General features: G+C 39.6%; 58 protein-coding genes, 1 tRNA gene and 1 pseudogene (2 of these 60 only partly in view). 39 read left to right on the forward strand and 21 right to left on the reverse strand.

Annotated elements, in window-relative coordinates; genetic code table 11:
• Positions 1-404: the 5' portion of a sugar transferase gene (locus ASG01_RS10655; RefSeq protein ID WP_317038771.1), read on the reverse strand. Its footprint begins 160 nt before the window's first position; only the first 404 of its 564 coding nucleotides appear in the window; the start codon lies at positions 402-404; its stop codon lies off the left edge, out of view.
• A gap of 533 nt (positions 405-937) precedes the next feature.
• Positions 938-1627, reverse strand: a pseudogene (locus ASG01_RS10660) (VIT family protein).
• A 404-nt stretch (positions 1628-2031) separates the two neighbouring features.
• On the opposite strand from ASG01_RS10660, the gene ASG01_RS10665 reads away from it, so the two are divergent.
• Positions 2032-2712, forward strand: a complete 681-nt coding sequence (locus ASG01_RS10665; protein ID WP_055863489.1) for a type 1 glutamine amidotransferase domain-containing protein — start codon at positions 2032-2034, stop codon at positions 2710-2712.
• Positions 2713-2858: 146 nt separating this feature from the next.
• Here the strand turns inward: ASG01_RS10665 and ASG01_RS10670 are convergent.
• Together ASG01_RS10670 and mce are read right to left on the reverse strand one after the other, a co-directional pair.
• Positions 2859-2932 (reverse strand) — tRNA-Ile (locus tag ASG01_RS10670).
• A gap of 66 nt (positions 2933-2998) precedes the next feature.
• Positions 2999-3394: a methylmalonyl-CoA epimerase gene (mce, locus tag ASG01_RS10675; protein WP_055863490.1), complete on the reverse strand. Its 396-nt coding sequence runs from the start codon at positions 3392-3394 to the stop codon at positions 2999-3001.
• An 89-nt stretch (positions 3395-3483) separates the two neighbouring features.
• Here mce and rbfA point away from each other — a divergent pair, with 89 nt between their 5' ends.
• The 7 genes from rbfA to ASG01_RS10710 all read left to right on the forward strand — a co-directional run bounded on the left by rbfA (position 3484) and on the right by ASG01_RS10710 (position 11349).
• Complete coding sequence (gene rbfA / locus ASG01_RS10680) at positions 3484-3843, forward strand: 30S ribosome-binding factor RbfA (RefSeq protein WP_055863491.1); 360 nt, start codon at positions 3484-3486, stop codon at positions 3841-3843.
• A 4-nt stretch (positions 3844-3847) separates the two neighbouring features.
• Positions 3848-5053 (forward strand): ABC transporter permease, encoded by a 1206-nt coding sequence (locus ASG01_RS10685; RefSeq protein WP_055863492.1) that lies wholly within the window; start codon positions 3848-3850, stop codon positions 5051-5053.
• A 51-nt stretch (positions 5054-5104) separates the two neighbouring features.
• The gene (locus ASG01_RS10690) at positions 5105-6889 is read left to right on the forward strand and encodes an endonuclease (protein WP_055863493.1); all 1785 of its coding nucleotides are present in this window, start codon (positions 5105-5107) and stop codon (positions 6887-6889) included.
• Between the two features lie 59 nt (positions 6890-6948).
• A complete protein-coding gene (locus tag ASG01_RS10695; protein ID WP_055863494.1) occupies positions 6949-7686 on the forward strand; it encodes a shikimate dehydrogenase family protein in 738 nt (245 codons plus the stop codon).
• A 77-nt stretch (positions 7687-7763) separates the two neighbouring features.
• Positions 7764-9641 carry a DUF349 domain-containing protein gene (locus tag ASG01_RS10700; RefSeq protein WP_055863622.1) on the forward strand — a complete coding sequence of 626 codons (1878 nt, stop codon included), beginning with the start codon at positions 7764-7766 and terminating at the stop codon, positions 9639-9641.
• A gap of 57 nt (positions 9642-9698) precedes the next feature.
• Positions 9699-10748 carry a bifunctional diaminohydroxyphosphoribosylaminopyrimidine deaminase/5-amino-6-(5-phosphoribosylamino)uracil reductase RibD gene (gene ribD / locus ASG01_RS10705; RefSeq protein WP_055863495.1) on the forward strand — a complete coding sequence of 350 codons (1050 nt, stop codon included), beginning with the start codon at positions 9699-9701 and terminating at the stop codon, positions 10746-10748.
• Entirely contained in the window at positions 10732-11349 is a 618-nt protein-coding gene (locus ASG01_RS10710) for an IMPACT family protein (protein ID WP_055863496.1), read from the forward strand. Before ribD ends, ASG01_RS10710 begins: the two co-directional genes overlap by 17 nt.
• On the opposite strand, the gene ASG01_RS10715 is transcribed toward ASG01_RS10710, so the two are convergent.
• Together ASG01_RS10715 and ASG01_RS10720 are read right to left on the reverse strand one after the other, a co-directional pair.
• Positions 11329-12471: a hypothetical protein gene (locus ASG01_RS10715; RefSeq protein WP_055863497.1), complete on the reverse strand. Its 1143-nt coding sequence runs from the start codon at positions 12469-12471 to the stop codon at positions 11329-11331. The genes ASG01_RS10710 and ASG01_RS10715 overlap by 21 nt on opposite strands.
• Before the next feature lie 119 nt (positions 12472-12590).
• On the reverse strand, positions 12591-13298 hold the full coding sequence (locus ASG01_RS10720; RefSeq protein WP_055863498.1) for a zinc metallopeptidase: 708 nt from the start codon (positions 13296-13298) through the stop codon (positions 12591-12593).
• Between the two features lie 103 nt (positions 13299-13401).
• Between ASG01_RS10720 and ASG01_RS10725 the strand changes: the two genes are divergently transcribed.
• The 18 genes from ASG01_RS10725 (at position 13402) to ASG01_RS10810 (ending at position 31842) form a co-directional block, all read left to right on the forward strand.
• Positions 13402-14526 carry a hypothetical protein gene (locus ASG01_RS10725; protein WP_055863499.1) on the forward strand — a complete coding sequence of 375 codons (1125 nt, stop codon included), beginning with the start codon at positions 13402-13404 and terminating at the stop codon, positions 14524-14526.
• Positions 14526-14705: a hypothetical protein gene (locus ASG01_RS10730; RefSeq protein ID WP_055863500.1), complete on the forward strand. Its 180-nt coding sequence runs from the start codon at positions 14526-14528 to the stop codon at positions 14703-14705. The genes ASG01_RS10725 and ASG01_RS10730 overlap by 1 nt, the downstream gene beginning before the upstream one ends.
• 118 nt (positions 14706-14823) lie before the next feature.
• Positions 14824-15195 carry an NADH-quinone oxidoreductase subunit A gene (locus ASG01_RS10735; RefSeq protein WP_055863501.1) on the forward strand — a complete coding sequence of 124 codons (372 nt, stop codon included), beginning with the start codon at positions 14824-14826 and terminating at the stop codon, positions 15193-15195.
• A 95-nt stretch (positions 15196-15290) separates the two neighbouring features.
• Positions 15291-15851: an NADH-quinone oxidoreductase subunit B gene (locus ASG01_RS10740; RefSeq protein WP_055863502.1), complete on the forward strand. Its 561-nt coding sequence runs from the start codon at positions 15291-15293 to the stop codon at positions 15849-15851.
• Between the two features lie 9 nt (positions 15852-15860).
• Positions 15861-16355, forward strand: coding sequence for an NADH-quinone oxidoreductase subunit C (locus tag ASG01_RS10745; protein WP_055863503.1), 495 nt, complete (start codon positions 15861-15863; stop codon positions 16353-16355).
• Between the two features lie 63 nt (positions 16356-16418).
• Complete coding sequence (locus ASG01_RS10750; protein WP_055863504.1) at positions 16419-17642, forward strand: NADH-quinone oxidoreductase subunit D; 1224 nt, start codon at positions 16419-16421, stop codon at positions 17640-17642.
• Between the two features lie 105 nt (positions 17643-17747).
• Positions 17748-18257: a complex I 24 kDa subunit family protein gene (gene nuoE / locus ASG01_RS10755; protein ID WP_055863505.1), complete on the forward strand. Its 510-nt coding sequence runs from the start codon at positions 17748-17750 to the stop codon at positions 18255-18257.
• A gap of 55 nt (positions 18258-18312) precedes the next feature.
• A complete protein-coding gene (gene nuoF / locus ASG01_RS10760) occupies positions 18313-19668 on the forward strand; it encodes an NADH-quinone oxidoreductase subunit NuoF (RefSeq protein WP_055863506.1) in 1356 nt (451 codons plus the stop codon).
• A gap of 14 nt (positions 19669-19682) precedes the next feature.
• Positions 19683-20525, forward strand: coding sequence for a hypothetical protein (locus tag ASG01_RS10765; RefSeq protein ID WP_055863507.1), 843 nt, complete (start codon positions 19683-19685; stop codon positions 20523-20525).
• 54 nt (positions 20526-20579) lie between these two features.
• Positions 20580-21578, forward strand: a complete 999-nt coding sequence (locus tag ASG01_RS10770) for a 2Fe-2S iron-sulfur cluster-binding protein (protein WP_055863508.1) — start codon at positions 20580-20582, stop codon at positions 21576-21578.
• Between the two features lie 96 nt (positions 21579-21674).
• Complete coding sequence (nuoH, locus tag ASG01_RS10775) at positions 21675-22736, forward strand: NADH-quinone oxidoreductase subunit NuoH (protein ID WP_055863509.1); 1062 nt, start codon at positions 21675-21677, stop codon at positions 22734-22736.
• A 130-nt stretch (positions 22737-22866) separates the two neighbouring features.
• The gene (locus tag ASG01_RS10780; protein ID WP_055863510.1) at positions 22867-23424 is read left to right on the forward strand and encodes a NuoI/complex I 23 kDa subunit family protein; all 558 of its coding nucleotides are present in this window, start codon (positions 22867-22869) and stop codon (positions 23422-23424) included.
• Positions 23424-23921: an NADH-quinone oxidoreductase subunit J gene (locus tag ASG01_RS10785; RefSeq protein WP_055863511.1), complete on the forward strand. Its 498-nt coding sequence runs from the start codon at positions 23424-23426 to the stop codon at positions 23919-23921. Before ASG01_RS10780 ends, ASG01_RS10785 begins: the two co-directional genes overlap by 1 nt.
• A gap of 5 nt (positions 23922-23926) precedes the next feature.
• Complete coding sequence (nuoK, locus tag ASG01_RS10790; RefSeq protein ID WP_055863512.1) at positions 23927-24256, forward strand: NADH-quinone oxidoreductase subunit NuoK; 330 nt, start codon at positions 23927-23929, stop codon at positions 24254-24256.
• Positions 24257-24259: 3 nt separating this feature from the next.
• Entirely contained in the window at positions 24260-26173 is a 1914-nt protein-coding gene (gene nuoL, locus ASG01_RS10795; protein WP_055863513.1) for an NADH-quinone oxidoreductase subunit L, read from the forward strand.
• Positions 26173-27666 carry a NuoM family protein gene (locus tag ASG01_RS10800; RefSeq protein ID WP_055863514.1) on the forward strand — a complete coding sequence of 498 codons (1494 nt, stop codon included), beginning with the start codon at positions 26173-26175 and terminating at the stop codon, positions 27664-27666. Before nuoL ends, ASG01_RS10800 begins: the two co-directional genes overlap by 1 nt.
• A 108-nt stretch (positions 27667-27774) precedes the next feature.
• Positions 27775-29160 (forward strand): NADH-quinone oxidoreductase subunit N, encoded by a 1386-nt coding sequence (locus ASG01_RS10805; RefSeq protein ID WP_055863515.1) that lies wholly within the window; start codon positions 27775-27777, stop codon positions 29158-29160.
• A 378-nt stretch (positions 29161-29538) separates the two neighbouring features.
• Positions 29539-31842: a GAF domain-containing protein gene (locus ASG01_RS10810; protein WP_055863516.1), complete on the forward strand. Its 2304-nt coding sequence runs from the start codon at positions 29539-29541 to the stop codon at positions 31840-31842.
• Positions 31843-31852: 10 nt separating this feature from the next.
• Here the strand turns inward: ASG01_RS10810 and ASG01_RS10815 are convergent, their stop codons facing one another.
• A complete protein-coding gene (locus ASG01_RS10815; protein ID WP_055863517.1) occupies positions 31853-33025 on the reverse strand; it encodes a Pycsar system effector family protein in 1173 nt (390 codons plus the stop codon).
• Between the two features lie 26 nt (positions 33026-33051).
• Here ASG01_RS10815 and ASG01_RS10820 point away from each other — a divergent pair, with 26 nt between their 5' ends.
• Positions 33052-36762, forward strand: a complete 3711-nt coding sequence (locus tag ASG01_RS10820; RefSeq protein WP_055863518.1) for a metallophosphoesterase — start codon at positions 33052-33054, stop codon at positions 36760-36762.
• Between the two features lie 41 nt (positions 36763-36803).
• Here ASG01_RS10820 and ASG01_RS10825 read toward each other — a convergent pair whose 3' ends face one another.
• The 5 genes from ASG01_RS10825 to ruvX all read right to left on the reverse strand — a co-directional run bounded on the left by ASG01_RS10825 (position 36804) and on the right by ruvX (position 40221).
• Positions 36804-37679 (reverse strand): hypothetical protein, encoded by an 876-nt coding sequence (locus ASG01_RS10825; protein ID WP_055863519.1) that lies wholly within the window; start codon positions 37677-37679, stop codon positions 36804-36806.
• Entirely contained in the window at positions 37676-38449 is a 774-nt protein-coding gene (gene mazG / locus ASG01_RS10830; RefSeq protein ID WP_055863520.1) for a nucleoside triphosphate pyrophosphohydrolase, read from the reverse strand. The genes ASG01_RS10825 and mazG overlap by 4 nt, the downstream gene beginning before the upstream one ends.
• A 141-nt stretch (positions 38450-38590) precedes the next feature.
• Positions 38591-39163 carry a DUF5606 domain-containing protein gene (locus ASG01_RS10835; protein ID WP_055863521.1) on the reverse strand — a complete coding sequence of 191 codons (573 nt, stop codon included), beginning with the start codon at positions 39161-39163 and terminating at the stop codon, positions 38591-38593.
• Between the two features lie 72 nt (positions 39164-39235).
• Positions 39236-39808, reverse strand: a complete 573-nt coding sequence (gene def, locus ASG01_RS10840) for a peptide deformylase (protein ID WP_055863522.1) — start codon at positions 39806-39808, stop codon at positions 39236-39238.
• On the reverse strand, positions 39805-40221 hold the full coding sequence (ruvX, locus tag ASG01_RS10845) for a Holliday junction resolvase RuvX (protein ID WP_055863523.1): 417 nt from the start codon (positions 40219-40221) through the stop codon (positions 39805-39807). Before ruvX ends, def begins: the two co-directional genes overlap by 4 nt.
• A gap of 114 nt (positions 40222-40335) precedes the next feature.
• Here ruvX and ASG01_RS10850 point away from each other — a divergent pair, with 114 nt between their 5' ends.
• Entirely contained in the window at positions 40336-40815 is a 480-nt protein-coding gene (locus ASG01_RS10850; protein WP_055863524.1) for a SixA phosphatase family protein, read from the forward strand.
• Positions 40816-40863: 48 nt separating this feature from the next.
• Here the strand turns inward: ASG01_RS10850 and ASG01_RS10855 are convergent, their stop codons facing one another.
• Positions 40864-42405: a serine hydrolase gene (locus tag ASG01_RS10855; RefSeq protein WP_055863525.1), complete on the reverse strand. Its 1542-nt coding sequence runs from the start codon at positions 42403-42405 to the stop codon at positions 40864-40866.
• A gap of 77 nt (positions 42406-42482) precedes the next feature.
• On the opposite strand from ASG01_RS10855, the gene ASG01_RS10860 reads away from it, so the two are divergent.
• The 5 genes from ASG01_RS10860 to ASG01_RS10880 all read left to right on the forward strand — a co-directional run bounded on the left by ASG01_RS10860 (position 42483) and on the right by ASG01_RS10880 (position 45687).
• Positions 42483-42986, forward strand: coding sequence for a metallophosphoesterase family protein (locus ASG01_RS10860; protein ID WP_055863526.1), 504 nt, complete (start codon positions 42483-42485; stop codon positions 42984-42986).
• Between the two features lie 150 nt (positions 42987-43136).
• On the forward strand, positions 43137-43631 hold the full coding sequence (locus tag ASG01_RS10865) for a Smr/MutS family protein (protein WP_055863527.1): 495 nt from the start codon (positions 43137-43139) through the stop codon (positions 43629-43631).
• A gap of 17 nt (positions 43632-43648) precedes the next feature.
• Entirely contained in the window at positions 43649-44365 is a 717-nt protein-coding gene (locus tag ASG01_RS10870; RefSeq protein ID WP_055863528.1) for a DUF3822 family protein, read from the forward strand.
• A 63-nt stretch (positions 44366-44428) separates the two neighbouring features.
• Positions 44429-45007 (forward strand): RsmD family RNA methyltransferase, encoded by a 579-nt coding sequence (locus ASG01_RS10875; RefSeq protein ID WP_055863529.1) that lies wholly within the window; start codon positions 44429-44431, stop codon positions 45005-45007.
• Positions 45008-45087: 80 nt separating this feature from the next.
• Positions 45088-45687, forward strand: coding sequence for a nitroreductase family protein (locus ASG01_RS10880; protein ID WP_055863530.1), 600 nt, complete (start codon positions 45088-45090; stop codon positions 45685-45687).
• A gap of 26 nt (positions 45688-45713) precedes the next feature.
• Here ASG01_RS10880 and murI read toward each other — a convergent pair whose 3' ends face one another.
• From murI to ASG01_RS10910, 6 genes are all read right to left on the reverse strand, one after another.
• Positions 45714-46544 carry a glutamate racemase gene (gene murI, locus ASG01_RS10885; RefSeq protein WP_055863531.1) on the reverse strand — a complete coding sequence of 277 codons (831 nt, stop codon included), beginning with the start codon at positions 46542-46544 and terminating at the stop codon, positions 45714-45716.
• A 62-nt stretch (positions 46545-46606) separates the two neighbouring features.
• Positions 46607-48283 (reverse strand): S8 family serine peptidase, encoded by a 1677-nt coding sequence (locus ASG01_RS10890; protein ID WP_055863532.1) that lies wholly within the window; start codon positions 48281-48283, stop codon positions 46607-46609.
• A gap of 69 nt (positions 48284-48352) precedes the next feature.
• On the reverse strand, positions 48353-49477 hold the full coding sequence (gene hemW, locus ASG01_RS10895) for a radical SAM family heme chaperone HemW (protein ID WP_082498350.1): 1125 nt from the start codon (positions 49475-49477) through the stop codon (positions 48353-48355).
• Between the two features lie 55 nt (positions 49478-49532).
• The gene (locus ASG01_RS10900) at positions 49533-50483 is read right to left on the reverse strand and encodes a PorP/SprF family type IX secretion system membrane protein (RefSeq protein WP_055863533.1); all 951 of its coding nucleotides are present in this window, start codon (positions 50481-50483) and stop codon (positions 49533-49535) included.
• A gap of 51 nt (positions 50484-50534) precedes the next feature.
• Complete coding sequence (locus ASG01_RS10905; protein ID WP_055863534.1) at positions 50535-51590, reverse strand: RluA family pseudouridine synthase; 1056 nt, start codon at positions 51588-51590, stop codon at positions 50535-50537.
• A 72-nt stretch (positions 51591-51662) separates the two neighbouring features.
• Entirely contained in the window at positions 51663-52763 is a 1101-nt protein-coding gene (locus ASG01_RS10910) for a PASTA domain-containing protein (protein WP_055863535.1), read from the reverse strand.
• A gap of 154 nt (positions 52764-52917) precedes the next feature.
• Between ASG01_RS10910 and ASG01_RS10915 the strand changes: the two genes are divergently transcribed.
• Genes ASG01_RS10915 through ASG01_RS10925 form a run of 3 tightly spaced genes read left to right on the forward strand, consistent with a single transcriptional unit; the run spans position 52918 to position 55119 of the window.
• Positions 52918-53904: a D-alanine--D-alanine ligase gene (locus ASG01_RS10915; protein WP_055863536.1), complete on the forward strand. Its 987-nt coding sequence runs from the start codon at positions 52918-52920 to the stop codon at positions 53902-53904.
• 60 nt (positions 53905-53964) lie between these two features.
• Positions 53965-54435 carry a pantetheine-phosphate adenylyltransferase gene (gene coaD / locus ASG01_RS10920; protein WP_055863537.1) on the forward strand — a complete coding sequence of 157 codons (471 nt, stop codon included), beginning with the start codon at positions 53965-53967 and terminating at the stop codon, positions 54433-54435.
• Between the two features lie 51 nt (positions 54436-54486).
• A complete protein-coding gene (locus tag ASG01_RS10925) occupies positions 54487-55119 on the forward strand; it encodes a trimeric intracellular cation channel family protein (RefSeq protein WP_055863538.1) in 633 nt (210 codons plus the stop codon).
• A 46-nt stretch (positions 55120-55165) separates the two neighbouring features.
• Here the strand turns inward: ASG01_RS10925 and ASG01_RS10930 are convergent, their stop codons facing one another.
• Both ASG01_RS10930 and ASG01_RS10935 read right to left on the reverse strand, forming a co-directional pair.
• Complete coding sequence (locus ASG01_RS10930; protein ID WP_055863539.1) at positions 55166-55732, reverse strand: hypothetical protein; 567 nt, start codon at positions 55730-55732, stop codon at positions 55166-55168.
• 78 nt (positions 55733-55810) lie between these two features.
• On the reverse strand, positions 55811-56308 hold the full coding sequence (locus ASG01_RS10935; protein WP_055863540.1) for a dihydrofolate reductase: 498 nt from the start codon (positions 56306-56308) through the stop codon (positions 55811-55813).
• Positions 56309-56383: 75 nt separating this feature from the next.
• On the opposite strand from ASG01_RS10935, the gene ASG01_RS10940 reads away from it, so the two are divergent.
• The 3 genes in view from ASG01_RS10940 to ASG01_RS10950 are tightly spaced (each overlapping or abutting the next) and all read left to right on the forward strand, a layout consistent with a single transcriptional unit that may run on beyond the window.
• Positions 56384-56992, forward strand: coding sequence for a LemA family protein (locus tag ASG01_RS10940; protein ID WP_055863541.1), 609 nt, complete (start codon positions 56384-56386; stop codon positions 56990-56992).
• Positions 56993-57421, forward strand: coding sequence for a TPM domain-containing protein (locus tag ASG01_RS10945; RefSeq protein WP_055863542.1), 429 nt, complete (start codon positions 56993-56995; stop codon positions 57419-57421).
• On the forward strand, positions 57402-57671 hold the 5' end (the start) of the coding sequence (locus ASG01_RS10950; RefSeq protein WP_055863543.1) for a TPM domain-containing protein. It continues 525 nt past the right edge of the window; 270 of the gene's 795 nt are visible here — the first part of the coding sequence; its start codon is at positions 57402-57404; the stop codon falls past the right edge of the window. The genes ASG01_RS10945 and ASG01_RS10950 overlap by 20 nt, the downstream gene beginning before the upstream one ends.

The following is a 57671-nucleotide window of genomic DNA, read 5'->3' on the forward strand; positions in this document are numbered from 1 at the left end:
AAAATAATTCCGGCTTCACTGGTGAGGCCGGGCTTTAATTCTAAAATAAGTCGGTTTTCGCCGGTCAGCTGGTCATAATATCCCGGAATATCCGGTCGGGGACCCACGAGCGACATATCGCCGAAAAGTATATTAATAAGTTGGGGCAGTTCATCAAGTTTTGTCCGGCGCATCCAATTTCCGAATGCCGATTTGGTATGATTCCGATGATGGTACGTCTTAAATTTCCAAATAACGAAAGGCTTTCCGAATCTTCCTATTCTCTGCTGACTGAAAATTCCCGGAAATCCTGTATCTGCAGATGCTGCTAAAAATAAAATCAATAGAAAAGGAAGTAGAATGACCACGGCAATGCTGCTTACCACATAATCCATTAAAGCCTTCCAGAGCGGGTATTTTTTCAATTTCTTTGTGCTGAAATGCAAATATAACCAAAGAATTTTAAGTGTACTCAAACAATCTTTTTTTGTGATGATCCTATATAAAAATTCCAAATATGAATTCACGATTCATGGAAGTTTATTCCGATCACTACATCAGGCAATAGGTATGATTTTGATTATGATTTTATTTCACACCGTACTGCTTCACCGTTAAAATTACTCCTGCAATTGAAAGACAAAGGGTTTATATTTTCTTAGTTTATGTACGCGAACAGATTTAAAAACATGTGACAGTAAATGGGTAGTTTGAATTAAATATTTAGAAATTTCGCGCACTGTGAATCGGTTGATATGTATATATATTATTTATAATTGCTGTGCGGAATCTGACGAAAATAAAATCAAAATGCACTCCGGAACATCTTCTTACCCCAAATACCACATTCACGCTCTATCCATACACTATCTATGCTTTATCTATGCTTTATCTACGCTTTACCGATAGAGCGATGGAAACAGATTTTACTTACAGATAAAACATTCACAAAAAATCTTTACAAAAAGGCAGAAACACCAAATAAATTCCCAATTAGAGAGTAACTGCCATCACAACCGTGCCCCAGAAGCAGATTCTTAACACAGCGATTTTGATTTTCGAACCGCCTGTTTTTGCAGATAATGCACCGAGAATCATCAGGAAAACAATCAAAAATCCGTGCTGGAAATAGACCATCTCTTTAATAGGTGAAAAAATTGACAAACAAAAAGGTAAAACCGCTCCCGAGGCAAACGATCCAAAAGACGCGAATGCAGCCTGCAAAGGTTTTGCCTGAGAAATTTCGTTAATGCCTAATTCATTGTGAGCGTGTGCTGCCAAAGCATCATATTGAGTAAGTTCTGTCTCGATCAGCATAGCGGTTTCTTTGCTTACGCCGCGATTTTCGTAGATTTTCTTCAACCCGTGAAGTTCACTTTCTGGCATTTCTTCAAGTTCCTGTTTTTCGCGTAGTAAATCGGCTATTTTTTGTATCTTCCTGAGAACTCACAGAAACATATTCAGTTGCAGCCATAGACATTGCACCGGAAATCATTCCCGCCAAAGCCGCTAAAATAACGGTATTCCGTTGCGGACTGGCTGCTGTAAGACCGATTACGATGCTTGTCGTCGACAGCAATCCGTCATTTGCACCCAAGACCGCTGCACGGAGCTATCCTATTCTGTTTACGTAATTTTTTTTCTGAATGTTGACACATCGTTTTCATATACTTATTTTGACAGCTCAATATAAATGCCTTTAAAATTACAGAATATTTAAACCAAACTGTTTCCATTTAAAAATATCATTTTGTTTAAAACTTATTGAAATTATAAACATCTTTAAGTTCGTTTTCATAATTCTTTAATTTAAATAAGATATAAATTACATCTGTGGTCAGTTAAAAACATTCTCTCTCACATTGACTGCAGCGATAAACATGTGGTAAGTGCGCATTGGCAGTAGACTTGCATACAGAGAATCGGAACTGATTTTTACAACTTTATGGTCACTGCTTTTTCATCCTTAATGAATTTTAAAAGAATAAATTGAAAAATACAGTTTTCACTAAAAATCAGAAATTTATAAACATTACTTAAAACATAGAAAAAATGAAAGTATTATTAGTCTTAACCTCTCACGATCAGTTGGGAGACACCGGGAAAAAAACAGGATTTTGGGTTGAAGAATTTGCATCGCCGTATTATTCTTTTAAAGATGCAGGTTTTGAAATTACGGTTGCCACTCCGAAAGGTGGTGCTGCGCCGATTGACCCGAGCAGCGAAGTTAAAGATGCACAAACTGCAGCTACAGAACGCTATTATAAAGATGATGAAGCTCAGAAAATCATCGCCAATACCGATAAACTAAGTGATCAGAAAGCCGGAGATTTTGATGCGGTGTTCTATCCCGGAGGTCACGGACCGCTTTGGGATCTCGCAAATGACAAAGATTCTCAGCAGTTGATTCTGGATTTTTATAACAGTAAAAAACCTGTGGGAGCCGTTTGTCACGCGCCTGGCGTTTTTAAAAATATCAAACTTGAAAACGGTGATCCATTCGTAAAAGGTAAAAACGTAACCGGTTTTTCAAATACCGAAGAGGAAGCTGTAAAACTGACGGATGTCGTTCCTTTCCTCGTGGAAGATGAACTGAAAAAATCAGGTGGAAATTATACCAAAACGGATGACTGGGGCGTGCATGTGGTAGAAGACGGTTTGCTGATTACAGGTCAAAATCCCGCTTCTTCAGAAGCCGTTGCCGAAAAGCTAATTTCAGTTTTAAAAGGATAAAAAAATTAAAAGAAAAGTTTCAAACTCAATTTATTATCAATAGTTGGTGTAATAATTTTGCACCAACTATTTTTTATCTAAATCTTTGCTCTATCATTTATAAACAAAAAAGCACCTACATATCTGTAAGTGCTTCATTCTAAAAGTGGTCCCACTTGGGCTCGAACCAAGGACAACCTGATTATGAGTCAGGGACTCTAACCAACTGAGCTATAGGACCTCAAAAATTTGGTTAAATTTTGTGATGGCAAAAATAGGAAAATTTATGGGAATGCAAAAAGTTTTTTCACTTTTCCTGGCATAATTCCACCAGCACGCCATTGGTACTTTTCGGGTGCAAAAAGACAATCAGTTTATTATCAGCACCTTCCTTTGGCTCCTCAGAAATAAATTCGAAACCTTCTTTTTTTAAACGTGATATTTCTGTATAAATATTTTCCACCCCAAACGCCAGATGATGTATGCCCTCTCCTTTTTTCGCGATAAATTTGGCAACCGGACTCTCTTCGCGGCTCGCTTCCAGTAATTCAACTTTTGATTCTCCCGTTTCGTAAAATGAGGTGGTAACACCTTCACGCTCCACCGCCTCTTTTTTGTAGGCAGATTTCCCTAAAAGTCTGGCAAAAAGGTCATCAGATTTCTCAAGAGACTTTACGGCAATGCCGATGTGTTCTAATTTCATGCGTTTGAAGATATATTTAAAGTAAGGAATGCGGCTTTTGGCCTTTGTGAATCTGCAATTCAAACAAAAATAGTAAATTTGCTGCGATTATGGAAAGCAACAGACAAAGAAAAGTAGCACAGATTATACAGGAAGATTTCGCAGAACTCTTCAGAAAACAGTCGGCGGAAAGCAAACAGAGCATTCTGGTTTCGGTTTCTGACGTTAAAATTTCTCCCGATCTTGGCGTGGCAAAAGTGTACCTCAGCATTTTCCCGAAAGAACACCGCGATTCTGTGATGAAAGAGATTGAAGCCAATAAACCACAATACAGAAATTTTCTGGGTCAGAAAATGGCAAAGCAGGTTCGTGTTATTCCGCACCTCAATTTTTATTTGGACACTGCACTTGATGATGTAGAAAAAATAGAAAAAGAACTTCGCGGCGAAGGCGATAATCCTGTGTTGTAGGCGTTTGAAAAATATTTCGTTTTATATTGCCAGAAGATATCTGCTTTCGAAAAAAGGCAGCACTGCGGTTACGTTTATTACTTGGCTGGCAGTGGGCGCTATGGCGGTCGCTGTGACGGCGATGTTTGTCATTATCTCAGTTTTTTCTGGTCTTGAAGATTTAAACCAGGAACTTATTGCGAATCTTCACGCCGATCTTACGATTCAAAGCACTTCGCAAAAAACAATCGCCAACACCTCTCAGGTAGAAAACGTTTTAAAAAACAATAAAGATATTGCTGCATTTTCCCGTCTCATCGAGGAGAAAGTGTACATCAATTATAACGGCAAAGGCGACGTTGCCTTTCTGCGGGCCGTAGATCCTTTTTACACGAAAGTAAATCCCGTTAACGAAAATCTTGCACTCGGTTTTTATCCTGATTTTAAATATAATGATGAGGTGATTATGGAAAACTCGCTCAATCTGAGAATGGGAATTCCGGTAGGTTCTGAGAAAGATTTCGCCACCCTTTTCATGCCAAAACCCGGCACAGGAATTATCAGCAACGAAGCAGATATTTACAATAAAAAAGACATTCTCGTTACCGGAATCTTTCCGGGAAATGAACAGATCAACAATTATATTATAGCGCCGATCGGTCTTGCAGAGGAACTTTTAAATCTTCCTAAAAATTCTGCCTATCAGATTGTCATTAAACTTAAAAATCCTGATAATGCAGATGCGGTAAAACAAATGCTGCAAAGTGCATTGGGAAAATCGGTTGAAATCAAAACCAAACAGGAAGAAAACGCTGCGTTCTGGAAGATGATTAACACCGAAAAAATGTTTATTTATCTGATTTTTGCGCTGGTGATCTTTATCACGACTTTTAATCTCGCAGGCGCGATTATTATCCTTCAGCTTGACAAAAGAGAACAGGCACGATCGCTTGTCTCACTGGGTTTCCCTATAAGTCATCTTCGCAAAACCTATTTCTACACTGGAATTTTAATTACAGTTGGAGGTGTGATCTCAGGCTTACTTCTCGGAACTTTGCTGTGCTATATCCAACTATCTACAGAGTTTTTCCGGGCAAACGAAATGCTGGCTTTCCCCATACGCATAGTGGCCAAGAATTACCTGATTGTTTCTGCAACCGCCTTACTTTTCGGAATCAGTATATCATGGTTTTTTTCGAAGATTAGCAAAAACTATATTACCAAATCTTAATATATTTCCTGCACTTATTTACCTAAATTTGTCATCCCAATTTTAGATAAAATGAAACATTCTTTATTAAGTTTTGTACTGGGCTTAATGTGTACTTTCTCATTAGCACAGGCACCTGCCAATTACTACGACGGAACCGCAGGATTATCCGGATCAGCTCTGAAAACGCAGCTCCGCACCATCATTACCAACGGCCATACCGACAACGGCTATGGCGGGCTCTGGACCGGTTATCAGACCACAGACCGCGATTATTTTTATGAAAACGACGGAACGATCTTAGATATCTATTCCGAAAACCCTACCGGCGCAGATCCTTACAATTTCACCATCACGACAAACCAATGCGGTGGAAGCGGCTATGTGAATGAAGGAGACTGCTACAACCGTGAGCACATTGTGCCTCAGAGTTTGTTTAATGAAGCTTCTCCGATGAAAAATGACATCAATTTCATCCGTGCAACTGACGGAAAAGTAAACGGAATGCGTTCAAACTTTCCTTTCGGTACGGTAGGAACAGCGACTTACACTTCACTAAACGGTTCAAAACTTGGAAACTCTGTTTCTGCAGGTTATTCAGGAACTGTTTTTGAGCCAATTAATGCTTTTAAAGGTGATGTAGCGCGTATGATCTTTTATTTTGTAACAAGATACGGCGCGCAGCTTTCAACTTTCCAGTCCGGAAACATGCTTGGAGGAGCAGAATTTCCTGGTTTACAACAGTGGGAGCTTAATCAGCTTTTGGTATGGCACACTGCAGATCCTGTTTCACCGGCAGAAATTGCGCGAAACAATGCTTCGTATGCGTATCAGGGAAACAGAAATCCGTACATCGACAATCCGTCTTTCGTAGCGTCTGTTTGGGGAACTCCGGTAATCGACAATCAGGCACCAACTGCACCTACAAACCTTGTGGCGAGCAACCCGACTTCAAATTCTATTACCTTAAACTGGACGGCTTCTACAGACAACATTGGTATTTCTGCTTATGATGTTTATATGAATGGTTTGCTTAAAACTACGGTTACAGCTACTACTGCGACGATTTCAGGTCTGGCACCGACAACGGCGTACAGCTTTTACGTAATCGCAAGAGACACTTCAAACAATCCTTCACCTCAAAGCAACACGGTTTCTGCAACGACACTTGCAGGCGTTCCAGGAACAGGAAGCTGCGGAACTGAAGATTTTTCTACCATTCCGGCAGCAGCAAATTCTTACGCTACTCAGGTTTGGACGAGCAACGGAATTACCTATACTTCTACAGATTCCCGTACTGATGAGACAATTAACGGTCGCGCACTGATTATCAGAAACGGCAATATGACGACTTCAAGCGTTACCGGTGGAATTTCAAGTTTAACTTTAACCACACAACTGAAATTTTCCGGAACTTCCAACAGCTTAAATGTTTTGGTAAATGACGTATTGGTAGGTATCATCCCTTACAGCGCTACCGTTGCAACAACGACGATCAGCAACATCAACGTAACCGGAAATTTCGTGTTGAAAATTGTACAGCCAATCACCGGAAACCGTGTGGCGATCGATGATCTCAGCTGGTCTTGCGCAGGAAATCTTGGTACAGCAAATGTTACAAAAGATTCTTCAGCGTTCAGTATTTACCCAAATCCGGTAAAGAACCATGAGCTTTTTGTAAAAGGTGAAAATTTAAGCAAAACTGCAAAAGCAGAAGTTTATGATCTTTCCGGAAAACTGATTTTAAAGGTTGATCAGCCATTCAAAAATTCAAACAAAATCAATCTTCATGGCGTAAGCAAAGGAGTTTACATCCTGAAGACAGACAATTCTTCTTCGAAATTTATCGTTGATTAATTTTAAACAACATATCCATTGAAGACCGGTTTTTCCGGTCTTTTTTTTATTTTTGAAAGATGAATTCCCAGATCAAACTCGGGCTGATCGGCCGCAATATATCCTACTCTTTTTCGAAAATGTACTTTGAAAAAAAGTTTACAAAACTCAATCTCGATCATGTTTCCTATTCTTTATTTGATTTAAATGAAATCAGCGAAGTTGAAGAGCTATTTGAGGATTCGTCGGTGGCCGGTTTTAATGTGACGATTCCCTATAAAGAAGCGGTTATTGATTATCTTGATGAACTGAGCGAGGAGGCCAGAACAATCGGTGCAGTAAACTGTGTGAAAATTGAGAACGGCATCAAAAAAGGTTTTAATACCGATGCTTACGGATTTGAAAGAACGCTGGATATTCAGTTACAAAATCATCATCAGTCGGCAATCGTTCTCGGCGATGGCGGAGCAGCGAAAGCGGTACAGTTTGTTTTAAAAAAGAAACAAATCCCGGCTATTACCGTTTCGCGAAAATCTGAATTTACATTTGAAAATTTAACCAAAGATCAAGTCGAAAAAAACCTGCTTATCGTACAGTGTACGCCTGTCGGCACGTTTCCGAATGTGGAAGATTCTGTAAAATTTCCGTTTGAAGGAATTTCAGAAAAACATCTCGTAATCGACCTTATTTACAACCCGGAATACACCAAATTTTTAAGTGAAGCTGCCGCGCGCGGAGCACAAACGGCCAATGGATTTTATATGCTTGAACAGCAGGCAGAAAAAGCCTGGGAAATTTGGGAGGTTCAGAAAAAATAGCATAAATTAGTGCCTTGTTTCCGAAAGACAGATTTTTCGGAAACCCGCTAGACCGCCATTCACAAAACAGATTTGCTATGACTACAGAAAACAACCTTTCTGAAAACGAGGAAAACAAACCTTTTCCTGAAGAAAATACTGCCGAAACCCCGGCTGAAAAAGAGACTGAAACCACCTCTGCAAATACAGAGGAAGAAACTTCTTCAGATGTAACAGAAGCTACCGAAACGCCTTCCTCAGAATCTGAAACTTCTGAAATGCCTTCGCCTGAAGAAAAACCAGCTGAAAATCTGGTTGATCTTTCGCTTGATGAAGCGTTGCAGCAAATGGAGAAAATCATTAATGCTGAAAATGCCGGCGAGCATACGAAAGAATTTAATAATTTTAAAGAAATGGCTAACCGCGCGATTCACCACGATATCGACGCTAAAAAAACAGAGTACACAGAGGGCGGATCGGCTGCAGAAAATTTCAGTTATGAACATCCTTCGCAGTCGAGATTTAATGCTTTGGTGCATATTTTCCGCGAGAAGCATGATGCTTTTCAGAAAAATCAGGATGCAGAACAAGGCAAAAATCTGGAGCACAGACAGCAGATTATTGACCGTCTGAAAAATCTGTACACCAATTCTGAGCCTGGTGTGAATCTCTTTAAATCAATCCGCGAGATTAAGGAAGAATGGTCGAATGCCGGACAGGTGGCAAAGTCTGAATTTAAAATTTTAAACAATAATTATTTTCATCATCTGAATCAGTTTTATCAGATGCTGGATATGAATAAAGAATTTCTTGAGCAGGAATATTCGCATAATCTTGAAAAGCGTCAGCACATCATTGCACGCGCGAAAGAGCTTGAAAATGAAACTTCTGTACAGAAAGCACTGAATGAACTTCAGTATCTGCACAAACTCTGGAAAGAAGAAGCTGAGCCTGTCGCCGAAGAACACCGCGAGAAGACGTGGGATGAATTTAAGGAAATTTCGAACAGGATTCACGACCGCAAATCTGAACTTTCTGCAGCGATTGAAACTGAACAAAATGCCAATCTGGAGAAGAAAGTTCAGATTATCGAAGAGATTAAAAAACTCGCAGAGCCACAGGATAATCCGAGTCACGGTTACTGGCAAAACTCAATCAAACGCGTGGAAGAACTTCGTTCTGAATTTCTTAAAACCGGAAATGTGCCGAGAAAAATCTCGAACAGCAACTGGAATGATTTTAAAACCATTCTCAGAAACTTCAACAGCCAGAAAAACAATTATTACAAATCATTAAAAGGTTCTCAGCAGCAGAATCTTGACGAAAAAATGAAGCTGATACAGACTGCCAAAGACAATATGATGTCTGAGGACTGGGAAACTGCAGTGGCACTCTTTAAAAAACTTCAGGACGACTGGAAGCAGATCGGGCATGTACCGAAAAGCATGACGAATAAAATCTGGGACGAATTCCGTGAAGCGTGCAATACATTTTTTAATAATTATCGTGAAAAAAGCGCTGCTTCTACCGATAACTGGAAGGAAAATTACAAAATGAAGCGCAATCTTCTTGAAGATCTGAAAACCATTGGTGACGAGGAAGGAAGTGTAGAAAAAATTGAGACGATAAAAACTTCGTGGAATAATATCGGGAAAGTGCCCAGAGATAAGATTGGCATCAATACTGAATTTAACAAAACGCTTCGCGAGAAACTTAAACTCAATAAAATTAACGAATACGAACTTAAGGAAGACGGTTTAACAGAAAATCAGCTGACTGATAAAGCGCGTAAGATGAAGAATCAGATCGCTGATCTCGAATCTGAAATTGTAAAGCTTGAAAACAATATGTCGTTCTTCAAAAATCCTTCACGCGACAATCCGCTTTTAAAGGATACGTATCGTACGATCGACGAAAAACGCGTGCAGCTCGATGGTATGAAGCAAAGCCTTCACCATATTATTTCGGGCGAATAAAATTTAATAAAAATAAAATTCAGGCGAAGCAAAGAAATTTGTCTTCGCTTTTTTTATATGGAAGACGAATTGTATATGCGGCGCTGCATTGAACTCGCCAAAAAAGCTACAGGAAACACCTATCCAAATCCGCTGGTGGGAAGCATCATTGTACACAACGGTAAAATAATCGGGGAAGGATTTCATCAGAAAGCCGGTGAGGCGCATGCAGAAATTAATGCGATTAATTCAGTTGAAAATCGAGAATTGCTGAAAGAATCCACCATTTATGTTTCTCTTGAACCTTGTGCGCACTACGGAAAAACGCCGCCGTGTGCTTTAAAAATTATTGAAATTGGTTTCAAAAGAGTCGTTATCGGTGCGATGGATCTGCACGACAAGGTAAACGGAAAAGGCAAAAAGATGATTGAGGAAGCAGGAATTGAAGTTGTTTCCGGGATTTTGGAGAATGAATGTCTGGATTTAAATAAAAGATTTTTCACGTTTCATCAGAAAAAACGTCCGTATATTATTTTGAAATGGGCAGAATCTGCAGACCATTTTATGGATCAGGACTTTAAACCCACACAAATCAGCAATTCGCTGACGAAGCAGTTTGTGCATCGGCTGAGAAATTCTGAACACGCAATTTTGATCGGAACCATGACGGCGATGCGCGATAATCCGAGCCTGACGACGCGTGAACTCACGGGAAGAAATCCGATCCGTCTGCTGATAGATTCTGATCTTTCGGTGCCGAGAGATTTTCATATTTTTAATAAAGAAGCGGAAACTTATGTATTTAATACGATAAAAAATCTGGATGAATCTCACATTCAGCTGATCAAAGTTTCTAAAGAAAATTTCATCGCAGAAATGTTGGAGAAACTTCACGAAAAGCAGATTCAATCGCTGATTGTGGAAGGTGGCGGAAAAGTTTTGCAGCAGTTTATAGATGCGGATCTCTGGGACGAAGCGATCATCATCAAAAATCCAAATCTTGTACTTAAAAACGGAACAAAGGCTCCCACTTTTAATAAAATGTCCGAGAGAAGCGAACAGTACCGAGATAATGTGATTGAGTTTTACAGCAATTTTAAACAAAATACTGATGATTCTGGAGTATAAAACGTTGGCAAAGCCGGCTGAAGAAATACTTTTAAAGGAAAAAGGAAGCAAATTTATCGGCTTTGCATATCCTGCAGAAAGCGAAACAGAAATCAAAGATATTCTGGAAAACTTGCGAACCGTTCATCCAAAAGCGACGCATCACTGCTACGCGTACCGTTTGGGAATAAAAGGTGATCAATACCGGGCAAATGACGACGGCGAACCATCCGGAAGTGCCGGTTTGCCGATTTACAATCAGCTATTGGCGCACGAAATCACCAACGTTCTGGTAATTGTTGTGAGATATTACGGCGGAACAAAACTGGGTGTTTCAGGTTTGGTAAAAGCGTATAAAGAAGCTGCGAAGGATGCGATCGAGGCTACGGAAATCATCGTCAAAGAATTAGAAGAAACTGTAACAATCGAATTTCCGTTCAGTTTACAAAATGTTATTTTCACTTTGCTTTCGAAGTATGATGCTAAAATTTTAGAATTTGACGCGGACGAAAACTGTTCGATAAAAGCGAGCCTGAAAACCGCACACAAAGAAAACATCTCCGAAAAACTTTCTGAGATGCAAAATGTAGCATTTAATTTTTTAATGATCTGCAGAACATGACAGTTTTGTCATCGACTGTTTATCAACGTTGTATAGAAAGACGGATATGTTTTCGCAGCCATATTTCTTTAATAATATTTGTCCGGCCTTCTGCTGAATTTCCAGTTCGGGCGAAGAGGCAGATTTCAGTTCAGCCATCGCCCAGTTTTGCAAAGCTATTCCCACTTTTCCGTTGCAGAAAGAAGTGAAAGATTTATCATCGAAAGTCGTTAAATCTTTATTGCTTTTTTTCGTACATATATAGAGCTGCGTTCCTTTCGCAGAATAGAGGTTGAAAGAAAAATACTGATAATATCTTCCGAAAAAACTGTATATCGGCATAATGAACCACAGAATCATCCACGGAAGCTGAGACGAAATAATTGTCTTATCAAAAGTTATATCATCTTTCTGATACAGAAGAAACAGGATGGCGATCATAGCCAGATTCCATATCCATACGATTGAATTATAATTTAATCCAAACGGACCGAGAAGAATTAAAATCCCGACGTGCAATGCAATCAGAATATAGCTGGTTTTCTTTTTAGATTTTCCGAAAAAAAGCAGGAATGCCAGAAAAATTTCAGTTACAGGAATAAGAAGTCCGACGAAAAAGAGTTTGTATTTGAGAATAACTTCATTTGACAATCCAAAAAATGCAGTCAAAATATGATCTCTCCAGAAATAGTCAAGAAAATTTCTGTTTAATTTATGCAAACCGCTGTAAAAAAATGTTGCGACGAGAAACAGATGAAGGAGCAGAAAAACTGTTTTTGGTTTAGAAAAATTTAAGATCACCGTAAGTGTAAAACACAGGTACATAAATTCCCAAGGATGCCATCGAACGCTGTCCAGCGAGCAACTTACTATTTCTAAAATAAAAAGTACGATGAGTAAACTTCGGTTCAGTTTAAAAACAATAATCAAAAACAAAATGACTAAAGACAATCCGAAAAAAATCAAATGCAGAGACGGCGGAACCTCCTGTAAAATTTCAAACGGCGCAACAACGGGATAAACTCTGTCAGCAATCCATGTTTTATAACTCCAAAGCTTGGTGATGAGCCAGAAGAAACAGATGATTTTCACTAAAACAGCGATTCTCTGATTTTCGGAAGCAAAGGATTTTAAAAGATTCATGAGCATTCAATCTGGCTCAAAAATATTAAAATGAAGTGAGATGATATTTGAGATTCAGAAAAAAAACATCTCAAAAATTATATTGAGATGCGATATATTATTTAAAAGATATTCGTAAACTATCTTCTGCTGCCCATCAGCATTGAAGCCCAATATAAAAGCTGAGCAAGTGAACCGAGTGCGGCAACAAGATACGTTCTTGCGGCCCATTTTAAACTGTCTTCCACGCCTACATATTCTTCTGGTGTCACCGTATTGGTTTCTTTGAGCCATTTCATTGCGCGGTTGCTTGCGTCATATTCTACCGGAAGTGTGATAAATGCAAATAAAGTGGTCGCTGCAAACATTACGACTCCAATTGCCAAAACCAAAGTATTTCCCTGTGGATTTTCGATGGAACGTGTAGCGAACATAATCATTAAACCGCCAATTAAAACAAACTGCATTAAATTTGAACTGATCTGTACAACGGGAACCAGTTTTGATCTCAACTGCAACATTGAATATCCTACTGCGTGCTGCACTGCATGTCCACATTCGTGCGCGGCAACTGCGGCGGCGGCGGCATTTCTCTGCATATAAACGCCTTCGGAAAGGTTTACAGTTTTGTTTGCCGGATTGTAGTGATCTGTCAGCTGCCCGGGAACAGAAATCACCTGGACATCATTTATTTTATTATCGCGAAGCATCTTTTCGGCGATTTCTTTTCCGCTCATGCCGTTGCGAAGCTGCACTTTTGAGTAATGTTCAAATTTGAATTTCAAACGCGCCGAGACCAGCCAGCTGATGAGCATTGATGCAATGATTATAATATAGTAGCCGCCCATTTTGAGTGTTTTTTATTGTGTTTATTCTGTCCTTTGATGTAATAATTATGCCAAAGTTTTGGCTATAATTCTCTATATTTGTGCTAATCATTGCTTAAAAAACATGTCAGAAGTTTTCATTCGCGAGGTAAAAACGACAGCAGAAATTAAAGAATTTGTACAGTTCCCGATGGATCTTTACAAAGACAATCCCTATTACGTTCCTTCTTTTATAAAAGACGAAATCAACGTCTGGAACAAAAATGAAAATCCTGCCCTTCAATATTCTCTAGCGAAGCAATTTTTAGCCTACAAAAACGGGAAAATAGCGGGCCGTATTGCTGCAATCATCAACCGAAAAGAACAAAAGGAATTAGGCATCACAAAAGTGCGTTTTGGCTGGATTGATTTTATTGATGACCGTGAGGTTTCCAAAGCTCTTATGGATATGGTTATTAATTTCGCTAAACATCATCAGATTTCAAAAATTGAAGGTCCGATGGGCTTTACCAATCTCGATAAAGCCGGAATGCTGACATTTGGTTTTGAAAAAATTGCAACGATGATAGGCATTTACAACCACGCGTATTACCCGCAACACATTGAAGCACTCGGTTTGACGAAAGAAAAAGAATGGGTAGAATTTGAGATGAATTTCCCGAAAATACTTCCGCCGAAAGTGGAGAAATTCAGTTCGCTGATTGCAGAAAAATACAAACTCCGTGTTCTTCATTTTAAAAGTAAAGAAGAGATTTTACCATATGTAAAACCGATGTTTAAACTGCTTGATAAAACGTACAACACCCTGTCGACCTACACCCCGATTACTGAAGAGCAGATAAAAACATATAAAGAAAAATTCTTCCCGCTGATCGCTAAAAACTACGTCATCTGCGTTGTTGATGAGCACGATGAGCTGGTTTCGTTTGCTGTTACCATGCCCTCTTATTCCAAAGCTTTGCAGAAATCTAAAGGAAAACTTTTCCCATTCGGCTGGTGGCATTTTTTGCAGGCAGAGAAGAAAAACGACCGCGCCAATTTTTATCTCATCGGCATTCATCCAGAATATCAGCGAAGAGGCGTTACCGCGATTATCTTTAAAGAAATATTCGTGCGTTTCAACAAGATGGGAATAGATTTTGCCGAGACCAATCCGGAGCTTGAAGAAAACAAAAGCGTACAGGTCTTGTGGCAGGATTACAACCCAGTGAATCACAAACGCCGCCGAACTTATTCCATGGAAATCTGATGCTAAAACCCAATATAATCATCTTTGCTGTACTCGTTGCCGGCTTTATCGCTTACAACTTTTTCTTTCCCGTTGCCGACGGCCGCTTACATACGGTAATAAATATTGTTTATGCGAGTGTTCTTTTTGCCTACATTGCTTTTATGGCTTTCAGGATGCTGAAACAGCTGAAAAAATAGTCTATTTTTATTCATTCTAAATTATCGCTTTTCCGGTAATTCATAAGACTTTTAAGGGTATTAATTTCATGCTCTCTTCTATATTAACTAAATTTGCAAATTGAGATAATAATGTAAAATGAATTTACCAGAAAGTTATATTCCGATACTGATACAAGCAGGTGTAGCCATTGGCTTCGTTGCTATTTCACTTTTAGGCGCTCATTTTTTGGGTCCTCAACAGAAAAAAGGAGATTCTGTAAAAAACTCGAGCTGGGAATGTGGTATTCCAGTTGAGGGTAATGCACGTACTCCGTTTTCTGTAAAATACTTTCTTACCGCAGTACTTTTCGTACTGTTTGATATTGAGATCGTATTCTTTTATCCGTACGCCGTTAATTTCAGAGAATTTGGTGTGGAAGGCTTTTTTGCCGTTCTCACTTTCGTCGCGATATTTTTCCTCGCCTTCTTTTATGTATGGAAGCGCGGCGCTCTCGACTGGAATAAATAAGTTTAACATTAAAAGATTGAATGCATCTAATAATTACAGATTTTAAATTCATAATAAGAAATCATTAATTATTTTAATCTTTAAATTAAATAAAAATGTCAGATCAAAAACCAATTATAAGAACAGACGCTCCCGCTCCTGAAGGATTTGAAGGAGAAGGATTTTTTGCGACCAAACTAAGCAGCGTTATCGGGATGGCGAGAAAATTCTCGCTTTGGCCATTGCCATTTGCCACTTCTTGCTGCGGTATCGAGTTTATGGCCACGCTTAATCCTACTTTTGATGCGTCACGATTTGGAATGGAAAGAAATTCTTTCTCACCAAGACAGGCAGATATGCTGATGGTTTGCGGAACAATTTCTAAAAAATTAGGACCGGTTTTAAAAGAAGTTTACACTCAAATGGCTGAGCCAAAATGGGTTGTTTCTGTGGGTGCCTGCGCTTGCAGTGGCGGTATTTTCGATACCTATTCTGTGCTTCAGGGCATTGATAAAATTATTCCTGTAGATGTTTACGTTCCTGGCTGTCCGCCGAGACCGGAGCAGATTATTGAAGGCGTAATGCAGGTTCAGGCTCTTGCGGAAAGCGAAAGTCTGCGCAGAAGAGATATGCCAGAATATCAGAAACTACTCGATTCTTACAACATCAGCAATTAAAAAACTGAAATGACCAACGAATTTGTATTAGAAGCCATCAGCAGAGAATTCCCAGATTCTGTTTTAGATACATCTGAGCCACACGGCATGCTTACTTTAGAGGTAAAAAAAGATGATTTAAAAAAGATCGTTCACTATCTGCGCGATTCTTCTCTCGAAATAAAATTTCTCACTGACATCTGTGGAATTCATTATCCTGAGTTTCCGGACAAGGAAATCGGCGTTATTTATCATCTTCAGAATATGATGACGAATTTCAGAATTCGCCTGAAGATTTTCATGACACGCGAAAACATTGAAGTTGATTCTTTAACGGAATTGTACGCAGGTGCAAACTGGATGGAGCGTGAGACTTTTGATTTTTACGGAATTAAATTTAAAGGTCATCCTGATCTTCGTGCGATCTTGAATATGGAAGATCTTGGCTATCACCCGATGCTGAAAGAATACAGACTTGAAGACGGTACCAGAGTGGATAAAGACGACGCGATGTTTGGAAGATAGTTTTAGCTCATGGCAACTGGCATTTAGCCACTAGCCAGAAGCAAATAGCTAAAAGCAATTAATATGAAAGACAACTCACTATCAAATATACTTAATCAGCACGAGAGCAGAGAGCAGATCGACGGTCAGCTTTACACGCTGAATCTTGGCCCTACGCATCCCGCTACCCATGGAATTTTCCAGAATGTGCTGACGATGGATGGGGAAAGAATTCTGCATTCTGAACAGACCGTAGGATATATTCACCGTGCTTTTGAGAAAATTTCCGAAAGAAGAAATTATGCTCAGATTACGACACTTACCGACCGTATGAATTACTGTTCGGCGCCGATTAACAATATCGGATGGCACATGACGGTTGAAAAACTGATTGGCGTAAAAGTTCCGAAACGCGTCGATTACATGCGTGTCATTTTAATGGAATTAGCCAGAATCGGTGATCATTTAATCTGCAACGGTGTGACAGGAATGGATGCCGGAGCCATTACAGGATTGACGTATATGTTCATCGAAAGAGAACGTATCTACGATATGTACGAGCAAATCTGCGGAGCAAGAATGACTACCAACATGGGAAGAATCGGTGGTTTCGAAAGAGATTTCACCCCAAAATTCCATGAGTTGCTGCAGGATTTCCTAAAAACATTCCCAGACAGATTTAAAGAATTCGGTCAGCTTCTGGAGCGTAACCGAATATTTATGGACCGTACCATCGGTGCCGGAGCCATTTCTGCGGAAAGAGCTTTGAGCTACGGATTTACAGGGCCTAACCTGAGAGCAGCAGGCGTTGATTACGACGTGCGCGTTGCCGAACCTTATTCTTCGTATGAAGATTTTGACTTCATCATTCCTGTAGGAACTGCCGGTGATACTTATGACCGTTTTATGGTGCGTCAGCAGGAAGTTTGGGAATCACTTAAAATCATAAAGCAAGCCTACGAAAATCTTCCGGAAGGACCTTTCCATGCAGATGTACCGGATTTTTATCTTCCGGAAAAAGCAGATGTTTACAATAAAATGGAAGCGCTGATTTATCACTTTAAAATCGTAATGGGCGAAACTGATGTTCCGCGCGGTGAAGTGTATCACGCTGTAGAAGGTGGAAACGGCGAACTTGGATTTTATCTGGTAAGCGACGGTGGAAGAACACCTTACCGTCTGCATTTCAGAAGACCGTGCTTCATCTATTATCAGGCTTATCCTGAAATGATTACCGGAGCTGTAATTTCTGATGCCATCGTTACGATGTGCAGCATGAATATTATTGCCGGAGAACTGGACGCATAATTAGAAGATGTGAGACATCAGATTTCAGATGTCTGACTCTTCGCTTTATATATAAAATTTAAAATCTGATGTCTGAAATTCGGCATCTGAAATCTCAGATAAGAAATGAACGAAACTATAGCTTTTAAACCCGAGAGTTTACAGCAAGTACATAAAATCATGGCAAGATATCCGGAAGGTAGGCAAAAATCTGCTCTTCTTCCCGTTTTGCATGTGGCACAGAAAGAATTTGGAGGCTGGCTTTCGGTTCCTGTGATGGATTATGTGGCTTCGTTACTGAATATACAGCCGATTGAAGTGTATGAAGTGGCGACATTTTATACGATGTTCAACATGAAACCTGTAGGAAAATATGTTCTTGAAGTTTGCAGAACCGGCCCGTGTATGCTTTGTGGAAGTGAGAAAATTTTAGATCACATCCGTACCACACTAAACATCAAAGACGGAGAAACTACAGCTGACGGAATGTTTACTTTAAAACCTGCTGAGTGTCTTGGCGCTTGCGGTTATGCACCGATGTTGCAGCTTGGAAAATTTTATCATGAGAATCTGACTATCGAAAAGGTTGACGAAATTCTTGAGCTTTGCAGAGAAGGACAGGTAGATTTAGGTTAAAATAAATTAAATAAAATAGCATTGCTAAGGTAAATGCTAAAAGTATAATATAAAAATGAGTAAAAAACTTTTACTTAAAGACGCACACATTGAAGGCATTCGCTATATGGAAACCTACCGTAAACAGGGAGGTTATTCGGCGGCGGCGAAAGCTTTGAAAATGACTCCCGATGAGATTTTGGAAGAAGTAAAAGCTTCCGGATTGCGTGGCCGAGGCGGTGCAGGTTTCCCTACTGGCATGAAATGGAGCTTTCTGGCAAAACCTGAAGGCGTGCCAAGACACTTGGTAGTAAATGCAGACGAATCTGAGCCGGGAACTTTTAAAGACCGGTATTTAATGGAATATCTTCCTCATCTTTTGATAGAGGGAATGTTGATTTCATCCTACTGTTTAGGTTCCAATGTTTCCTACATCTACATCCGTGGAGAATATTCATGGATTCCGGATATTTTGGAAGAAGCAATTGAAGAAGCAAGAGCTGCAGGATTTTTAGGAAAAAATATTTTAGGAACCGGTTTCGACTGTGAGATTTATGTTCAGCGAGGCGGCGGAGCCTATATCTGCGGTGAGGAAACTGCTTTGCTAGAATCTCTGGAAGGAAAGAGAGGAAACCCAAGACTCAAACCACCATTCCCGGCTGTGAAAGGACTTTGGGAAAGACCAACAGTTGTCAACAATGTTGAATCTATTACGGCAATCGTTCCGATCATCGATATTACCGGTGCAGAATATGCTAAAATTGGTGTTGGAAAATCTACCGGTACAAAATTGATTTCCGCTTGTGGAAACATCAACAAACCCGGAGTATACGAAATCGACATGACCATTACGGTTGAAGAATTTATTTATTCTGATGAATATTGCGGCGGAATTCCAAACGGTAAAAAGCTGAAGGCTTGTATTCCGGGAGGAAGTTCTGTACCAATTGTTCCTGCAAATTTACTGCTGAAAACCGTTAACGGCGAACCGAGATATATGAACTATGAATCGCTGGCTGACGGTGGTTTTGCAACGGGAACCATGATGGGTTCCGGTGGTTTTATTGTATTGGATGAAGATCAGTGTGTGGTGGAACATACGATGACATTAGCGAGATTTTATCACCACGAAAGCTGCGGACAGTGTACACCTTGCCGTGAAGGTACAGGCTGGATGCACAAAATCCTGAAGCGCATTGAAAACGGAGAAGGAAAGATGGAAGACATTGATCTTCTTTGGGATATTCAGAGAAAAATCGAAGGAAATACGATCTGTCCGTTGGGTGATGCTGCGGCATGGCCTGTTGCGGCTGCGATCCGTCATTTCCGTGATGAGTTTGAATGGCATGTGAAAAACCCCGAACTGTGTAAAACTCAGAATTATGGTTTAGCGCATTATGCAGATCCGATTCCGGTGGCTGCTGCTAATTAATAGAAATAAACATTTTGAAAAAATTATTTGCAATCGCGATATTGGTTTCTAATTTCGTTTTTGCACAAAACACAAATGATAATACTTCCGAAAAACCATCGCGACTTTTTAAAAAAGGTTCGGTGATGCTTTTTTGGGGATGGAATCAGGCTAAATATTCCAAATCTGATATTCATTTTAAAGGTAAAGGTTACGACTTTGAACTGGATCATGTAGTGGCGCACGACCGGCAGACGCCGTTTGAGTTTGGAAAATATTTTAATCCGGGAAGCATTACGGTGCCGCAGGTTAATTACAGGATTACCTATTTTCCAGTAGATCGTTTAGGGATCACGCTCGGTATGGATCACATGAAATATGTGGTTGACCAAGAGCAGACGGTAGATTTTAGAGGATATATAAGCGATCCGAAATACGCTTCGATGATAAAAAACGGAAAAGTGGATCTTACCGACGCTAATTTCCTGACTTTTGAGCATACAGACGGACTGAATTACATCAACGTCGGAGCGCAGAAATATCATGAGGTAATGCACAGAAAACATGTGGATTTATATTTAAGTTATGGCGGCGGATTCGGCGCCCTGCTTCCAAAATCCAACGTGATGCTGATGGGAAACGAGAGAAGTGACCGTTTTCACTTAGCAGGTTTTGGGGTCGATATGAGAATGGCTGCCAGCTTGATTTTGGCACATCATATTGTACTTCAGGCAGAAGGTAAATTAGGTTATATCAACATGGCGGATATAAAAACGACGCTGAACGACCAACCCGATCATGCGCTGCAGGATTTTGTTTTTGCTCAGTACAACATCGGAATTGGATATACATTTAACACGACGAGAAGATCAAATTAATTTTGATTTAATATAAACAGAAACTAAAGCTTAGCGCATAAAAGCGAGAAAGATATGAGCGAAGAGGTTAAAAAATTTAAAATCACTATAGACGGGCAGACAGCGGAAGTTGCTCCCGGAACTTCGATATTGGAAGCTGCAAGACAAATCGGCGGCAAATCTGTACCACCGGCCATGTGCTATTACAGCAAACTTGAAGCGAGTGGCGGAAGGTGCAGAACGTGTCTTGTAGAGGTTTCTAAAGGTTCAGAAGCAGATCCGAGACCAATGCCGAAACTGGTAGCCAGCTGCAGAACAAACGTGATGGATGGAATGGAAGTGAAAAATCTTTCTTCTCCGAAAGCACAGGAAGGCAGAAAAGCAGTAACTGAATTTTTGCTTTTAAACCATCCGTTGGATTGTCCGGTTTGTGACCAGGCAGGTGAATGTCATCTTCAGGATCTTGGCTACGAATACGGTGATGAAGAAACCAGAACCGATTTTGAAAGAAATACGTACGACGCCGACGATTTGGGTCCGAATATAAAACTGAACATGAACCGCTGCATTTTGTGTGCACGTTGTGTATTGGTTGCCAATCAGCTGACAGACGAAAGAGAACACGGAATTTTGTTCAGAGGAGATCATGCTGAAATTTCAACATATTTAAATAAAGCTTTAGACAATGACTTCATCGGAAACATCATTGATGTTTGTCCGGTTGGTGCATTGACTGACAGAACATCGCGTTTTGCAAGCAGAGTTTGGTTTACAAAACCGATGAACGGAAGCTGCAAATGTGATAAATGCTCCGGTAAAGCAACTGTTTACATGAAGGGCGATGAAATCGTACGTGTAACGGCGAGAAAAGATCAGTGGGGAGAAGTGGAAGAATTCATCTGTGATACCTGCCGTTTCGAAAGAAAAAATTTATCAGACTGGAACATTGAAGGACCACGACACATTGACCGACAGTCTGTGATTTCGCTGAATCATTACGAAAAACCAAAGGATGAACTGAGAATGCTTGACAATCCTATGGCAAAAGAAATCAGCGAAAAAGACGAAAAATAATTAATTAAAGACAATTAGATTTCAGGCACAAGACATCAGAGTAATATCTCATATCTTCTATCTGACATCTCATATCTAAAAATCTTTACAAATAAAATGGATTTACTTACATTTAAACTAATACTTGTATTTGCACTTTTTCTGCTTTCACTTACGATCGCGGCCTACTCTACCTGGGCAGAGAGAAAAGTAGCAGCTATCATGCAGGACAGAATCGGGCCAAACAGATCGGGGCCTTTCGGTTTGCTGCAGCCGCTGGCAGATGGTGGTAAATTTTTCTTTAAAGAAGACTTTACTCCTCAAAACGCAGAAAAATTCTTATTTATACTTGGACCATCGTTAGTGATGTTTATTTCACTGATTACCGGCGCGGTGATCCCATGGGGTAAAACTCTGAACTTAGGAGGTGTTTCATACGATCTTCAGGTAGCCAATATTGATGTTGGAGTACTATTTATTATCGGAATGGCTTCTATCGGTGTCTATGGAATCATGATTGGAGGCTGGGCTTCAAACAATAAATACTCACTTTTAGGCGCAATCAGAGCATCTTCGCAGATGATTTCTTATGAGCTGGCGATGGGATTGGCTTTGCTTTCTATCATTATGATGACCGGGAGTTTAGATTTAAAAGTTATTACCGAAACCCAAACCACAGGAAAAATCTGGGGACTTTTTGAACTTGACGGTATGAACTGGAATATTCTCTATCAGCCGCTCGCCTTCCTAATTTTCTTCGTGGCTGCCCTGGCAGAAACCAACCGTCACCCTTTCGATTTGCCTGAATGTGAATCTGAACTGGTAACTGGATATTCAACAGAATATTCTTCGATGAAATTAGGTTTATACATGTTTGGTGAATATGTGAACATGTTTATTTCAAACGCCTTCATGGTGGTACTTTTCTTCGGTGGATACAATTATCCCGGAATCGAATGGGTAACACAAAACTGGGGCGAAAATGCAGCAGGAATTTTAAGCATCGTTGCCTTTTTAACCAAAACAATTATAGGAATTGTCGTATTTATGTGGATCAGATGGACGCTTCCAAGATTCAGATACGATCAGCTGATGCACTTAGGTTGGAAAACTTTAATCCCGTTAGCACTGGTAAACCTGATGATTACCGGAGCAGTAATTTTAGCTTTCGGAAATTAATTTGAAAATAAAAATAAGGTGACTATTATTAAATGAGAGCTTCACCAGATTTAAAATAAACAGTAATAAGTTAAGATAAAAGACAAGATTGGTCTAAAATCTAAAGTCTAACATCTAATATCTACAATAAATGAAACTTACAGACAGATCAAAAGTCGTTTCAAATAAAGAAATGACCTTTTCTGAAAAAATCTACCTTCCGGCGATTTTGAAAGGAATGGGAATCACGTTCAAGCACGCTGTACGGACTGTGGCAAAAGGTGCTCCTGCGGTATATTCGTATCCGGAAGTGCTGAAGCCAAGAGCCGATATCTGGAGAGGTCAGCACGTTTTGAAGAGAGATGAAGAAGGCAGAGAACGATGTACAGCTTGCGGACTTTGTGCTGTTGCATGTCCGGCAGAAGCCATCACGATGACAGCTTCTGAACGTACAAGAGATGAAAAACACCTTTACCGGGAAGAAAAATATGCTTCTGTATATGAAATCAATATGCTGAGATGCATCTTCTGCGGAATGTGCGAAGAGGCTTGCCCAAAATCAGCCATATACCTTACCGACCGTTTGGTGGATGTTGAAACCAACAGAGGTTCTTTTATCTACGGAAAAGATAAACTGGTAGAAAAAATTAACGAAAGGATTGACGTTTCCGAAAGACAATCTGAAAAACAAAGAAATGCAGTAAAATAATGGATCAGTTTTTATTTTTCCTGGTGGCGTTTTTGGCCGTATCAAGTGCTGTATATTTTGTGTTTTCAAAGAATGCTCTTTATGCAATTTTATCATTGATTGTCACCATGTTTTCAATCGCCGGAATGTACATTTTACTGAATGCACAGTTTCTGGCCATTATACAGATCATCGTCTACGCAGGCGCGATCATGGTTTTATTCCTTTACATTTTGATGATGCTTAATCTTAATAAAGAAGACGAAAGCAAGAAGAGCAATACTTTAAAATTTGTCGGGGTTTTTACTGCCGGGATTTTACTGATCGGTATTCTGGGTGTTTTCAGAGGTGTACAGCAAAATCATGTAGTGGTAGAAAACGTAGATCAGGGCGTGGGTCTTACCAAAAACCTGGGCCGTCTTTTATTTAACGAATATGTTTTGCCGTTTGAGTTGGCTTCAATCCTGATTTTGGCAGGTATTGTAGGTGCGGTTTTAATTGGTAAAAAGGAATTATAAAAATTATGGGAGAAGCAAATACTTTTATGCAAAGCGTACCGCTCGAGTACTTTATCATCCTTTCTTCAGTGCTCTTCAGCCTGGGAGTTTTGGGAGTACTTCTGAGAAAAAACGCGATCGTAATTCTTGGTTGTGTAGAGCTGATGCTCAATTCTGTCAATCTTTTGCTGGCTGCATTTTCTGCATACAAAGGCAATGGCGACGGGCAACTTCTGGTTTTCTTCATTATGGTGGTGGCTGCCGCCGAAGTTGCGGTAGGTTTGGCAATTATTGCGATGCTTTACCGAAATACACGCTCGGTAGATGTGAGTATATTTAATAAATTAAGAGGATAAAGAATGGAGAATTTAGTTTATGCAATAATACTTTTACCCCTTTTAGGATTTCTCATTAACGGACTTTTCGGAAAAAATCTTCCCAAAATATTTGTCGGAAGTCTTGCAACGCTTATGGTTTTTATACCGTTCTGCATCTCTGTAAGTCTTTTTATGAATTTTGACACAGAAGGTCAGCCCGTTATCGTAAAAGCTTTTGAATGGTTCAGGGTAAATGGAATTCAGATTAATTTTGGGTTTCAGATCGATCAGCTTTCATTAATGATGATTATGATTATCACCGGAATTGGTTCTCTGATTCATCTCTACTCGATCGGTTACATGAGCCACGATAAAGGTTTCTTTAAATTTTTCACCTATTTAAATCTTTTTATCTTCTCAATGCTTCTTCTTGTAATGGGAAGCAATTATTTGATTCTATTCATCGGCTGGGAAGGTGTAGGTCTTTGTTCTTACCTTTTGATCGGATTCTGGTACACCAACGAAGAATATGGTAAAGCGGCAAGAAAAGCTTTCATCATGAACCGTATTGGTGACCTTGCTTTACTGATTGGAATTTTTATGCTTGCGACGCAGACTAACGCTGTAGATTATTTAACCATAAAACAAAATGCAGGTAAATTTGAACTTGACGGATCTGTAATTATCTTTATCACCTCAAGTTTATTCATCGGCGCTACCGGAAAATCTGCTCAGGTTCCTTTATACACCTGGTTACCTGATGCGATGGCTGGTCCGACACCGGTTTCAGCATTGATTCACGCTGCAACAATGGTTACAGCAGGTATTTATCTGGTGGTAAGATCAAACTTCTTATTTACTTTAGCGCCGACCGTTCAGGACGGAATTTTGCTCATCGGTTTCATCACCGCTGCATTGGCCGGCTTCTACGCACTCCGTCAAAACGATATTAAAAAAGTACTCGCCTACTCCACCGTTTCACAGCTTGGTTTTATGTTTATCGCATTAGGTTTGGGCGCTTACACGACTGCTATGTTTCACGTGATGACGCATGCTTTCTTTAAAGCTTTACTATTCTTAGGTGCAGGATCTGTCATTCACGCGATGAGCAACGAACAGGATATGCGCTTTATGGGGGGTTTAAAGAAGGTAATTCCCATTACACACATCACTTTTCTTATCGGTACACTTGCGATTTCAGGTTTTCCGCTTTTATCAGGGATGATTTCTAAAGACGAAATTCTCGTTGCTGCTTATGCTAAAAATCCGGTTTACTGGGTAATGCTCTTTATTTTGGCAGCAGTTACAGCAACCTATATGTTCAGACTATACTATCTTACTTTTCACGGTGAATTTCGAGGAACTGAAGAGCAGAAACATCATTTACACGAAAGTCCGCTCAGCATGACTTTACCGTTAATTGTTCTGGCAGTTTTATCAGTTATCGGAGGTTTTATCAATCTTCCTCACTTTATCGGTCACGGTCATTATGCTAAACTGATGGAATGGCTGAAACCTGTTCTAACGGATGAAAGCTTTAAACAAATGGAAATGACACTCTCAGGAGTTGATTTTAATACCGAAATGATTTTGCTTGGGGCGACTGTAATCATGTTCTTCTCGGTTTGGTTTATTGTAAAAAACACGTATGTCAATAAAAAGAAAAGAGCTCTCGCTGAAGACGATTATACAGGTTGGGAAAAACTTTCTGCCCGGAAATTATACGTCGATGAGCTTTACAATGCACTTTTCGTGAAAACGGTTGAAGGTTTTGGCCGCGGCGGAAAAATGTTTGATAAAGGCGTTCTCGACCGTTTTGTAGATTACGTGGGCGAAGGTGCTGAAGACAGCGGAAGATCAATGAAGCGCATACAAAACGGAAACGTAGAAAATTATGTGCTCATTATGACGCTTGCTGTAGGAATTATACTGATTGTTAACTTTATATTACAATAATGTCTTATTTACTATTAACATTATTACTATTACCTCTAGTAGGTTCGGGACTGGTTTTCGCGTGGAAAAACGCTTCTGCTAAATATGTGGCTCTTGCGATTGCCATCGTGCAAATGCTGTTGACGTTTTACGCGCTTTCAGATTTTGATTTCAATCCTACAGTAGACAGCGTTCTGCAGTACGAGATCAATCAGCCATGGTCGCAGTTCATCAAAAGCAGTCTGCATTTCGGTATCGACGGCATGAGTATGCTTTTGCTTTTACTTACCAACATATTGACACCACTGATCGTTTTATCTTCTTTTAACGAAGACATTAATTACAGAAAATCATTTTACGGCCTGATTCTTTTGATGCAGTTTGGTCTTGTCGGAGTTTTCACTTCGCTTGACGGTTTGCTGTTTTATATCTTCTGGGAAGTTACTTTGATTCCGATCTGGTTTATTGCGGCAATTTGGGGTCAGGAAAACAAAAGACTCGAGTTTACTACAAAATTCTTTGTGTATACCTTCGTAGGATCACTGTTTATGCTGGCCGGTTTAATCTACGTGTACAATCACTCAGCATCATTTGCTTTGACTGATTTATATAATGCAGATCTAAACGAAACGCAGCAGATCGTAACATTCTGGTTTATATTTTTTGCTTTTGCAGTAAAACTCCCTGTGTTCCCGTTTCATACCTGGCAGCCGGATACGTACACGTATTCGCCAACGCAGGGTTCAATGTTGCTTTCCGGGATTATGCTTAAAATGGCCATCTACGGAATTATCAGATATTTAATTCCAATCACACCATCGGCAATCTTTGGAATTTCGGGACAGATTGTAATCATCTTAGCGATTGTTGGGATTATTCACGGAGCATTAATCGCGATCATTCAAACCGACATGAAAAGAATTATCGCCTATTCATCCTTCTCTCACGTTGGTTTGATGGTGGCCGGTATTTTTTCTTCAGCGGTGCTTACTTTAAAAGGAACTTTCACCATCGAGGGTGCGGAAGGTGCTCTGGTACAGACATTCGCGCACGGTATCAACGTCGTAGGTTTGTTTTTCTGCGCAGATATCTTATTTAAAAGATTTAAAACAAGAGACATCAGACAAATGGGCGGGCTTGCGAAAGTGGCTCCGAAGTTTGCGGTACTTTTCTTAATCATTATCTTAGGCTCAATGGGCGTACCGTTGACTAATGGTTTTATCGGGGAATTCATCTTGATCAAATCGGTTTTTGATTTTAATGTACTGGCGTCAATTATTGCCGGTCTTACTGTGATTCTCTGCGCTGTTTATCTGTTGAGATTTTATGGGAAAGCCATGTTTGGTCCGGGTAACGATGCTACACTGAGCACGGCACGCGATCTGTCAGCGGTAGAATTTTCAGTTCTGGCAAGTATTGCGGTACTGGTAATTTTCACCGGAATTTTCCCGCAGCCAATAATAGATATGGTGGGAAGTTCGCTGAAGTTTGTCTTTACCTCTTTGATTAATTAAAATCCAAAAGATTCAGAAATTAAAAGATTACTAATTTAAAAAATAAGAGACCGCAAAACTGAGCTCACATCAACTGTAAACTCAGATTCTAAATCTCAAATATATACTATGAGTGTTTTAATTATTGTTTTCCTTACCGCAGTTGCCGCTTTATTTTCCGGAGTTTTCGAGCAGGGAAAAATGGCGAGATACATAGGAATCTTTGGTTTGATCGTCGCTTTGTACGTGAGCTTTTTACCTGAAGCTTCATTTTTTGCGCAGTACAGACACATGTACGAATATGGCAACAACGCCGCTCTGTTTACCAAAATCGCGATCGTTACGACGATTCTGCTATTCTTTTTGGGCGGATTTGCATTTACCAATCACAGAAGTCATCAGTCTGAGCTATACGCTTTAATGATGTTTGCACTCTGCGGCGGAATTATCCTTTTTGGTTTCCAGAATTTAGTCACATTATTTATCGGTATCGAAATTCTATCGATTCCGTTATATGTAATGGCAGGGTCAAACAAAACGGATTTAAGATCTAACGAAGCTTCTATAAAATATTTCCTGATGGGTGCCTTTGCTACAGGCTTTTTACTCTTTGGGATCGCATTTGTCTACGGAAGCACCGGTACTTTTGATCTATATAAAATTCAGGAATTCTCTGTGAACAACAGCAAAGATCTGATGCTCATCATTGGAGCGATAATGATTCTCTGCGCAATGTCTTTCAAAGTGGCACTGGCACCGTTCCATATGTGGAGTCCGGATGTCTACGCGGGTTCACCTTCGCTTATCACCGCTTTCATGGCAAGTGTTGTAAAAATTTCAGGGTTTTTTGCTCTGTTTAAAATGATGACTTTAGGCTTCTCAGGAATCACCGCAGAATGGCTTAATATTTTAGGCGTTTTCCTCATCATTACTTTATTCCTTGCCAATGCCATGGGACTCGCACAGACCAACGCCAAAAGGATGCTTGCCTATTCTTCTGTTTCGCACGCCGGTTATATCGGATTGGTGTTTTTCGGAATGACGGCACAGTCGACTTACAATTTAGCTTTTTATCTTTTCGCCTATTCTTTAGCAACAATCGGCGTTTTCATGTGTCTTATCTATGTTGAAAAAATCAAACGTGAAACTTCATACAACGCATTTAAAGGTCTTGCGAAAAGTGAACCTCTTCTTGCTGTCGTAGCCACCATTTCCCTAATGTCAATGGCTGGAATTCCTTTGACGGCAGGCTTCATGGGGAAATTTGCTCTCTTTGCTCAGGCTTTGACGAAAGACAATAACGCATTTCTTGTCATCATCGCTGTTTTAGGTTCTGCAATTTCGATTGCGTACTACTTACGACTGATCATAGCAATGTTTTTCTTTAAAGAAAGCACCTTCAAAACGTCAGAAAAAGTAACCATTACGTACAATATCGTAGCAGTCGTTATTATTGCTTCACTTGTTGTACTGGGCGTTTTTCCGGATTTATTTGCAAAACAGTTCGGTCTTTAACCGTTCAAATATAAAATCAAGGCACAGCGAAAGTTGTGCTTTTTTTTATTTAAGTCGATTCTTAATTTACTAAAACGACTAACATCTATACTGTAAATATAAACGAGGCAATTGCCCCGAAATCCACCCTAATTGGCTCGTTACCCAGCCAATTTGCCTCAAATTCCAGGCAATTTGGCTGGATAACAAGGCAGAAAGGCTCAGCATCCAGGCATTTTGCCTCAACTTCCAGGCAAAAAGGGTGGTTTTTCAGACAGAAAGCCTCACCAACGAGGCAAAATGGGTGGAAATGACTACCGCTAAGAATCTTTAAGCCAAATTCTCCGTGCGTTTCAGAATGCTTTTTAATAACTTTACACTTCTATTTTAACACCTGTTTTGTCTCAAACCCAAACTTTAGAAAGTCCGTTTCAGGTTTTTATTTCATTCAAAAAATATTTGGATGTCTTAGAACACATCCGCTACAATGACCGTCAGGAATACCGCGCCAGCTATGCCCATTCGCTCATCGAGCAGGTGAAAAACTTCCCGGAGCTGCGTGAAGGTTTTCAGGATCTTTCGCTGCTTACAAAACATAAAGATCTCATCCGTCTTCTGCTCGCAGATCTGTTCCCTACCGGCCTTACGAAAAATGAGATCAAAGCCGCAAGTATGCCGCTAACGAATACGACTTTTAATTATTCTCAGCGTTTTCAGAATATTCTTACAGAAGCGGGAACCGATTTTAATATTCAGTTCCGGCAGATCAATTCGGATGAATTTTATATCATGTCGTGCTGCATCATTCTGCAGATTTATTTTAATCTCGATTTTAAGATCACTCTTCCGCTATACTACGACATCCCGAACAGCGAAGGCATTATCAAGCATTACAAGATCACGATTAATACAGATTTTTCCGAGATTTTTCCTGCGGAAGGCACAGTTCTTCCTGATCAGCAAATCATCGATATGCTCATCGGAAATATGGATGATGTGCGGCTTTGGAAAAAACATTTTCCGCTCAAGTCATGGATTTTCAGCGGATTTTCGATTATCTCGCTTGTCGACTGTACTTCGGAAGTTGCCCTGTCTGATCTGAAATCGGCCCTGATTGAAATCGATGTTGAAAACCTCACGCCCGAGAAAAATTTTCAGGAGATCTTCAAGTCGTACTTTGATATTGCCGAGCTGAATTTCGGTCTCATGCTTTTTGATATTAAAAATAAAAAGCTCGAGCGATTGCCTATTTATGCGAATGTTTTTACCAATCATCTCCTCGATTTCTGGCTGAATACGTTTGATGAAAACTTCCGCCAAAGAACCTTTGATAATATTCTGTACAACCCAAAACCGATTGTTGTTCCGGATGTAAACCTTCTTGATGATGAGATTAAAAAGCTTGATTCTTTTAAAATTTTAAAGGAGAAATCGATCAACAGTTTTATGGTGATTCCGATAGTGAAAGATAATCAGCTTCTTGCCGTAATGGAGTTCACTTCGCCGATCACCAACAGCCTCAACGGATTAAAACTAAAGCGGCTTGAGTTTGTCACCGACATGATTATCTTCTCGCTCAACCGTTTTACTTTCGAGAAAAACAACCAGATCGAAGCCATTATTCAGCGGGAATATACCGCAATTCACGACAGCGTCATCTGGAAATTCAGAAATGAAGCCGAGCGGTATTTTAATGCGTACATCGCCAAGAAAATTTATACACTCAAGGAAATTTCGTTTCAGAATCTCACGCCGCTTTTTGGCTTTTCAGACATCCGTGCGTCATCAGAAAAAAGGTATTTATTGATGCTTGAAGATCTTAATCATCAGATCGAATCACTCTACGCCATTCTCAGTGAGCTTTCATTTACGGGGACAGAAAAGTTTGTACTGGCGTTGGATGTTTTCGAAAATGAACTGAATAACGATATTAAAGCCGATACGGAACAGCGGTTTCAGCAGTTTTTGCGGGAAAATCTTCATCCTTTTTTGCAGGGACAACTGGAAACGGTTTCCGATGAAAGCAAGAAAGATTTAATTCAAAATTATTTCCGACAGGTTTTTTCGCAGAACAATCTGTTTTATGCCAACCGGAAAAATCTCGATGATTCGATTACTCTGCTCAATCGTAAACTCGCCGACACGCTCGATTACCGACAAACTGAAGCACAGGAAATTTATCCTCACTATTTCGAGCGTTTCAAATCTGACGGCGTTGAGCATAATCTCTTTATCGGGCAAAATATTGCGCCTGATTTTCCCTATTCATCAAAAATTCTCGGCGAACTCAGATTCTGGCAGCTTGAAACCATGTGTATTATGGAACAGGAAGTGTCGATTTTCCGAATGAAACTTCCGGTGCTGCTGGATATTGCGTCGCTGATTTTTGTCTATAATGAAAAAGTCGATATCCGTTTCCGGATGGATGAAAAGAAATTTGATGTCGACGGCGCTTACAATTCTTCCTACGAAATCATTAAAAAACGTCTCGAAAAAGCAAAAATTAAAAATTCTGAAGAACGAATTACCTGTCCCGGAAAAATCGTTATTGTTTATTTCGGGATGGAAAATCAGAAAGAATATCTTCAGTACATCAATACACTTCAGGCCAGTGAAATTCTTAAAAACGATGTAGAATTCCTCAGAGTTGAAGATCTGCAGGGCATTTCAGGATTGTTGGCGCTTCGCGTTTCGTTGATTTAGAAAATGGTTTTTACAGTGTCATAAATGCGTAGGCAAAACTAAAAACTGAGATAATAATGCCTGCCATGAAAATCTGGTATGTGATTGACAGCAGCTTATATTTCCGGTCTAAGACTTTCCCGAGATAATATAAATCTTTCACCATCGAGTCGTAAATATAATCGCGGTCACGCATAAGATCGTGCATCGAGGCAAGATATTCGTCGTATTTCATTTGATTGAAGTTCCCGAAAAACAGCAGATTTACCTTTCGTGCAGCCACATCCTGAGCCGTAAATTTTGTTTTAGTAACATTAGGTTTGGTCGAAAGAATTGCAAAAATAATCGTAAGCACACTCGAAACCAAAAGGAAGAAAGTGGGAATAATCAAATGGGCATTCTTCGGTGTATCAAGTTTTGGCACCAGAACCGAAAGACAGACAGAAATAATAATCGCATTCACCGAAAGCAGAATATTCGCCTTGCTGTCGGCAATATCACTGAGTCTCGTATGGTTATTCAGAGTCACACGGAAGAGTGTATCTACGCTACGGTCAGATTTTGAATCCTTTTTGTCTGGAATTTCTTCTTTCACATCCGGCTTCATATCCGGTTTTTCCAGTTTTTTCTTCAGTTTTTTAAGATTTTTATCTTTCTGCGGCTGCCAGTTTTCGCGGGCATATTCGGTGAAATAATCGTGCTTATTTTTAAGAAAATCAACATTCATGCGGTTCCATTCTTTATTAGAAAAGTAGTTTCCGCCGGTGAGCTCTAATTCTTTGCGCAGTGCTTCAGCAGTTTTGTGGTAATCCGGACTCGCAAAATGGCTGAAGTCGGCATCTTTCACTACTTCTTCGAGCAGATTTTGCGGCTGATGTTCTTTTTCTGTCGCCATGATAAGTGACGAAACTTCATCAATAAATTCCACACTCGCATTTTCGTGAAGTAAAAATTTGCGCGCAATCTCCACGCTTTTTTTCTCGTGACCTTCGGCTTTGCAGTCGGTAAAACCGGCATCGTGAAACCAAAGCGCCAATTTAACTTTTTCAGCATCTGCATCCGAAACTTTCAGGTGAGCCAAAATCTCCTCCGCCTTTTCCACTGCGTGCGCTGTATGATTAAAATTATGGTAAAAATACACGTCGGATAACTTATCTTTGAGTAAGTTTTCGACATGTTTTTCGGCGCGTTCTAAAATAGACATCTCTCAGTTTTTCTTAATGTAAATGTATGAATTTATCGTCTAAATCTTTTTTAAATCAACTTCTTCCGGCAGCAAAAACGCTTGCATTTTCACTCTTTCTTCTTTCCTGCGCGACTTACAATGTGCAGAAAGGGAAAAGTGTCTCTGAAATCTCAAATTCAGTTTCACAAGAAGCAAACGATTATCAGATTTTTCTTGTTGGAGATGCCGGCAATGCCGATCAGCCTCAGTCGCAGCAGACGTTAGATTTAATTAAGAATAAACTCGATTCTGCCAATCAGAATTCTTTGCTGATATTTTTGGGTGACAATATTTATCCTTTGGGAATGCCGCCTGAAAATGATAAAAACTATCTTTTAGCTAAAGAAAAACTGGAAAATCAGTTAAAAATTACACAGGATTTTAAAGGAAAAGCAATTGTCATTCCCGGAAACCACGACTGGTATCATGGTTTGGAAGGACTGAAAGCACAGGAAAATTTCGTTAAATCTTATCTGAATGACAAGAAAGCATTTCTGCCAAAAAATTCCTGCCCGATCGACGATATTAATCTGACCAAAGACATCAAACTGATTGTTTTGGATTCTGAATGGGCGCTGATTAACTGGGACAAACACCCAGGAATCAACAAAGACTGTGACATCAAAACGAGAGAGGATTTTTATGCAGAATTTAAAGATTTAATCATAAAAAATCAGGACAAAAGAATTATCGTGGCGCTGCATCATCCCGTAATCAGTTCGGGAACGCACGCAGGTTTTACTTCAGCAAAATCGCATCTTTTCCCATTTGGGAGTAAAGTTCCGCTTCCGGGCATTGCCAGCTTTCTGAATATTCTGAGAAATACCTCCGGTGTTAATATGGAAGATCTCAGCAACAGCCATTACACCGAGTTTGCTGGAAGAATTCAGAGCATCATTCAGGATAAAACTAATGTAGTTTTGATATCCGGGCACGATCACAATCTGCAGTATCACGAGAAAGGAAACATCCGTCAGATTGTAAGCGGTGCAGCATCCAAAACCGATCCCGCAACAATTTTCCGAGACAGCGATTTCTCATTTGGAGGAAGCGGTTTTGCAGTTTTAAATGTAAGAAAAGACCAAAGCACCGATGTTGAATTTTTTAGTACAAAAAACAGTATTCTGAAAAAACTTACTCAAATTTCGGTAATAAAAAAGCCTGAAAATTTTGACAATATTTTCACGGAAAGCTTTCCTGCAACTGTAAAAGCCAGCGTATACAGCGAACGCCAGGCAAAAGCAGGAAAATTTTATTCTTGGTTGTGGGGAAATCACTACCGAAAATATTACGCGCTTCCGGTAGATGTTCCGACTGCAAATCTTGCGACCTTAAACGGCGGCTTCACGCCATTCCGTGAAGGCGGCGGAAACCAATCCAACAGTCTCAGGCTAAAAGCTAAAGACGGACAGGAATTCGTGATGCGTGCCGTAAAAAAAAGCGCAGTACGATTCCTCAATGCACAGGCTTTTAAGAAAAATGCTTTTGGCAACGAACTTGAAAACACCTTTCCGGACCGATTTTTAATGGATTTTTACACCACAAGTCATCCTTTTACCAATCTGGCAGTTGGAAATCTGGTTTCCAAAGTCGGGCTTTATCACAGTAATCCAAAGCTTTATTTTATTCCTAAGCAGAAGGCGCTGGGCGAATTTAACAGGAATTATGGTAATGAAATGTATCTTATTGAAGAGCGTTTCTCTTCCGATCCTACAACTTTGGAGTCTTTAGATCATGCTTCTGACATCATTTCTACACAGGAGTTGCTTAAAAATTTAAGAAAAAACAGCAGGTATTCTGTAGACGAAGCGAACTATATCCGCGCGCGGCTTTTTGATATGCTGATTGGTGACTGGGACCGCCACGAAGACCAATGGAAATGGGCAGAATACAAGCGTGAAGATGAGTTTTTTTACAAACCGATTCCGCGCGATCACGATCAGGCATTCAGCCGGTACGATGGTGCCGCTTTCAAAATTATTATGAATATTCCGGCGATTCGCCATATGAAAAGCTTTGATGATGATATTAAAAATATCCGCTGGATAAATATGGAACCGTATCCGCTGGATTTGATTTTAACAAAGAAAAGCACTCTCGAGGAATGGCTGAAAGAAGCAAAATACATTCAGGAGAATCTGACAGATGCAGATATAGAAAAGGCTTTTACAGATTTACCTAAAGAAGTACAGGATGAAACCATAGAAGATCTGCAGCAGAAACTGAAAATCAGAAAAACCAAACTTCAGGAATTTGCGACGAGATATTATGATGTTTTGCAGGAGAAAATTCCGCTGGCTGGAACGGTGAAAAGAGACCGCTTTGTCATCGTTAAAAACGAAAAATCTGTTTACGTAGAACAGTTTGAAATCGAAAAAGAAGGCAATGATAAGTTGGTCTTCGAAAAGACGTACTATGATTCTCAAACCAAAGAACTCTGGATTTACGGTCTGGAAGATGATGATGTGTATGAAGTTTCAGGAAGCGGTAAACCAAAAATAAATATCCGGCTGATCGGCGGCTACAATCACGACACATATGATGTAAAGAGCAGCAAAGTGAAGATTTATGACTTTAAAGCCCAGAAAAATACATACACTGGAAATTCGGGTAAAAAACATCTCACCAACGATTACGAGCTTAATACATACAACTGGAAACTTCCAAAATACAGCTTTTTTGCAGGTTTTCCGAACATTAATTTTAATCCGGATGACGGCGTGATTGTAGGTTTGGTTGCCAATTATACAGTAAATAATTTTGTGCGCGATCCGTTCACGCAGAAACATACTTTCAGCGCGAATTATTACACTTCGACAGGCGGTTTCAATGTCGGTTACAGAGGCGTCTTCAAAAAAGCTGTTTTTGGCTGGGATGCCGGAATTGATGCAAAATATACGACGCCATTTTTTGCCAGAACATTCTTTGGCCTCGGAAATGAAACGCGGAATGATGCGGATGAAGATAACCGCGACTACAACCGGGTAAGAATTTCGCAGTTTAAATTTGCGCCGTCAATTTCCACGACGAGCTGGCTCAATTTTACGCATCAGTTTCAACTGAATTTTGAACATTCTAAAGTGCAGACGACAGCAGACCGTTTCGTGGCAGTTTCTCCCGATGTCAATCCGCAAGTTTTTAACGGTCAGCAGTTTGCAGGGGCCAATTACAGCCTCACTTATAAGAATTTAAATAACAAAGCTTTTCCTACATTAGGTTTGGAAATGATGATTCAGGCGGCATGGCTTACCAATCTTTCGTCTCCGGAACGCAATTTTACAACCTATAAAGGAAATATCAGTTTTTATCACAGAATCGACAAAAAAGGGAAATTTGTTTTTGCCAATGCAAGCCGTGCAATCCTTATCAACAATAATAATTTTGAGTTTTATCAGGCAGCAGCAATAGGTGGAAATAATGGAATGAGAGCGTACCGTAACGAGCGTTTTGCAGGAAAGTCATCTTTCGTGAATAACTCTGAAATTCGCTGGGATTTTGGCCGTGTGAAAAACCGGGTCGTTCCTTTGAATATGGGGATTTTGGTTGGCTATGACATCGGAAGAGTCTGGCTGGATGGGGAATCTTCAGACAAATGGCACCAGGGCGTCGGCGGTGGATTCTGGCTGAATATCATCGAAACATTTTCTGCGAGAATCGATTATTTTACAGGAGAAGACGGCGGAAGAATCTCAGGCGGCATTGGACTAAGCTTCTAAAAAAATCTCCGGATTCATTTTGATCCGGAAATTTTATCTATCTATTTAAGAATGAATTCATACAAATTTCCGCCCAGCTTTTTGTCTTTTTCATCAGCGATCAGCAAGGTTTTATCATCTTTAAAAACCACAGATTCTTTCTGAGTACTGTTCTCTAAAGGAATTTTTTTAATTTTTGCTTTAGAAAAATCGTCAGCGGTAAAACCCGTCAACAAATGAATATTTTTGTGCGTAAGCAGAATAATTTCGTTTTTTGAATTTACCGATGCAGAAGTGATCGCAGCATCGTCATAACCACCTTCCAACTTCAGTTTACCAATTAATTTCGCTTCAAAATTTCCTTCTTGATTTGGTATTTTATAGACCAGAAATGTTCCGGCAAAACCTTTGCTTCTGTTTTTGGTGAAAAGATAAAAGCTGCCGTCTTTCTCAATAAAAGCTTCGCAGTCGTACAGCAAATCTGATTTTTTCGGTGGAAAATTTTCCTGACCTTCGTAATAAAATTTTGTGGTCTGAATAACACTGGTCGTTTTCTGCGAAGGATCTTTTAAATCCAATTTTAAAATCGAAAGATTTGTTCGGTCGTTATCGTTATTACCAAAATCTCCGATGTAGAAATTACCTGAAGAATCTTTTGTAATGTCTTCCCAGTCGTTGTTTTCTGCTCCATCTACAAAAATATTGGCGATCATTTTTCCTTCAAAATCAATTCCGTAAACGGAATTTTTATTTCCTGCATCTTCAATTGCCCAGATCACTTTTTGATCCTGAGAAAGCGCAATCCCTGAAACTTCTTTCAGTTTTTTCGGAAGGTTAAATAATGTTTTCAAAACCGGTTTTTCGGTCGCGCGTTGCTCAGATTTTTGACTGCAGTTTATCAAAATTAAAGTATAAGCCGCATAGAATACGATTTTCATGAGGTATGTATTTTTTTTGCTTCGTCCCAAAGTTCGTCCATTTCGGCAAGCGTCATTTCACTTAAACTGAGATTTTTTTCTACGGCTAATTTTTCCATCAGCTGAAAACGGGAGATGAATTTCAGATTGGTTTTTTCCAGCGCAGAATCCGGATTTAAACCTGAAATCCGTGCATAATTAATCAACGAGAAAAACACATCGCCGAGTTCAATTTCCTTTTTATGCACATCTTTTTCATCATGAAATTCCTCGATTTCCTCCTCCACTTTCTTCCAGGCATCTTCAGCGTCGGCAAATTCAAAACCGATTCCTTTCACTTTATCCTGAATCCTATAGGCTTTAATCAGGCTCGGCAGACTCTTCGGAACGCCACCCAAAATTGATTTATTGCCTTCTTTCAGCTTCAGCTTTTCCCAGTTCTGCTTCACTTCATCTTCATCTTTCACCTCTGTGTCACCATAAATGTGCGGATGACGGAAAATAAGCTTTTCATTAAGTGAATTAATAACGTCAGCGATATCAAAACTGCCTTTCTCAGCACCGATTTTCGCATAGAAAACAAGATGAAGCAAAACATCGCCGAGCTCTTTTTTGATTTCCGTTAAATCTTCCTGCAAAATTGCGTCAGAAAGCTCATAAGTTTCTTCAAGAGTAAGATGACGCAGCGTCTGCAAAGTCTGTTTTTTATCCCACGGACATTTTTCACGAAGATCATCCATGATATCGAGAAGCCGCCCGAATGCTTCCAGTTGTTCTGCTCTGCTGTTCATTTTTTTAAATTATTTCCGATGTAAAATTAAGAAATTTAAAAAGCTTAGAGTAAACGCAAACTCTACAAACATCTTTAAAATCTTTAAAAAACAAAAAACCTCATCATTTCTGACGAGGTTTTACTTACATTAAGGATTCAATTATCCCATTTTTCTGTGTGTACTTTTCGTAGCAGCTTTAGCGCCTGTTGAAGCTTTCACTTTCGGTGCTGCAGGTTTGTCAGTTTTCGCTGCCGCCTTTTTCGGAGCTGCTTTTTCTGTTTTCTTTTCTGTATCAGTGCTATTTGAAGGTGCAGATTCGTCCGTTTCAGGCTCTGCTTTTACAAAACTTTCAGGCGTTACATAACCTGCTTTGTGCAAAATATTGTACCACTGCGCAAGTTTCTTGATGTCTGAAACATACACGCGGTCTTTATCATAGTTTGGAAGCGATTCTGCCATGAACGCTCTCAATTCTTCGTCTGAAGATTTGTGAGAAATCGTTTCCTTGTATTCGTATTTTTTAGCCACATTTTCGATCACTTCAAAAAGCGGAACTTCTTTGTCGATCGTGAACATTGCGATATTATCCAAAAGACTCACTTGGCTGGAGTTTCCGATGCTTACTTTTTTCTTCGTAGTCACATCTTCAATGATGAAACCGTTTTTCAATTGTGAAACCAGTTTGTAAAGTCCCGGTTTTCCGGCGATTGAAATAATTTTCTCTAACAGCATAATTTTTATTTTTTTTAAAATCCTGCAAACTGCTCAAAAAACAGGCTGCTCTATATTTAGTATTTGTTTAATTTATTTTGGGAAACGCATCTTGTAATTAATCGATACTTCGCCCTGAGAAATCTTCGTCAGCTTCCCTTTCACCAGTTTTTTCTTCAGCGGACTGATATGATCGGTGAAAAGCGTGCCTTCGATATGATCATATTCATGCTGAATAACGCGTGCACGAATATCCGAAAAAGTATCGGTATGCTTCACAAAATTCTCATCATAATATTCGATCAAGATTGTGCTTTTACGCTTTACATCTTCACGTACGTCCGGAATCGAAAGACAGCCTTCATTAAACTTCCATTCTTCGCCAGATTCTTCTAAAATCTCTGCATTAATGAATACTTTTCTGAAATCTTTCAGTTCCTCAGCAATATCAAGATAATCTTCGTCCTCAGCAAGCGGAGAAATATCCACTATAAAAAGCCTGATGTCTAAACCGATCTGCGGCGCTGCAAGTCCGATACCGTTTGCGCTGTACATCGTCTCAAACATATTTTCTATCAGCTGTGGCAGATCCGGATAATTTTTGTCTATCTCTTTCCCTGTTTTTCGCAAAACAGGATCACCAAACGCTCTTATCGGTAAAATCATTTTCTTTTCTGTTCTAAAAAATTCTGCAATATAATGGTTGCACTTATTTTGTCTATCAAACCTTTTTCCTGTCTCTGCTTTTTGCTTTTCCCACTTTGCGAAATGAAAAAAGACGCCATTTTTGAGGTAAAACGCTCATCTAATCTGAAAACGGGAATCTGCGGAAATTCTTGTTTAAAAGCTTCAATAAATAGTAAAATATCACTTTCAATTTCCGATAGATTTCCTTTTAAATCTGTGGGAAGTCCAACCACAATTTCGTCTACCTTATTCTGCGAAAAATATTTCCTGAGAAAATCTGGCAGCGTTTTGGTATTTACGGTCTGCAATGCACTGGCAATAATCTGCATATCGTCTGTAGCAGCGAGACCACATCGGGCTTTGCCGTAGTCTACCGCGAGAATCTGTCCCATACGTGTGCAAATTTAATAAATTTTTATTGTTTTATTCATCGCGCAGTATTTTTTATCGTTATGGCGACTATCAAACATTTTTTTTGCTAATTTTAATCTTCCAAACCAAAAAATATGAAAAAACTTATACTGGTGAGGCATGCAAAGAGTGACTGGCCGGAGGATACTTCCGATTTTGACCGACCGCTGGCAGATGAAGGTCTGCGCGATGCTCTGAAAATGTCTAAATTCTTAAAAAACAGCCAAATTAATGTTGATTACCTGGTTTCCAGTCCGGCATTGCGCGCTTTGGATACCTGCAAAATATTTAATCAGACCTACCGCCTGAATTACATCACACAAGAAAAACTTTATAATCCTTCAGAAAATAATTTTCTATCGGTTATTTATGACCTGAAAGATGATGTAGATTCGGTTGCATTTTTTTCTCATAACAACGGCATTTCTAATTTTGCCAATTCGATAAGCGATGAGATTTTCCATTTCCCGACCTGTGGTGTTGCCGGTTTTGAAATCGAATGCGATTCTTGGTCACAGTTTGACAGCGCAATGAAAAAGTTTTCTTTCTTCTACGAGCCAAAAAAAATCAAGTGAAATTTTATAAAAAATAAGGCGGACAATTTGCCCGCCTTATTTTTTATTTTATTTTCTTTTCAAATCTAAATCATCAAAATCAAAACTGAAATCCGTCACATCTGAGATCGGTTTCATCTTCGCAGACTGTGCTTTTCCGGTTTCATCATAATCAAAAATCAGGTACGCATCGGCATCGTAGCTTCTGTCGTCCCATTTTACAATAAAACTGTTGTTTGAAAAAGGCAAAAGTTCACCTTTCAACCGCGGTGAAGTTTTACATTCGATTCTATACACATTTCCCTGCCTGGAAATTCCGACATCACCAAACCAACGGTCGCTGTACGTTCCGACGAACTGCTCCGGTTTTGGCTGCATATTTTTTTCTTTTTTGAAGGCATCAGATTTTGCAAAAGCATCTTTTTTCTGTTTGTCAAAACTTTCGTTCATTTTGATCATTCGGTCACCGTAGGTTTTCAGCCAATTCCTGTCTGCGATTCCGAGGTAAGAATCTTTTACGGTGTTTGTAATCGTGTTGAACGCTGCGCCAGACTGCTGATTTGTCAAAACAACAATCCCAAGTTTCATATCCGGAATCAGGGTGAACTGCGTTACCGTTCCGATCAGTCCGCCTGTGTGCTGAATCTGTTTATGACCTTTCACATCGCTTAAAAACCAACCCATACCGTAGCCGTAGAAACTCGTATCGTAAGGATTTTTCATCGCCACACCACCTGGAATCTGCAGACTCCAGAGTTGCTGTACATTTTTATCTGAAACGAGTTTTTTTCCGTCTTTCGTAGTAAAATTATTTAAAAGAAATTCTGCCCAGGTCGTCATGTCTTTTATGTTGCTCATAATGCCGCCTGCGGCATTTGCCGTTTCATTCCAATCGTGCGTCACAGCCACAGCTTTTCCTTCAACCGGCGCATGGGCATCAATTTTATTTGAAACAGCTTTTGCGCGGTTGTAACTTCCAAAGCTAGAAGTCATGCCGACAGGTCTCATGATTCGCTGCTCAATAAAATCGGCCCAGCTTAACCCTGAAATTCTGTGAATTACTTCTCCCGCAACGATAAACATCACGTTGTTGTAATCTAAAGTCGTTCTGAAAGGGTTTTCAGGTTTTAAATAGCGTACATTCTGCACAATGTCGTTGACAGATAAAGTTCCGCCCTCAGGAAAAAACATCAGATCCCCCTGTCCCAAACCTAAACCGGCTCTGTGCGTCACCAAATCTCTTACAGTCACATTTTTAGAAACGTATGGGTCGTACATCTGAAATTCAGGGATGTATTTTGAAACCGGGTCGTCCCATTTGAGTTTGCCTTCATCAGCCAAAATCGCCAGTGCGGTACACGTAAAACCTTTTGAATTGGAAGCGATTCCGACCAAAGTATTTTCGTCCATCGGCTGTTTCGTGGTGAGTGAGCGAACGCCAAAGCCTTTGGCATAAATGATTTTGCCATCTTTGATTACGCCGACTGACATTCCGGGAACGTCGAAAGTTTTTAAAGTATTCTGAATAAGCTCGTCTAATTTTTTCTCTTCAACCTGCGAAAACGCGAAAAAGGAAAGAAATACAAAGACAAATGAAAATTTCTGCGTCATTATTTTTTAAAATTTCACAAATTTAAACAATTCGTGATTATTAGCTACCTTTGATCTTTCAAAATAAACGCTGAAAATTGACCAAAATTCTTCTACTTTCCGACACACATTCTTACATCGACGATCGTATTCTGGAATATGCTAAAAAGGCTGACGAGATCTGGCACTGCGGAGATTTTGGAAGTTTTGAAATCATCGAAGCACTCGAAAAAATAAAGCCTCTGAAGGGTGTGTACGGAAATATTGACAATGCTAAAATACGGTCAGAGTTTCCTGAAGTGAACCGTTTTATTTGTGAAAAAGTGGAAGTTCTGATGATTCATATCGGTGGATATCCCAACCGATATTCTGCACTGGCAAAGCAGGAGATTTCGGAAAAAACGCCAAAACTTTTTATTTCCGGGCATTCACATATTCTGAAAGCGATGTATGACGATAAATTCAAACTTCTTCATCTGAATCCCGGCGCGTGCGGAAAACAGGGTTGGCATAAAATGCGCACGATGATGCAGTTTGTAATTGATGGAGAAGAAATAAAAGACCTTCAGATTATCGAATTGGGATCTAAAACAAGTGTCTGAAATTGACTGAATTTTAAAATAAGCGAACAATCTTTAAGAGGAAAATAGCCCTGATTGCAGCGGTTACCCCGGAACAGACGCTGGAATAAGCGATGGCGTGAGGAGTATAAGCGGAAAGCAGGTTCCCGGCTACTAAAAAATAAAATAACAATGAAAATCGGCGATAAAGTCTCGGTGGTGGATGAAGATCTGAGCGGAATGATCACCTCGGTAAAAGAAAATATAATCGTTTTTAAGGACGAATATGGTTTTACGCATCAATATCCGGCGCAGAAAGTGGTTCCGAAAAATGCCGATCTGTATGCCGGCGTTCCAATCGTAAAAAAGGCAGAACCCCGAAAAAATATTTCGAAAAAGCACGATAAAAGTCCGATGGTTTTGGATCTGCACTTTCAGCATCTGGTAAAAAATCCGCATGATTACGACAGTTTTGAAAGGCTCTTTATTCAGAAAGAAAGGCTGATCGAAACTCTAAATTTCTGCCGTAAAAACAACCTGAAAAAGCTGGAAATTATCCACGGAATAGGCGACGGCGTTTTGCAGCGGATGGTTTGGGACGTGCTTGAAAGCCAGACGAATCTTGATTTTTACAATAAAGACATCCTTCACCATCAGTCGGGCGCCGTACTGGTAGATTTTCACTAAATTTGCAGCGATCGCCTATGAAAACACTTACTTTACTTTTCACAAAAGACGGACTGACCGCTCAATTTGCCAAAAACAAAAGCGTCACCGAGCAGACTCATTATTTCGGAAGCGAAGAATCTTCAGAAAATTTTGTTGCCGAAAAGCTTGATGAGATTTTGCAAAAAGATAGATTTGATGAGATTTCTGTGATCTCTGCGCTCAATCATTTTACGCTGATGCCGGAAGGTTTTGCCGATCACGACGCCGGTTTTGAACTGATTGCATACAATGCGCCGGCCAGTAAAGACAATGAAGAACTGATGCTTTCAATTAACAAAAAGTTTAAGGTTCAGTTTTATTATACTTTTCCCAAAGAGTTTTATCAGAGAATTAAAAGTCTGGAGATTCCCGTAAGATTTAATTTTTCGGGAGAAAAATTTCTGAACCAGATCAATAACCGAAGCGGAAAGGAAATTCACATCAACCTTTATCATCAGCAGTGCGAATTTTTTGCGCTCGAAGATAAAAAAGTGATCCTTTATAATAATCTCGATGTAAATTCGGAGGTTGATTTTCTTTATTTCATCATGTTTACGCTCAGCAAAATCGGTTTTGGCATAAGCGAAACGCACTTTTTTGTGTATGGCGAAACAACAGAAAATGAAACTTTCATCTCCGAACTTCAGAAGTTTGTGCAGCATTTAAAAATCGTTTTCGACAATTTGCCGAAGAAGAATTTTATCTTAAATTAGTTTCAAAACTGCAGAAATCATTTTAAAACTGCTGTTTTACCGTTCAAATAAATCTAAAATCTTATGTACAGAATAATCGCCGGCAAATGGAAAGCCAAGAAGATTTTGGCGCCAAAACATTTCGACGTACGGCCTACAACAGACTTTGCGAAAGAAGCGCTTTTCAGCATTCTTGAAAATAAATACGACATGATCTCGAGCTCTGTGCTCGATCTTTTTGCAGGAATCGGCTCCATCACATTCGAATTTGCCTCGCGGGGCTGCGAAGATGTGACTTCTGTGGAACTAAATCCAAAACATATCGCGTTTATTAACACCACTGCCACAGAACTCGGAATGCAGCTGCAGATCAATACGCAGCGTGGAGATGTGTATGACTGGCTGAAGAAATTCAGAAACAAAAAATCGTACGAAATCATTTTTGCGGACGCTCCGTTTGAGACCGACGAAAAAAAATACCAGGAACTTATCTCACTCGTTATTCATAATAAATATCTGAAACCCAACGGTGTTTTGATTATCGAGCATCAAAGCAGAATGAAACTCGATCATCCCAACTATCTGGAGACCAGAAAATACGGAAATGTTGCTTTTAGTTTTTACCGCCCGAATGATGAAGAACACACAGATCAGGAAAATTAATTTCCTGATTTTTTTTGCAGTTTGGTTCGGTTTTTAATGGTGAAGATGTGAACACTCAACACCTTTAAAATAAATTACAAATGAATTTTCTTGAAAAAATGAAAAAGCGCTATGCTGTAAAAAAGTACAACGCTGAGCAAAAAGTAAGTGATGAAAAATTAGCACAATTAAAAGAGATTTTGCGTCTCAGTCCGTCGTCGATCAACAGTCAGCCGTGGCATTTCGTGTTCGTGAAAGATGAAGAAATCAAAGCCAAACTGGCGAAAGCTTCGATGACCAATGAAGAAAAAATCAACGAGAGCACTGCATTGATTGTCTTTCAGGTCTACAAAGAAACCGCGGAATTTGAGAATCACATCAAAGAAAATCTTGCAAAAGAAGCCGTAGCCTATTATGATAAAATGGTAAAACCTCATGGTGAAGATTTTATCCGAACATGGCTCACAGCGCAGGTCTACCTCGCAATCGGCGTCGCACTTACAGCTTGTGCCGAGATGGAAATCGATGCAACGCCAATGGAAGGCATTGAACCGGAAAAGTATGATGAGATTTTAGGTGAGGAGAAATTCAGAACTTTGGCGGCGATGTGCGTCGGTGTAAAACATGAGGAAGATAAAAATCATCCTGACAGAACGCCGAAAAGCCGACTTCCGCACGAAAAAGTTTTTACCGAAATCTAATAATTTAAGAATTGCTTCGGGAAAATCTACAGAACTTTAAATTCTAAGTCGATGGTTTTTCCGAAGAATTTTTTTGATATTTTCTCAAAGTTTTTGGTAATATCTGAAAGGTAAAAATGATAATTCGGCTTCGGGTTGTGCTTATTCAGCAAATTATATTTATCTAAAATCGTCGAAAGATGATTGGCTACAATATTTGGTGAATCGATTACTCTCACGCGGTTTCCGTAATACTGCTTGATTTCGTCAAGTAATAAAGGATAATGTGTGCAGCCTAAAATCAGCGTTTCAATATTTTTGAGTTTGCTGTTACTGAGATAGTTGTAAATAATTGCATGCGTGATCGGATGATTTTTAAATCCTTCTTCAATCGCGGGAACCAATAGAGGCGTCGCGAGCTCGTCCACTCTTATAAAACGGTTATTCTTGCGGATGCTCTTCTTATACAGACCGGAATTTACCGTCGCTTTAGTCGCAATCACACCCACATTATTGTGAATTTCAAAGGCCACTTTTTCAGCAACAGGATTGATTACATCAATCACGGGAACTTTTCCGGCAACTGAATGAACGACATCCTGAAGCGCATTTGCTGTGGCTGTATTGCAGGCAATCACAATTGCTTTGCAGTTTTGAGACAGCAGAAAATTGGTAATCTTTGTAGAATATTCTATGATCGCTTCCTTCGATTTTTCGCCGTAGGGAAGATGCTTGGTATCGCCAAAATAGATCAGATCTTCGTTAGGAAGCAGTCTTTTGATTTCTTTGGCGACGGTGAGACCACCTACTCCGCTATCAAAAATACCGATCGGCTGACTGGGAGAGAGATGAGAATAATTCTGTTTGTGGGTCTTCAAAATATAGTTTTTGATGATGCAAAAATAATTTAAATTTTAACATCAAAAAAGCATCTCAGAAATTAAGGTTTAACGGTAATTTTATAGATTTTGCTGAAGTCACCTTTTTTAATGGTGAGGATGTAACTTCCTGCAATCAAATCTGAAACTGGCACTGTATTTTTCCCTTGCTTTAAAACAAGGTGTTTTTCACCAATTATTCTTCCGTCAAAAGTAATTATCTGAAGATCGGCACTTCCCGTTAGTTTATTTTCATTCACAAAAATCTCAAGCTGATGGAATCCGACTGGATTTATAACTGATAATCCCGTTGCTTTTAATGCTTCATTTTTTACCGCTAAAACCAACGGCGAACTCAGCGCACTGAAGGCATTTACCCTTCCATAACCGTGATATTTATCAAAGCCAAAAGTATCTTCGGATGGCAAACCTTTTTGATCTTCTGCCGTAGACTGCAGAATACTTCGCACCTGTGCAGGTGTAAGTGAAGGATTTTTAGAAAAAATAAGCGATGCGATACCAGCGACAAGTGGTGTCGCCTGAGAAGTTCCTCCCCAATATGAACTGTAAGAATTGCTCGTATCGAAGCCCAAACCGTAGATGAAATTTCCCGGCGCAACGACATTAATATGATTTCCGTAATTACTGCCGGAAGTTGCACTCCAGAAAAACGGCTGCGTTCTTTTGTCGTTTGCGTCAGTCGAGCCTACAGCAATCACGTTGTCGTAGAGCGTCGAATAAGCCGCCGGATAATTGGCAACCTCGTTATTATTATTCATCATACAGACCACCAAAAGCACCTGACTGTTTTTCAGACTTAAAATAGCATTTGACAAAACAGAAGAGGATGAAGTTCCTCCAATCGACATAGAAATAACTTTCGCGCCATTTGCAGCCGCATAATACATGCTGTTTGCCATGTTCGCATAATTCCCGGAATTGGCCGAATTTAAAACTTTCAGCGGCATTATTTTGCTGTTCCAGTTAACGCCGGTGTAGCCTTTAGAATTGTTTGCGATGCTTCCGATAATTCCTGTACAGTTGGTTCCGTGCCCGTGATCATCCGACGGATTATTGTCGTTATTTACCCAATCCCAACCTTGAAAATCGTCAATCAGACCGTTGTTATCGTTATCAATTCCGTCTGGGATTTCTGACGCTTTGTTCCAGATCCTCGCCTGAATATCTTCATGTGTGAGGTTCAGTCCACTGTCGGCAACAGCAATAATCAGGTTTGGATTTCCGGTTTCGATATCCCATGCAAGTTCCATATCGACGTCTGCATCAAGAGTCGTTGTCATGCCTGTCTGCAGGAAATTTCCTGTGTTATACAAACCCCATTGTCTGTTGAGAAAATAAGTATCATTTGGAATGTTTAAATTTTCCTCAGCAGCTTTCACACCGGCACCGTGCGAGATAAAATTCGGCTCTACAAAATCTATATTGGATAGCAGCTGATACGTTTTCTGTAAAAGCAAAACATCAGAATCGCTTTTGAATTCCAAAAGAAACGTTTTCGTTGCATCAGAATTTCCGATGGGTAAAATCCTTTTTAATTCATGGATTCGGTTTAAAGAATCTAAGGATTTATAACCAGTTTTCAGCTGCGTGAAATTTATTTTTTCGCCTTGCGTAACCTCATTTTTTATTTTAACCAATAACTGATTTCTTTCGAATTCCTGCGCAGAAACTCCAGTTAAAATAAATATTGCTACAACAGACAGTAGATTTTTCATCATTAAATTTTACTTAGATATTGCTGATAAATTTATACAAAAAACCGCACATCTCAATCAACCTAATTAAATTTATACCATGAAAAGATCAGAAGCAATTCCGTCAGCTGAAAACCATTTTTCTTCCGGAATTTTGAGATAATTGTTTTCAATAACCAAAGACTCTGAATAAATTTTTGACTTAATATTCATAATTAATTTCTCAAAAATATCAGCGGAGAAATCAGTTTTTAGGCGATCCATTGAAACTCCTTTTTTTGTTCTGAGACCAATCATCAGCATTTCATTGAAATGTTCTTTTTCTGTCAGAATTTCATGCTCTTCAGGAAGATTCGAAGCAGCGATCTGATCGATATATTTTTTATTATGGGCAACATTCCAGCTTCGGCGGTCGCTTCCATTGAAAGAATGTGCAGAAGGTCCGATGCCAAGATATTCTTTGCCTTCCCAATACGCAGAATTGTGTCTCGAGTGCATTCCAGGTTTTCCAAAATTGGAAATTTCGTAGTGTTCATAACCGTTTTCACTAAGAAAATCGGTCATAAAAATAAATTCGTCATGCTGAACTTCTTCTATGGGACCGACTACTTTTCCGCTGCTGATCCAGCTTTCTAATGCTGTTTTAGGCTCGACTGTTAAGGCATACGCTGAAATATGAGGAATCTCCAGAGCTAAAGTTTTTGCAAGATTCTGCTTCCAGATTTCCAAGTTGGAAGTTGGCGAGCCGTAGATCAGATCGATGCTGATATTACTAAAACCAAAATCCTGAGATCGTTTTATAGAATCTTCTGCTTCGGAGGCATTGTGCGCGCGGTTCATCAGTCTAAGATCTTCATTAAAAAAACTTTGCGTACCAATAGAAAGTCTGTTGACAGCCGTTTTAGACAAACCAGAAAGAAAATTTTTATCCAGATCATCCGGATTCGCTTCCAGTGTAATTTCAATATCAGAACTGAAAGAAAAATATTTTAAAACCTCATCGATTATTGAATTCAGATCATCTGTTGAAAGAATGGAAGGCGTGCCACCACCAAAATATAGAGATTTAATATCACGGTTTTGGAGAAAATCTTTTCTGAGGAAAATTTCTTTTTTAATTGCAGAAACCATTTCATCTTTAAGATTATAAGATGTTGAAAAATGAAAATTGCAGTAGCTGCATTTCTGTTTGCAAAAAGGGATGTGAATGTAGATCATAAAAAAAAGAGCTCTGAAAAATTTCAGAGCTCAAATGTATTTAATTTAAATAAGATTAGTATCTAAATCCTCGGTGATTGATAAAGTTGTCGAAGTTGTATCCAAGACCGATCATGAAGCTGTTTCCACCATACTCCTGAATGTCTGACATCCCAAGGTTGTATGTAGCACCGATCATGAATTTATTGAAACGTACCTTTACAATTGGAGAAATACTCAGCTGCTGGTTATCAAATCTGTTCTGAACACCTCTGAAACTCGCTCCGAAAGAGAACGCATTGATGTCGTTTGAGAATGTTGCCATCAAATTCAAGTCAAGAAGTCTCGTAGAATTTGTATTAAGATTAATCAAAGCAGAAGGTGTGATCGCGATATTGTCTGCAATCTTCCAGTCATATCCTAAGTTTAAGAAAAACTTAATCGGAGAAGGCTCTACGTTGTTTACAATAGACTCGTCGTTACTCAAAGCGATATCGTTTACCGAAACACCACCGAATAAACCTCTGTACGTTGCAGCCAAACCGAAGTTTGCATACACCATAAAGATATTACTCTCATTGCCCTGAAGCAAAGGATCGAAACCGTCTTCTGTATTAATTTTAGAATAATCAAAATTCATATTGTAAAAATTAACACTGGTACCGAAAGAGAACTGATCTTTTCTGTCACCCTCACTGCTTAATGGGATAAAATAAGATCCTCCGACCGTGATACCGTTTGCAGAAATAGGTCCGTTACTGTCTCTGAAGGCAGAAATACCTGCTCCTACTCTGTCAAAAATATTAGCATTAATCCCCACAGACTGTACATTTGGAGATTCGCTGAATTTTGAAAATTGTTGTTGATAATTTAGGTTAAGTTGTACGTAGTCTGTTTTACCGTATTGAGCAGGGTTGAACAGGAACTCACCATCCAGAAGATATTGCTGATAATATGGTAATGATTCTTGTGCTTTGTATGCATTCGACAAAAGAGCTAAACATACGATAGCATATAGTTTTCTCATAACAAATCTTGATTTCAATTCAACAAATATAAAAAAATTCTCAATATATATTTAGTTTTCCAAATAATTTCTCCATTTTTTTACGGCATCTGCCATATCATGTGGCATTGAGCTTTCAAAATACAAATCCTGCTTTGTGGTAGGATGAATGAAGCCTAACGTATGAGCATGCAGCGCATGACGAGGCAGTATATCGAAAACATTTTTTATAAACTGCTTATACTTAGGAAGATTCACTCCGCGGAGAGGCGTATGACCTTCGTAGCGCTCATCATTAAAGAGTGTATGTCCTATGTGTTTAAAATGCGCGCGAATCTGATGCGTTCTTCCTGTTTCCAGTTTACATTCTACCCAGGTCATATATTTAAATCTTTCTAAAACCTTATAATGCGTCACGGCGTGCTTTCCCTGGCTGCCATCGGTGTATGTATGCATCTGCATCCTGTTTTTCGGGTGGCGGCCGATGTGACCGGTAATGGTGCCTTCGTCTTCTTTCATATTTCCCCAGACAAAAGCCCAGTATAATCGGCGTGTTTTCCTTTCAAAAAACTGTTTGGCAAGAAAACTTAGTGCATATTCATTTTTGGCTATCACTAAAAGTCCGCTCGTATCTTTATCAATACGGTGAACCAAACCAACGCGGTCGAGATCAGATTTGGAACCGTTTTTTTCGAAATGAAAAGCTAACGCATTCACCAATGTTTTATCCCAGTTTCCGAAACCTGGATGCACAACCATTCCGGGTTCTTTGTCGACAACCACAAGATCATCATCTTCGTAGACAATATTCACTGGAATATCCTGCGGAACGATAACATTCAGTCTTGGCGGATGCGCTAATAACAGCGAAATCTGATCGCCTGGCTTCACACGGTAGTTCTGCTTTACAATCTGTCCGTTTACAACTACATTTCCGGCGCGGCAGGTTTGTGAAATTTTATTCCGTGAAGAATTCTGTCTGAAATTCTGAAGAAATTTATCAATTCTTAAAGGTTCCTGTTTTGGATCTACCGTAATATTCACATGCTCGTACAGACCTTTATTTTCATCCATTTCGGCTTCGCCGGCTTCAGAAAACTCGTCAAATTCATCCTGTTCGTCTATCATGGCTGCTGTATATAAAAGGCTCCAACAGAAAGTTGAAGCCTGATTTTATTTAAAATTATTATTCTTTTAAAATTAATTAACCACTTTTTTGGCTTTTGGCTTATCAGCAGTGGTTTTTGTTGCGTTATCGACAGACTTGACAGGAGTTTTCGTTATATCGGTTTTCGTTGCTGCCGGCGTTGTCTTAGCTGGTGTAGCAGCGGTTTTTGTCACGTCATTTTTCATTACCGTTGTCGTTTTTGTTATCACCGGAGACACTTTTGTCGCGTCTGCTTTAGGTACATCTTTTCTTGGTGCAGGAATGACCGGCTCATTGATAGGTTCAGGAATTACCGGAACTTCTTCATACCGTATCGGCGCAAGCGTCGTATCAATTTTCATTCGGTACATCGAATTCAGCTGATCAATTCTTAACCTCATCTCGGCTGGTGTTTTTTTACTTGCCCAAAGGTCAATCTGCATTCCCTGATCCCGCGCATCACCTGAAGCCGGATCCTGATAATAGACAATGTTAGAATCGTCCTGTCCTCCATCTTCATGCTCCACAACACCCACTTCAAAAAGATTTCTGCCAATCACCGCTTTCGCTTCACCTACTGTTAATCCTACAAGATTTGGAATGACAATATTTCGCATAGGCCCGGAACCTACGACTACATCAATAACTGAGAACCGAGGAATTTTGGACCCAGGTTTTATAACATTTCCTTTAAATAAAATTCTTAAAACCGCATCTTTTTGTATGCTCGGCTCAAAAATCGTATCGCCAACCTTCAAACCAACCTGATCCAAACGCTGAAATGCCAGACCAGAATATTTATTGATTACATCCGGAATCGCCACCGGAGCCCAGCTTTTAGGATTAACTTTAATGGTAATTGCACGCCCGTTTTTCACACGCGAACCTGGCGACGGAGAAACCTGTAAAACCTGTAGCGGTCGGAATCTAGGATCATATTTAAAGCTGTCGACTTCATAATCGAGGCCAGCGTCATCTAAAATTCTTACCGCATCGTGAATAGATTTATTCACCACATTGGGCACAGGAATTTCCTGTCCGTGATTGGTATGATACTCCAGCCAGCGGAAAGTGAGATACACCAAACCAATGAAAACGCCGATGGCGAGAAGAAGATTTGCAAGAACTTTCCAATTGAAAAGCGATTTAAGCATAGTATAAAATACTTGAATTATACGGCAAATATAGCTATTAATTTTATATTGCACTTTTGGGCAGCAGAGAATTCGTGCGAGTTTCAAAAATTTTAAAATCAGCATTTCAGATGTTTTAAAATCATTAAATTTGCCCGTATCGATACCAAATTTTATGAGCAAAAAACACGTAGCCGTGGTAATGGGCGGCTATTCTGACGAGTATAAAGTCTCGCTGAAAAGCGGTCAGCTGATTTTCGATTCGCTGGACCGCGATCTCTACCATGTCTACAAAGTCATTATTTTGAAAGACGAATGGTTTTTCCTAAGTGAAAATGATGAAAAAACAGCCATTGATACAGGTGATTTTTCGGTAAATCTTGAAAACGGCGAAAAGCTCAAATTCGACGTCTGCTTTAATATCATTCACGGTTCGCCGGGCGAAAACGGAATTCTGCAGGCATACTGGGACGCGATCGGACAAAAATATACCGGCTGCGACTTTTACCAGAGTGCGCTTACTTTTAATAAAAAAGACACGCTGGCTGTGCTTTCAAAATACGGAATTCCTTCTGCGAAAAGTATTTATTTAAGAAAAGGTGATGAGATCGACGAAGAAAATATCATCAGCGAACTGAGCCTGCCACTTTTCGTAAAACCCAACCAAAGCGGTTCTTCTCTCGGTATCTCGAAAGTAAAACAGCAGTCTGAACTGGCTTCTGCGATTGAAATTGCATTTAAAGAAGATGATGAAATATTAATTGAAAGTTTTCTCGACGGGATGGAAGTTTCTGTCGGTGTCATCGATTTTAAAGGCGAAACCATTGTTCTCGGCATTACGGAAATTGTTCCGCAAAACGAATTTTTTGATTACGAAGCCAAATACGAAGGCGCATCCGAGGAAATTACACCGGCCAGAATAGATGATGAAACAAGAATAAAAGTTGAAGAAATTTCGAAAAAAGCATACGAATCTCTTGGCATGAGCGGATTTTCCCGCAGCGAATTTATCCTGATGAACGGGACGCCATATATGCTTGAAATGAATACCAACCCGGGATTTTCTCCCGCGAGTATTCTTCCTCAACAGGCAAAAATCTACGGTATTTCTGTAAAAGATCTTTGCGGTAGTGAGGTTGAAAAGGCTTTAAATAAAATTTAGAAATTCGAATTTTGGGTTTAAAGCTCTTCATTATAATTAATAACTTATAATTATCTACGCATGAAAATTGCTGTTTTCCCCGGATCTTTTGACCCGATTACGCTTGGACACTACGATATTATAGAACGTGCGGCGGCACTTTTTGACAAAGTGATCATCGCCATAGGACAAAATTCGCAGAAAAAATATATGTTCCCGATCGAGAAACGCATGGAATTTATCCAAAATTCTGTCGCAGAATTTCCGAATGTGGAAGTCGATTTTTTTGAAGGTTTAACCGTTGATTACTGTTTTGAAAAAAACGCGCAGTTTATCCTTCGCGGACTTAGAAATCCTGCCGATTTTGAATTTGAAAAAGCCATTGCACATACCAACCGCACTTTGGCGCACCGCAAGCTGGAAACCGTTTTCCTTCTCACCTCTTCGGGGAAATCATTTATCAGCAGCAGTATTGTGCGCGAAATCATCAACCATGGCGGCGAATATGAGCTTCTTGTTCCGGATGCCGTTCGTGTTAAAAAAAAGAAATAGGTATAGGTTTAGAAAATTTTTAACTACCAATTACCTATTACCCAAATAAAAATGCACGAGCAGTTTAATTTTATCATTGAAGTTCTGGGCACGATTTCCTTTGCAATGTCGGGCAGTTTTGCGGCGATGCAGCGGCGACTTGATCCTTTCGGGGTTTTGATTATTGCTTTTGTAACCTCTGTGGGCGGCGGAACGGTGAGAGATCTACTGCTGGATATTCCGGTTTTTTGGATGCATGATCTCCTCACCTGCGGACTTATTCTCGCGACGAGTTTCTTCTCCATGATATTCAAATCGGTAGAAAAGAACTTCAAAGTCACGCTCTTTATTTTCGACAGTTTTGGGCTTGGTTTATTTACCATTATCGGTATACAGAAAGGTCTTGGCGCCGGAATCCACCCTTTAATCTGCATCGGGCTGGGAACGATTACCGGTTGTTTTGGCGGTATCATCCGCGATATTCTTCTTAATAGAATTCCCCTCATTTTCAGGAAAGAAATCTATGCAAGCGCCTGCATCGTTGGAGGTGCAACGTTTTTACTGCTTACCAGTTACAGCGGACTTTCGCACACGATTATTCAGATTTTTACGATTTTGATGATTGTTTCCATCCGCACTTTAGCCGTAAAATACCACTGGCAGATGCCGAAATTTTATGGTTACGAGCAAAATTCTGAAATGTAAATTTATTATAAAAAAAAGCCGCAAATAAAATCTGCGGCTTCATATTTTAAAACTTCCCTCTGTTTCTCATATTGGGATTGTGAATGTGCTTCTGCATCGTCGGCATTTTCAGCTGGTCTTTCAGCATTTTGATCTGGTCGGTCATCATTCCGGCAGAATCGAGGCGTTTGGCTTCATCCAGAAGTTTTTGTCCTTCCTGTCTTCTTCCTCTTGAGATCGCTCCTGCAGCAAGATTTAAAGTCGCCATTGCGCGGTCGTGTTTCATATTTAAACCATAATCGAGCGCTTTTTTCATTAAAGGTTCCACTTTCGTCGGCTGATCCTGCGCCAGAACCAAACCCTGAAGATAATGGAAATATCCGTACTGGTTTTTGTGAAGCTGTGCTTTGTAATCAGTGATGTTATTTAGGAATTTTGAAGCTTTCAACATATCCTGCTTACGCAACTGCCAAAAAGCCAAAAGAATATTTTCATTTTTAAAAAAGAGAAAAATCGGGATCGCAGACAATAAAAAAACCACGATTCCCCAACCGAGATTTCTGGTAAAAAACATCATATAAAGTCCGCCTGCGATCAAAATTGCTGCGACTGCTATTTTTATGTACTTATTCATGCTAAATTTTCGAGGTGTAAAGATAATATTTTTCGGAGCTTTGCCGAAATGGATTAATTAAGAAAATATTAAATCAGATTAAGCTCTCGGCAGCTTTCTTTCATACGTCTGAAAACAGTACCCATACTGATGTTTTTCGTCTTTTTCGTGACATTCTTCTGAAGTTTTTTCCCAGATTTTAAGATCAATTTTCGGGAAGAATGTATCAGCTTCGACAGATGCTTTTACCACAGTAACTTCTAAGCGGTCCGTAAGTTCCATGGTTTGTTCGTAGATATTTCCTCCGCCTATGATGGCAATGTTTTCATCTATTTTTTTGGCAAATTTTAAAGCTTCTTTAATGCTTCCGACAATTAAAATACCTTCCTGAAACCAGTCTTTTTTGCGCGAAACCACAATATTGGTACGGTTAGCTAAAGGTTTTCCTATGCTCTCAAAAGTTTTGCGGCCCATAATAACCGGATGGCCGGTGGTGATTTCTTTAAAATGCTTAAGATCGTTTGGAAGGTGCCAAAGCATTTGATTATCAGCTCCGATGCCGTTGTTCTCGCCCATCGCCACTACAATTGTCGTCATTACTTTTGATTTTCGGCAAAATTAGTACATAATTTGTATATTTACGTAGCACAAAAAATATTAAAAATTTAAACTATGAAAAACAAAGGCTGTTTCAGCGCGGGCACGATTGGTATTGCACTTCTCGTAATTGTCGGAATTTTATTTTTCTGGGGGAAAAGCGGATACAATAATTTCGTTGCCAAAGAACAGATCGTGAATGAAAAATGGTCGAATGTACAGACGGTTTATCAGAAAAGAGCCAACCTCATCCCAAATCTTGAGCGTACTGTAAAGTCGTACTCGAAATTTGAGCAGGAAACTTTAACGCGTGTCATCGAAGCGAGATCTAAAGCAACTTCTATCAACATCGATCCGGCAAATCTTACTGAGCAGGATTTAGAGAGATTTCAGGCGGCACAGGGGCAGTTATCCGGTGCTTTAAGCAGATTGATTGCAGTTGCAGAATCTTATCCAAACTTAAAAGCGGATCAGCAGTACATCAATTTCCAGCGCGAATATATTGCGATAGAAAATAGCATCCGTACAGAAACCGTTTATTACAATGCTTCTGCGCGTGACTATAATACTACGATTAAGCAATTCCCAAATAACATCTTGGCCAACTTTACCAATTTTAAAGAAAAGCCATTGTTTAAAGCAGAAGCCGGAGCAGAAAAAGCACCTGATGTTTTCACAGAATAAATGAGCGGTTACCTTTCAGAAAAAGATGTCGCGTCGCTTGTTGACGCCATAAAATCTGCAGAAGAAAATTCTACAGGCGAGATTCGTGTGCATATCGACAGCAGCACGCACGAAAATCATGCGAAAGCGGCGTACGATATTTTCAATTCTCTTGAAATGACGAAAACCAGAGACCGGAATGCTGTTTTGTTTTATATCAATTTTAAAGCAAAATACCTAACGATCATTGGAGATGAAGGCATTCACAAAAAGGTTCAGCAAAGTTTCTGGGATCACCTTCACGATTTTATCACACGTGAATTTTCTAAAGGAAATTACGGCAAAGCCCTTAAAAGCGCAGTTTTGGAAACAGGCATTGAGCTTAAAAAATATTTTCCCGTAACGGGAAATCATCACAACGAATTGCCCAATGAAGTTACTTTCAGCTAAATATATTTTCTTTTTTTTCGCTCTTTTCTGCAGTATTTTTCTGCGGGCGCAGTATGCGATTCCGGAAAAACCTGCTGTACTTTATCCGGTTTACGATGAAGCCAATCTTCTTTCTGAACAGGAAAAAAGCAGTCTGAATGAGAAATTAATCAAGTTCGCAGATTCTACCTCTACCGAAATTGAGGTGATCATCATTCCTTCTACAAAAGGTGAAGATGTAAATTATCTCGCGACGATGTTTGGTGAAAAA

This window comes from Chryseobacterium sp. Leaf180 (assembly GCF_001424585.1).
Classification (GTDB): Bacteria; Bacteroidota; Bacteroidia; order Flavobacteriales; family Weeksellaceae; genus Chryseobacterium.

Bases quoted from the DNA above. Each gene is read 5' to 3' on its own strand.
- ASG01_RS10665 (WP_055863489.1), top strand. From the start codon at position 2,032: ATGAAAGTATTATTAGTCTTAACCTCTCACGATCAGTTGGGAGACACC.
- mce (WP_055863490.1), bottom strand. From the start codon at position 3,394: ATGAAATTAGAACACATCGGCATTGCCGTAAAGTCTCTTGAGAAATCT.
- rbfA (WP_055863491.1), top strand. From the start codon at position 3,484: ATGGAAAGCAACAGACAAAGAAAAGTAGCACAGATTATACAGGAAGAT.
- ASG01_RS10690 (WP_055863493.1), top strand. From the start codon at position 5,105: ATGAAACATTCTTTATTAAGTTTTGTACTGGGCTTAATGTGTACTTTC.
- ASG01_RS10695 (WP_055863494.1), top strand. From the start codon at position 6,949: ATGAATTCCCAGATCAAACTCGGGCTGATCGGCCGCAATATATCCTAC.
- ASG01_RS10700 (WP_055863622.1), top strand. From the start codon at position 7,764: ATGACTACAGAAAACAACCTTTCTGAAAACGAGGAAAACAAACCTTTT.
- ribD (WP_055863495.1), top strand. From the start codon at position 9,699: ATGGAAGACGAATTGTATATGCGGCGCTGCATTGAACTCGCCAAAAAA.
- ASG01_RS10710 (WP_055863496.1), top strand. From the start codon at position 10,732: ATGATTCTGGAGTATAAAACGTTGGCAAAGCCGGCTGAAGAAATACTT.
- ASG01_RS10715 (WP_055863497.1), bottom strand. From the start codon at position 12,471: ATGAATCTTTTAAAATCCTTTGCTTCCGAAAATCAGAGAATCGCTGTT.
- ASG01_RS10720 (WP_055863498.1), bottom strand. From the start codon at position 13,298: ATGGGCGGCTACTATATTATAATCATTGCATCAATGCTCATCAGCTGG.
- ASG01_RS10725 (WP_055863499.1), top strand. From the start codon at position 13,402: ATGTCAGAAGTTTTCATTCGCGAGGTAAAAACGACAGCAGAAATTAAA.
- ASG01_RS10730 (WP_055863500.1), top strand. From the start codon at position 14,526: ATGCTAAAACCCAATATAATCATCTTTGCTGTACTCGTTGCCGGCTTT.
- ASG01_RS10735 (WP_055863501.1), top strand. From the start codon at position 14,824: ATGAATTTACCAGAAAGTTATATTCCGATACTGATACAAGCAGGTGTA.
- ASG01_RS10740 (WP_055863502.1), top strand. From the start codon at position 15,291: ATGTCAGATCAAAAACCAATTATAAGAACAGACGCTCCCGCTCCTGAA.
- ASG01_RS10745 (WP_055863503.1), top strand. From the start codon at position 15,861: ATGACCAACGAATTTGTATTAGAAGCCATCAGCAGAGAATTCCCAGAT.
- ASG01_RS10750 (WP_055863504.1), top strand. From the start codon at position 16,419: ATGAAAGACAACTCACTATCAAATATACTTAATCAGCACGAGAGCAGA.
- nuoE (WP_055863505.1), top strand. From the start codon at position 17,748: ATGAACGAAACTATAGCTTTTAAACCCGAGAGTTTACAGCAAGTACAT.
- nuoF (WP_055863506.1), top strand. From the start codon at position 18,313: ATGAGTAAAAAACTTTTACTTAAAGACGCACACATTGAAGGCATTCGC.
- ASG01_RS10770 (WP_055863508.1), top strand. From the start codon at position 20,580: ATGAGCGAAGAGGTTAAAAAATTTAAAATCACTATAGACGGGCAGACA.
- nuoH (WP_055863509.1), top strand. From the start codon at position 21,675: ATGGATTTACTTACATTTAAACTAATACTTGTATTTGCACTTTTTCTG.
- ASG01_RS10780 (WP_055863510.1), top strand. From the start codon at position 22,867: ATGAAACTTACAGACAGATCAAAAGTCGTTTCAAATAAAGAAATGACC.
- ASG01_RS10785 (WP_055863511.1), top strand. From the start codon at position 23,424: ATGGATCAGTTTTTATTTTTCCTGGTGGCGTTTTTGGCCGTATCAAGT.
- nuoK (WP_055863512.1), top strand. From the start codon at position 23,927: ATGGGAGAAGCAAATACTTTTATGCAAAGCGTACCGCTCGAGTACTTT.
- nuoL (WP_055863513.1), top strand. From the start codon at position 24,260: ATGGAGAATTTAGTTTATGCAATAATACTTTTACCCCTTTTAGGATTT.
- ASG01_RS10800 (WP_055863514.1), top strand. From the start codon at position 26,173: ATGTCTTATTTACTATTAACATTATTACTATTACCTCTAGTAGGTTCG.
- ASG01_RS10805 (WP_055863515.1), top strand. From the start codon at position 27,775: ATGAGTGTTTTAATTATTGTTTTCCTTACCGCAGTTGCCGCTTTATTT.
- ASG01_RS10815 (WP_055863517.1), bottom strand. From the start codon at position 33,025: ATGTCTATTTTAGAACGCGCCGAAAAACATGTCGAAAACTTACTCAAA.
- ASG01_RS10820 (WP_055863518.1), top strand. From the start codon at position 33,052: ATGAATTTATCGTCTAAATCTTTTTTAAATCAACTTCTTCCGGCAGCA.
- ASG01_RS10825 (WP_055863519.1), bottom strand. From the start codon at position 37,679: ATGAAAATCGTATTCTATGCGGCTTATACTTTAATTTTGATAAACTGC.
- mazG (WP_055863520.1), bottom strand. From the start codon at position 38,449: ATGAACAGCAGAGCAGAACAACTGGAAGCATTCGGGCGGCTTCTCGAT.
- ASG01_RS10835 (WP_055863521.1), bottom strand. From the start codon at position 39,163: ATGCTGTTAGAGAAAATTATTTCAATCGCCGGAAAACCGGGACTTTAC.
- def (WP_055863522.1), bottom strand. From the start codon at position 39,808: ATGATTTTACCGATAAGAGCGTTTGGTGATCCTGTTTTGCGAAAAACA.
- ruvX (WP_055863523.1), bottom strand. From the start codon at position 40,221: ATGGGACAGATTCTCGCGGTAGACTACGGCAAAGCCCGATGTGGTCTC.
- ASG01_RS10850 (WP_055863524.1), top strand. From the start codon at position 40,336: ATGAAAAAACTTATACTGGTGAGGCATGCAAAGAGTGACTGGCCGGAG.
- ASG01_RS10855 (WP_055863525.1), bottom strand. From the start codon at position 42,405: ATGACGCAGAAATTTTCATTTGTCTTTGTATTTCTTTCCTTTTTCGCG.
- ASG01_RS10865 (WP_055863527.1), top strand. From the start codon at position 43,137: ATGAAAATCGGCGATAAAGTCTCGGTGGTGGATGAAGATCTGAGCGGA.
- ASG01_RS10870 (WP_055863528.1), top strand. From the start codon at position 43,649: ATGAAAACACTTACTTTACTTTTCACAAAAGACGGACTGACCGCTCAA.
- ASG01_RS10875 (WP_055863529.1), top strand. From the start codon at position 44,429: ATGTACAGAATAATCGCCGGCAAATGGAAAGCCAAGAAGATTTTGGCG.
- ASG01_RS10880 (WP_055863530.1), top strand. From the start codon at position 45,088: ATGAATTTTCTTGAAAAAATGAAAAAGCGCTATGCTGTAAAAAAGTAC.
- ASG01_RS10890 (WP_055863532.1), bottom strand. From the start codon at position 48,283: ATGATGAAAAATCTACTGTCTGTTGTAGCAATATTTATTTTAACTGGA.
- hemW (WP_082498350.1), bottom strand. From the start codon at position 49,477: ATGATCTACATTCACATCCCTTTTTGCAAACAGAAATGCAGCTACTGC.
- ASG01_RS10900 (WP_055863533.1), bottom strand. From the start codon at position 50,483: ATGAGAAAACTATATGCTATCGTATGTTTAGCTCTTTTGTCGAATGCA.
- ASG01_RS10905 (WP_055863534.1), bottom strand. From the start codon at position 51,590: ATGATAGACGAACAGGATGAATTTGACGAGTTTTCTGAAGCCGGCGAA.
- ASG01_RS10910 (WP_055863535.1), bottom strand. From the start codon at position 52,763: ATGCTTAAATCGCTTTTCAATTGGAAAGTTCTTGCAAATCTTCTTCTC.
- ASG01_RS10915 (WP_055863536.1), top strand. From the start codon at position 52,918: ATGAGCAAAAAACACGTAGCCGTGGTAATGGGCGGCTATTCTGACGAG.
- coaD (WP_055863537.1), top strand. From the start codon at position 53,965: ATGAAAATTGCTGTTTTCCCCGGATCTTTTGACCCGATTACGCTTGGA.
- ASG01_RS10925 (WP_055863538.1), top strand. From the start codon at position 54,487: ATGCACGAGCAGTTTAATTTTATCATTGAAGTTCTGGGCACGATTTCC.
- ASG01_RS10930 (WP_055863539.1), bottom strand. From the start codon at position 55,732: ATGAATAAGTACATAAAAATAGCAGTCGCAGCAATTTTGATCGCAGGC.
- ASG01_RS10935 (WP_055863540.1), bottom strand. From the start codon at position 56,308: ATGACGACAATTGTAGTGGCGATGGGCGAGAACAACGGCATCGGAGCT.
- ASG01_RS10940 (WP_055863541.1), top strand. From the start codon at position 56,384: ATGAAAAACAAAGGCTGTTTCAGCGCGGGCACGATTGGTATTGCACTT.
- ASG01_RS10945 (WP_055863542.1), top strand. From the start codon at position 56,993: ATGAGCGGTTACCTTTCAGAAAAAGATGTCGCGTCGCTTGTTGACGCC.